Consider the following 57,671-nt stretch of genomic DNA (forward strand, 5'->3'; position numbering starts at 1 on the left):
GTCACCCTGTCGGGCTCGCATGTGGATGCGACGTGGGAAACAGGCGAGGCATATCCTGTCTCACAAAAGGAAGCGTCGGTGTGGTACCGGTGGACCGCACCCGCCAGCGGCAGCTATGAAATCAGCCTTCCCCAGTGGGATTTGAAATCAACGTTTCACGTGTTCACGGGAGACGCCCTGGACGCCCTCAAGCCGATCGCGTCGTCCGATTTCCGGGAATCCATCGCCGCCACCGCCGGCACCACCTATCATATCTCCGTCGTGGGAAAGAGCGGAGTCCAGGGGGCGTTCAAGCTGGGCATCCGGGCGAACGGTCCTCCGGCGAACGACAACTTCGCGAACCGGATCGTGATCCCGGCGGGACTGCCTGTCTCCCTTTCCGGATCGAACCTGTCCGCGACGCTGGAGACCGGCGAGCCCTATTTCATGGATAACAGGGCGTCCGTCTGGTATCAGTGGACCGCTCCTTCCACCGGAAATTTCAGAATCAACACCATTTTTCCCCATAATTCGGAACCGGTGATCCGGATCTTCACGGGGAATTCCCTGGAGTCGCTCCATCACGTGGCTTCCGCTTACAATGGACGGAGCAGCATCGCCGCCACCGCCGGCACGACCTATCAGATCGCCGTCCAGGGATTCCATGGTTATCCGACTTCGTCCGGGTATGTGGAGCTGGGTACGTTCCAACTGGAAATCCGGGAGCCGTCACCGCCGTTGAACGATCGCTTTTCCCAAGGCATCATGATTCCCCCGGGGCTTCCCGCTTCGGTGAGGGGATCGAACGTCGATGCCACGCTGGAGCCGGGGGAATTGAGCCCGGACCAGGATGGCGGGGCATCCGTTTGGTACCGCTGGGTGGCTCCCGCCAGCGGTAAATTCGTCATCAGCCTGCCATACAAGAGTTTTTCTTCCGTCCTGCATGTCTTCACCGGGAATGCGTTCAATCATCTCACCCCCGTCGTCACGACTTCCTCCAACGCCATCACCATCACGGCCACCGCGGGGACCATCTATCAGATCGCCGTTCATGGATATGGGCCGGAGCTGACGGGAGAGTTCGAGCTGGCGGTCCGCGCGGTGCTGGCGCCCGGCAACGATCACTTCGCGAACCGCTTCATGATACCGTCCGGGCTTCCCGTTTCTGTCGAGGGCTCGCAGGTGGATGGAACCCGGGAGGAGGGTGAACCGGATCCGAGCGGCGGTGGAGGGGTCTCCGTCTGGTACCGCTGGACGGCTCCCTCCAGCGGAAATTTTCAAATCAGTTTCGTGAACCACGATGTTTACGCATCACAACTCAATGTCTACACCGGGAATTCCATCAACTCCCTGAATCCGGTCGCCTCGGTTTTCACCCGAACGGTGATCAAGGCCACCGCGGGGACGGAGTACCAGTTCAGGATCGAAGGGGCCCGGTTGGGCGAGGCGGGATTCGAGCTGGCGATCCGCCAGCTCCTGCCGCCTGCGAACGACGATTTCGCCGCACGGATCGTGATACCGGAGGGACTTCCCGCCTATGTCATGGGCAGCAGCGAGGGAGCCGGCATCCAGCCGGGCGAGCTGAACCCGGAGAATGCCGTCGATGTGGCGTCTGTCTGGTACAGCTGGACCGCGCCTGCGACCGGTAACTATGAATTCAGCGTTCCACGTCTCAATGGAGTCGGCCATCCGCTGGACATCTATAGCGGGAGCACGTTGGAGACCCTCACTCCTGTCACGAGGATCACTTATTGGGGAACCATCGCAGCCACGGCCGGAACCACCTATCAGATCGCCGCCAGTGGAAGTTATGGCGGCCAGTCTCCTTTCCAGTTCGTCATCCGCCGGAAAACCTCCCCGGTGAACGACCATTTCGCCAATTCCATCGTAATACCCTCCTCGGTTCCGGTGGATCAGCCCGGATCGAATGTGAATTCCTCCGATGAGTCCGGCGAACCGAAGCACGGCGATTATGAAGGATCGACCGTCTGGTATCGTTGGACCGCCCCTGCCGCGGGAGTTTACAAGATCGGTGTGGCGGATGGCGATCTGGACCTCGCGCTCGATGTCTATACGGGCAGCTTGCTGAGGTCGCTGACTCCGGTGGTATCGAACGCGTCACAAAAACCGTTCATCGCCACCGCGGGCACCACCTACCAGATCGCATTGTACGGAGTGGGCGGCGACCAGGGTGCGTTCCAGCTTGAGATACGCCAGGCGGCTCCGCCCAAGAACGACTTGTTCGCAAATGGAACCGTGATCCCCGCCGCGCTCCCGGCCTTCGAGATCGGAACGAACGTGGTGGCGGCCTTGGAAACGGGCGAACCGGCGTCTTCCGGTGGCAAGGCGTCGGTCTGGTATCAATGGAAACCCACTTCCAGCGGCAGTTTCGAAATCAGGGTGCCTGTGAGCGGCTTCTATCCGATCCTTCGTGTGTTCACCGGAAACGCGGTGAACACTCTGGCCTCCGTGGCGTCCGGCAACCGCACGGTCACGATCAACGCCATCGCGGGAACGAACTATCGCATCGCCGTTCTCGGAGACGAAGGCGGCCAGGGCGAATTCCAATTGCAGATACGGGCGGCGCTCCTTCCCCCGGCGAACGACCAGTTTGCCAACAGGATCGCCATTCCCACCGGAGTGCCGGTCTTTTTCTCCGGGACAAATGTGGCGGCGACCATGGAAGCGGGCGAGCCCGATCCTGGCACCGGAAACGTGTCGTCGGTTTGGTACCGCTGGACGGCTCCGAAGAGCGGGAGTTACGAAATCCAGAGCATCCGCGGCGATTTCGACACGTATCTGCGCATTTTCACAGGGACATCGGTGGGCGGCCTGAGCCCCGTCGCTTCAGGCTCGCTGCGGAAATCCTTCAACGCCATCGCCGGCACCACCTACCAGATCTCGGTGCATGGGAGTTATGGAGGGAAAGGACTGTTCAATCTGGAAATCCACGAGAATGTGGCGAGGCCCGGGAACGATGATTTCTCCGCCAGGACCGCCCTGTCTGAATCGAATGTCACCACGAACGGCTCCAACCAGAACGCGACACTCGAATCCGGCGAGCCGAATCTTCATCAAAACGGCGGCGCATCCATCTGGTACAGTTGGAGACCGCCGGTGAGCGGCTATTTCAGGATCTCAACCCACGGCAGCGGTTTCGATACCATCCTCCAGGTGTTCACCGGAAGTTATGTCGCCCAGTTGCAGGCCGTCGCCTCCAATGACAATGCCTCGGATGTGATCAACACCAGCGAACTCGAATTTTACGCCCGTGCGAACGTCAGGTATAACATCGCCGTTCTCGGATACCGCGGAGCCCGGGGAAATTCCGTTCTGAATATCGAGCCATCGGCTCTCGGGGCTCTCCAGCAATGGTCGATGTCGTATGGCTTGGATGGTCCATACCTGATCCCAAGCGCCTCTCCCCGGCAGGATGGAATTTCGAATCTGTTGAAATTCGCGTTCAACATGGACCCGACGGTCGCTTCGTCAGGCGCGTCAAGCCAGCTTCAGCCGGGCGAGGGAACGAGCGGGCTTCCTGCCATCAGGCGTGTTTCGGGCGGGCTCAGGATCGATTACCTGCGCCGGAAGGATTCGCCGGGATTGAAATACCGTCCGCAGTTCTCGTCCACCCTCGGTGAGGATGATGGCGAGGGTGGATGGTCGGATGCCAGGGAACAGGACCAGCAGGTCCAGAATGTGAACTCCTATTTGGAAAGGGTGATCGTCCAAGATCCGGACTCTGGCGCGAACGCTGGCGCGGACGCTGGCGAAACGAGGTTCGGACGCGTCGTCGTCGAGCTGGAGCCTGCCCGATAAACCCCACGAAATCCCGTTGGAATCCGATCGACTTCAATAGTCCGCGGGGTCCGCACGGTGCATGACGATCTGGTAGCCGTCGCGCTTGAAGATCACCCCCTTGGAGGTGGTGTCCAACTGCCAGTCGGCCTTGGCCACCGCCTTGTTGGAGCCTTCGGCGTAGGTGTTGCCGATCATGATGTTCCCTTGTTTTGGGAAATACTGCCACACCATGATGCGGACGCGGACTTTCGGATTCTCGCGGAGGGAAACGGCGACCTTGCCGCTCATGGTCCCGCTGGTGATGCCTTTGCCGAAATCAAGGAACCATTCCTGATCGGTGCCCATCGGGAAGATCGGGTCCGTGCTGGAAGCGATCTTGTAGATGCCCTTGAACTGGCCGGACGAGGAATCCGGGATGTCGGCGTGGGAGAGCGGGGCCACAAGGAACATCGCGGCCACGGTTGGGATGGTGGAGAGTTTTCCGAAAGAGCGAAGGAGAGTTTGTGTGTCCATGCCTCCTTCCTAGCGGGTGGCGTGCCCGCGTCGGAAAGCCATGATAATCAATGGTGGATTGGCCGTGCGACTTAGAGAAAAGCGCATCATGCACGATTATCCGGCTCAATTTGCTCTATCTTGGACGCAAACTCGTTGTCTATCCTCACCCTCGTCAAAGACGGTCGATAATGATTTTTTGGGTGATCTCCACAGGGCCCTCGATATGGGCGGTGACGTCGGGAGCAGGTGTCGCGTCGATGCTGATGTTGCCCGAAGTGACCGTCCGCAGGTCGCTTAGATCCCCCAATGAGCGATGTGTCGTCACCGTTCCGCGGAGCCGCATGTTCATCTGCCTCTCGTCGGACTTGCTCGCGAGGTCGACTTCAGCCTTGAGCACCGCGCAGCGGATGCCTTGGTAGTCTTCGATCCCCGTGAACTCCATGGCATAAGTTCCGGTCATATCGTCCAAGATGGCGAAACTTCCTATTTTTGTGGGATCGACGTCCCATTTGTCGCCCACCTTGCGGGGGTTGTCTCCGTAAAGTTCGACATCAACCTCACGATTGAGGAAGTCCGCCATTTTTTCAATTTCCGGCACCCATTCCAGTTCGGGAGTTCCGGTTTCGAGTGCCGCGACCCATTTGCCGTCTTTCTTTTCAACGAGGATGGGCCGGCCTTCGAGCGGAACAGGTTTGACGGGTTCGGGAAACTCCCTGTCGCCGAACACCGTTTTTCCCGTGATCTTCCGGCTGACCAGCATGCGGCGGATTTTTGTGTCCGAGAGAAATTCGAAAGTTCCCCGGGCCTCGATGCCATGGAAGTAGACACCCTTCGATTCGCGTCCATCCGTATGAGAAAGTATTGTGGCATTGTCGATCGTCAGGATGCCTTCCGTTTTGCCTCTGGTGCCGGCGGGAGGGATGTGGCCGCGTTTCGCGAGGATGAAACCGGTTTCCGAAGGGGGGGCGGAGGGCGTGTCGGCGGCGGTGCCGGGTGGCACCGGTTCCTTGCGCTTGCAGGAAATCGAGAGCAACGGAAGGACGATGAGGAGCGGGAGAATCCTGGGAATCATGATACCTGTCGGAAACCGGGGGGAGGAGGAATGGGATCTTGCCCGTTTCTCAAGGGCGGGTGACGGTCACCTTCTGGGTGAGTCTGATCGGCCCCTCCATATGCATCGAAAAGCCGGGGGCGGGTGCTCCGTCGAGGTCGACCGAGCCGCTGGTGACGACCTGGAGATCGGTCATGTCTTTCAGCGAGCGATGGGTCATGACATCGCCGCGGATCCGCATTTTCATGCTTCCGCGACCCTTGCTGGCGGTTGTTCCCTTCAGATCGATCTTCGCTTTCAACACCGCGCAGGGAGTGCCTTGGTAATCCTCGACGCGCACGAATTCGACCGAGTAGGTTCCGGTCAAATTTTCCGCCTCGCCGAAGGAGCCGATCTTGGTGGGATCGACCTCCCATTTGTCTCCAATCTTCCGTGGCGCTTCGCCATAGGTTTCGGCATCGGATTCGTTGTTGAGCGGTTTGGCCATCTTCTCGATGGCCGTTAGCTGTGCTTCTGTCGGGCTGCTGCCGTCTTCAAGGGCGGCGGTCCATTTGCCGTCGGTCTTGGACAACAACACCGTGCTTCCCTCAAGCGGATCGGAAGAGTCGGGAATCGGTTGGTCCATTCCGTTGATCGTCATCTTCCCGGAGATCTTCTTGCTGACGACGGTGCGGCGGATTTTTTCGCCAGGGAGGAATTCGAGTGTTTCGCTTCCTTTTGTGGATTGGTTGACCTTGCCCTGCATTTGTTGGCCACCGGCATCGATCTGCACGTTCGCATCCTCCATTGCTATGGAAAGTTCCATTCCGGTCTTGGTGCCCGCGGGCGGGAGGTAGCCCCGCTTGGCAAGAATCACCGGAGCATCGGCCGGAACGACCGCGGCGACGTTTTCCGCGGAGGATGGCGCGGATTTCTTCTCGCAGGAGGTAACGAGCAGGGGGAGGGTGATGAAGAGCGGAAGGGTTTTACAAGCGATGGTTTTCATTTTCGGGATTGCGGTAAACTGAGGGGGCCATGTGGCGGGGTCGATGATAAAAAAGCAGATGGGGAACGCCCGTTGTCTTCAGGGAGGGGTCACCGTGGTTTGATCCATGATATAAGTGGTCCCTTCGACATGCAGGGTGGTTCCCGGAGCGGTGGTGCTGTCGAGCGTCACGATGCCCGAGAAGCTCGATTGGAGGTCGAGCATGTCCTTCAGCGAGCGGAGGATCGTCACATCGCCACGGAAGCGCATCCGGACGGACTGCCCGCTGAATTCACCGCCTTCGCCTTTGAGGTCGATCACCGCCCTGAGCATGGCGCATGGGGTGCCGCGGAAGTCTTCAATCCGCACGAACTCCATCGACTGGCTGCCGGAGAGATTCCTCACCTCGCCGAGGATTTTGCTTCTGGTGGGATGGACGTCCCATTTTTCCCCCACCTTGCGCGGCGTTTCACCGTAGGTTTCCACATCGGATTCAAGATTGAATGCCTCCGCGATATCATTGATGAAGCGTCTCGCTTGGAGGTCTGCGGTACCGGTTTCCATCGACGCCATCCATACACCGTCCTTTTTTTCGATGATGACCGGCTTGCCATCAAGGCGGAAATCCGACACCGAATCCGGAACCGTCCGGGTGGTTCCGCCGATGACGGCCCTGCCTGTCTTCAGCCTGCTGGCGATGCGGCGGACTTTGGTATCGGAAATGAATTCGAGATCCTCCGTGTCGGTGCTGATGTTGCTGGTGATGCCCAACGTCCGTTTGCCACCCGCCTCCACCCGGAGAACGCTGTCGTTCATGACAATGGTCAGTTCCCTCCGGATCCTGCTGCCGGCGGGCGGGATGTAGCCGCGTTTGGCGAGGGCGACGGAGATTTCAGCCGGAGTTCTGGTGACGGGTGCGGCCGGATTCTTGCGGTCGCAGGAAATCAAGAGCAGGGGGAGAGCGATGAAAAAAGGGAGGACTCTGGGAATCATGGTGTCTAACGGAAGCATGGGGACGTGTCCGGAACAGGTCGATGACAAACGCGGCCTGGGAGCTCTTCCGGGGTTGTGAAGCTTCGAACGGCGGGGCGGTCGTGAAATGCTTTGCAAGGGTGGGACGGCGGCGGGAAGATCCGGGCATGACGGATTGGGAGAATCGCTATCAGGCGGGGGACATGCCATGGGAAAAAGGCCGGGCGGCACCGCCGCTGCTGGAGTTGTTGGAGAAATCCGAGCCGGGGATGTGGGGACCCGGACCGGTCCTGGTGCCGGGCTGCGGCTACGGACATGATGTCCGGGCGCTGGGGGGGCTGGGGGTTCCGGTGGTCGGGCTGGATCTGTCGGAGACGGCGGTGGCGAGGGCGCGTGAATTTTCCCCGGCGGCATGTGGGACCTACGAGACGGGCGATTTCCTCGATCCCGCATGGCGCGAGGGAAAAACATTCTCGGCGATCTGGGAGCACACGTGTTTCTGTGCGATCGACCCTGCGGACCGGGGACGCTACGCGGCGGCGGTGGCCGGCTGCCTGCCTGCCGGTGGCCTGCTGGCGGGGGTGTTTTTCCTCAACCCCTTCGATGCGGGCGAGGATGCCTCCGGTCCGCCGTTCGGCACGACACTGGCGGAGCTGGACGAATGGTTTTCCCCACACTTCGAGCGCATCGGCGGCTGGGTGCCGGAGCGGGCGTATCCCGGCCGCGAGGGGCGGGAATGGGTCGGGCTGTTTCGGAAAAGAGCCTGAGCTTTGGAATCAGTCCAAGGTTGCGGGAAGCCAGGGATGCGGATAGGATGCCGTCACCCGAACCCGATGAAGCTGCTCCTGATTCTTCCGATGCTGGCCCTGCTGCCGTGGTGCGCTTCCGCCAGCGAGGGACGGCCTTATTTCAATGATCTCAAGGCGCCGGAAAGCCGCAAGGACCTGGAGGCCATCCAGAAATCGCTGACGGCGGCCTTGCCCAAGGCGCGGGCGGCGACGGTGTGCATCGAACTGAAGGACGGTTCCGGCAGCGGCGTGATCGTCTCGCCGGACGGCTTGATCCTCACCGCGGCGCACGTGGCGACGGGGGTGAAAAAGAAGGTGACCGTCGAGCTTGAGGACGGCACCAAGCTGAAGGCGGAAACGCTCGGTCTGGTGGCGGACAAGGACGCCGCGATGATCCGGATCACCGAGCCGGGGACCTATCCGTTCGTGGAAATGGACCGCGCGGCGACGACCTTGCTGGGTGATTGGGTGTTCGCGCTCGGGCACTCCGGCGGCTTCAACAAGGAGCGGGGGTCGGTGGTGCGGATCGGGCGGCTGGTGCGGATTGCGGGCTCTTCTTTCCAGTCCGACTGCACCTTGATCGGCGGGGATTCGGGCGGGCCGTTGTTCGACATGACGGGCAAGCTGGTGGGGATCCACTCGCGGGTCGGCGCCCAGCTCCAGGTGAACATGCACGTGCCGATGGCGGAATTCATTTCCAATTGGGATGGCATGATGAAGGGGGAGTTCATCGGCGAAGGTCCCTACGCGCAACTCCCGGTGAAGGGCAACGGATTCCTCGGACTCGCCACGGAGCCGAACCCCAAGGGTGGCCTGCGGATCACCAAGGTGGGCAGCAGGAGTCCGGCGGAGGAGGCGGGTGTCAAGGAGGGCGACATCCTCCACAAGCTCAATGGCACCGAGATGAAGACCCGCGAGCAGATGCAGGATCTGCTCGGGGAGATGTCCGCCGGCGACGAGCTGACGCTGGACATGGAGCGCGGCGGCAAGCCGAAAACCTTTACCCTCGAACTCGGTGAGCGCTGACAAATTTTTCATTCCCGCGTTTTTCGCGCTGCTGCTGCCCTGCGCCGGCCAGCAGAACCTGGACTCGGCGTTCCGCACGACGGGGACGGCGGTGGTGGCGGCCTTCGAGCCGCAGCGCAAGGTGTTGCAGACCTCCAGCGCGGTGATTCTCGACGGCCGCAAGGAGATCGCCTATGGCGTGGTGATCTCCGCCGAAGGGCACATCCTGACAAAAGCCAGCGAGGTGCTGGACGTCGCCGCGCCCGCGGTCACGGTGGACCAGACGAAGTACGGCTCGGCGAAGATTCTGATGGTCGATCCCACCTGGGACGTGGCCTTGCTGAAAGTGGAGGCGACCGGGCTGGTGCCGGTGGTTTACGCCCGGACGAGCGAGGTGGGCCAAGGCACGTGGGTGGTGGCGAACGGCGCGACGACGCGGACCGGACGGCGGCTGATGGCGGGGATCGTGAGCGCGAAAACCCGCGAGATCCCGGCGTCCGGCGGAGCGGCGTTGGGCGTGGTTCTGAAAGAGAAGACCAAGCTGCTCGAGATCGACAGCGTGAACGAGAAGAGCGGCGCGAAGGAAGCCGGATTGCAGTCCGGAGACGTGATCCTGAGCATCGAGGGCAGGCCGATGAAGAAGATCGAGGACATGGCCGAGGTGCTGAAGGACCGCAAGGCGGGGACCACCGTGAAACTCACCTACCGCCGCCAGGAGGCGGAGGCGACGGTCGATGTAAGGCTTGCCGCGAAGGGTGAGCTTTTCGCGGAAGAACCGGACCGGAACGATCAGATGAGCGGCGAATTCTCCCCCCGGCGCAGCGGGTTTCCCCGGATTCTCCAGCATGACATCCTGGGCAGCCGCGCCATCCAGGGCGGACCATTGCTGGATCTGGACGGGCGTTGCGTGGGCATGAACATCGCACGGGCCAACCGGGCGGAAAGCTTCGCGATCCCCGTGGAGGATCTGAAGGAGATCGCGGCGAGGCTGATGAAACAGTCCGGAAATTGAAAGGCGGCTGTCCGGAGCGGACTCACTTTTTCTTGTTGAGGTTGTCGAGGTACTTCTTCGGGTCCTTGTCGAACTTCTTCACGCAGGGCTTGCAGCAGAACTTCACCTCCTGGTCCCCGTGGGTCTTGGTGATGACGCGGCCCATCGAGCCGAGCTTGTTGTCGCTGACGATGCAGACGTCCTTGGGATAGGTCTTGGTCTTCGCGGGGGCCGCATGGAGGCCGGTGGTGCCGGCGATGAACGAGGCGGCGAGCAGGGTGATCAGTGTTTTCATGGTGTTGTCGGTTGGTGTTTCAGAAGCGGAACTGGAGGCCTCCGCCGAAGCCGAAATCAGAGTGGTATTGGGAAATGAGGGAGAACTGTTTGGTCAGGGTGTGGTCCGCGCCGACGCTCCATTCCCATTTGCTGCCGGTGTCGTACCGGACATCGCCGAAGACGCCGAGCCTGTCGGTGATCTGGATGGATTTTCCAAGACCGGCCCGGAGGTCGCCCTCGCTGTCGATCTGCAGGAAACTCTCCACCAGCAGGGGCAGCCGGTATTCCACCCCCGCGAAGGCGCGGTCCTCGTCTCCGTCGTGGTCGGTGAAACGCCAGCCGAGCACGGTGGAGAAATTCGGGTCGAAGTAGCGCTTCCAACCGATGTCGGCCTCGTAGGTGTTTTCATCCCCGTAGCCCGCCTCCCATGACGCGAAGAAGTCGTTGCGGGAATTCATCACGGTCAGCGTGCCCTCGCTCATGTGGGACTGGATCGAGCCGTCGAGAAACGCGAGCAGGGGATCATGCTCGTGTCCTCCGCCGTGTGGCATGTGGCCAGGAGGCATGCCCGGAGGCGTGCCGGTGGTTTGTTCCGAGGCCGGGACGCAGCAGTTGTCGGTGCAGATCTGGTTGGTGCCGGGCTTGAGTTTCCCCTGTGTGGGTGGTTTCCAGCTTTTGTCCTGATAGGCGAAGATGCGCGTCATGCCCGCGTGCATGTGGTAGAGCAGGTGGCAGTGCAGCAGCCAGTCGCCGGGGTTGTCCGCGCGGAACTCGACGGTGCGCTTGCCCATCGGCGGGACATCGATGGTGTGTTTCATCGGAGCGTCGTTCCCCTGCCCGGCGAGCACCCGGAAAAAGTGACCGTGAAGGTGGATGGGATGGTGCATCATCGTGTCATTGATGAATTCCATGCGGATGACCTCGCCTTCCTTGATGGGGATCGTGCCATCCTCCGCGAAGGTCTTGTTGTTGAAGGACCAGATGTAGCGTTCCATGTCGCCGGTCAGCCGCAGTTCGATGGTCCGGCGGGGGAGGGATGCCGGGAAACCGGTCGGCACCGGCGAGCGGAGCCGTGAGTAGGGTGGAAGCGGACGCTCCGGATCCGCGTCCGTGTCCTCCTTGCCGCCGGACATGTCCATGCCCGGCATGTCCATCTCGTCCATGGCGGCCATCAGGTGGGAGTCCATGTTGTAGTTGTCCGGCTTCGGCACGTCGGGAGCCGGATGGAGTGTTCCCCCTCCGAGGAAAACGGAGGCATGGCCGGACCCGTCCTGCGCCGTCGCGCGGACCTCCCATTTCCCGGTTGGCGGGATTTTCACGATGACGTCGTAGGTCTCGGCCATGCCGGTGAGCAGGCGTTTGACGGAGATGGGTTTCACCGGCGGGCCGTCCGCGGCGACGATCTTCATGGGGCCGGTGGCGGACTGGAGGTAGAAGTAGGTGGCGGCGGCCGCGTTGATGAACCGCAGCCTCACCGTTTCGCCAGGCTTGCCGGGCAGGTGGATCGATGGCCGGCCGTTCGCCAGGAACGCGTCGTAGGCGACGTCCGAGATGTCCATGGCGGGCATGCGCGACCATTCGCGTTCGAAGAACGACTTGAGTTCGCCCGCCTTCACCGCGCCGGCGAGGCTTTGCATGGAACCTTTTTTCAACGCATACCAATCGCCGCCACGCCGGAGCGAGCGCATCACCTCCTCGGGTTTCTCCAGCGTCCAGTCGGACAGGACCACGACGTGATCCCGGTCCGCCTTCACCGGTTCTCCGCCCGCCGGATCCACGACGATGGAGCCATAAACCCCGCGTTGTTCCTGAAGGGTGGTGTGGCTGTGATACCAGTAGGTGCCGGAGTGGGGCAGCTTGAACTCGAAGTCGTGCTTGCCTCCCGCGAGGATGGGCGGAGTGGTCACGCCCGGAACCCCGTCCTGCGCCACCGGCAGGACGATGCCGTGCCAGTGGACGGAGGTTTCCTCGTTCCCGAGCTGGTTGTGGACACGGATGCGGGCGGTGTCGCCTTCGCGGAAACGAAGCGTCGGCCCGGGGATGCCGCCGTTGACGGTGAGGGCCGGGATCGGCCTGAGGCCGTTGCCCGGAGTGAAGTCCTGCCGAGCGATCGTCAGGTCATATTCGACGACGCGGGCATGGCAGGCCATGGCGGAAAGGAAAAGGAGTGCGAAAGTTTTCATGGGATGGGGTCGTGTGAACCGGACGCGAGGGAGCGTCGGGAAAATGGCGCGTCGGAAAGGGACGCATTTATCCGCCGCAGGACGTCTGCGGCCTCACGACATCATCAGATCAAAAACCGCTGGAGCATCGCCAGCAGCCGTCGGGGCGGACCGGTGTCGAGTTCCTCCGGCAGCTCCGTGATTTGGACGGGAACGACCGTCGTCACCACCGCGGGTAAGGAGAGCATGGGTTCGGCAGGCGCGGAAACCGGGGCATCCACGGTGACCGAGGCCGCTTCATGATTGCGGGGAGTCTTGGCTTCGCAATCGCAGGCGCTCTCGCGTTTCTCCTTTTTGCCGCCCTCGCAGCACGAGTGCTCCGCCCGCGCGCTGTCACGCACGATGGAAGCGCAGCAGCACGCCGGAATCACGATCAGGATCGCGAAAAACGTGGCGAGGATGCAGCGGAACTTGTGCATGACTGTAGGTGGGACGCGTCCCGGGCGAATATCTTCCCTAAAAAATCTAGCGTTTTTGAGACCGGAGTCGATTGAAAATCGCCAGCGTGCGTTCGCGCTCGGTCTTGTGATCCACGCAGGGCAGGGGATAACCCGGGGCGAGGGGCCGCCCGTCCTTCGGTGGTTCGAGGAAACGGGAGGGGTGGACCTTCGCGAGTTCCGGAATCCACCGCTTGATATAAACACCGTCGGGATCGTATCTGGCGGTCTGTGACCAAGGGTTCTGGATACGGAAATAAGGCGCCGCGTCCGCTCCGGTCCCGGCGGACCATTGCCAGCCGCCGTTGTTCGAGGCGATCTCCCCGTCCACCAGGTGCCGCATGAACCATGATTCGCCGAGTTTCCAGTCGATGTGCAGGTCCTTCGTCAGGAACATGGCGGTGATCATGCGGACGCGGTTGTGCATGAAGCCGGTGGCGAGCAGTTCGCGCATCCCGGCATCGACGATGGGGAACCCGGTGGTGCCGGTTTTCCATGCTTCGAAGTCCCTGCCCGGTTCGTGCCATTCCAGCCCCCGCCAGTCGGCGTTGAATTCCTCCCGCAGGACGTTCGGGAAATGGTGGAGGATCGCGAAGTAGAATTCCCGCCATGCGAGCTCCTTGATGAAGGTGTCGATCCCCGCCTTGCCAACGTGGTCGGCCGCGGCCCTGGCTTTCAGGCAGGCGGCGTGGACCGTGCGGATGGAGACAAGTCCATGCCGGAGGTCCTGGGAAATGCGCGAGGTGCCGTCCGCTCCGGGGAAATCGCGGGACGCCGAGTAGTTTTCGATTTTCCCGGCGATGGCATGCTTCAGCCGCCCGCGGGCGGCGCTCTCCCCTGGTTCGGCGATCTGTGTTTCCGGGACCTCCAATCCCCAGTCCGCGACGGTGGGCAGCGGCAGGGACGTCAGGTGGTCCGGAGTTTTAAATGGGCGTGGCTTGGCGATGGGGGAGGATTTCGGGAGATTCTCCCAGTTTCTGAAATAGGGGGTGAAGACGCGGTAGGGTTGTCCGCTCTGGGTGAGCACCTCGTCCGGGCCGTGCAGGGCGATGTCCGCATGGATGTGGCATTCCACGCCCAGTTCCGCGCAGAGCAGGGAGACCTGGGTCTCCACCGATTTTCCAAAGGGATCGGGCGACGCATGGTAGTGGAGGGCGGCGGCGCGGCACTCGCGGATGATTTTCCGCAGTTCGGCGATGGCCCCGCCCCGGCGGACGATCAGCCGTCCACCGAGCGTTTCGAGGTTTTTCGCCAGCGCGGCCAGGGATCCGCAGAGGAACTGCTGGCGGTTCGGGCCGGTCCAGTGGTGCCGGCCTTGCCAGTCACTGGTAATATAAAGGGGGACCAGGGGGAGTCCGGATTCCGCCGCGCTGCTGAGAGAGGGATTGTCCGCGATCCGCAGATCGCGGCGGAACCAGTGTATGATGGAAGGCTGCGGATCCGGCATGAGAGGAATCTGCCGCCTCACGGGGATCGCGCAACACAGAACGCTTTCAGCTGTCGGCCATGATCTTCTCCGCTTTCTTCAGAGTCGTCTGGCTGAGTTTTCCTTCCACGCGCTTCGAGCCTTCCAGCACCAATTTGAGTTCGGCGAGAACCTTCTCCGCCGCGGCCAGGGATTTCTTCCCACCTCCGAACTTTTTGTCCGGAAAGTATTTGGTGAAATTGGTTCCGGCTCGGCTGATACACAACCGCCAGCCTTCGAAGGCTGCGGTCTCATAGGTAAATCGCGTGAGATTACGTTTTGATTTCATTGATGATAAGGGTGGATTGCACCGAAAATTTGCGTTCGGACTGTTAGGAAATCTAGTTTTTAATTCCGAATTAGTTCCGATTTGGTAAAATTTCGGACGAAAATGTCAGAAAAAAATGCTTTGCAAGCAGGCCGGTCCGCCATTTAGTCGCGCCCCCGCGGGCAATCGCACATCAGCCGTCGGTCCTCTGGACAGCTTCTTAAATGGAGTTTTCCGCCCGCATGAGGGTAACCCGGCAATCAAAAACAACATGTCAGCAGTCAAACTCGCTCGTTTCGAGCTCCCGAACCGCCTCGTCCGCAACGAGGACACCGCCACCGATACCTACGCCCAGTTCAGCGCCGAGCCATTCGAGCGCGGATACGGCCACACCATCGGCAACTCCCTCCGCCGCGTGCTCCTTTCCTCCTTGGAAGGCGCGTCCATCACTTCCGTCCGCATCGCCGGCGTCCAGCACGAGTTCTCCAGCCTTCCGGGCGTGGTGGAAGATGTCACCGACATCGTGCTGAACCTCAAGAAGGTCAAGTTCGCCCACAACGAGAAGGAACCCCGCATCCTCACGATCAAGGTCGAGAAGGAAGGCGTCGTCACCGCCGGCGACATCCAGGGCGACCACATCTACGAAGTGGTCAACAAGGACCAGGTCATCTGCACCCTCGACAAGAAGGTGAAGTTCGACTGCGAATTCGAAGTCCGCGTCGGCCGTGGTTTCTCCACCGGCGACGAAAACAAGCGCAAGGACCAGCCGATCGGCGTCATCGCCATCGACTCGATCTTCTCGCCCGTCACCCGCGTCAAGTACGCCGTGGAAACGACCCGTGTCGGTCAGATGACCGATTTCGACAAGCTCGTGCTCGACATCTGGACCGACGGCCGCATCACCCCGCAGGACGCGCTCCTCCAGGCATCCGCGATTCTCCGCCACCACCTCGACGTGTTCGTCAACTATGACGAGAACGCCGTGGATTTCGAAGAGGCTCCTGCCGAGTCCAGCGAAGAGAACGCCGCCCTCAAGAAACTTCTCAACATGTCGGTCAACGAAATCGAACTCTCGGTTCGTGCCGCCAACTGCCTCAACAACGCGAACATCACCTCGGTGGGCCAGCTCGCGATGAAGTCCGAGGCGGAAATGCTGAAGTATCGCAACTTCGGCAAGAAATCCCTCAACGAAATCAAGGACAAGCTCGTCGAGCTCGGCCTCGGTCTCGGAATGTCCTTCGAAGCCTCCCTGCTTTCCGGACCTGCAGCAGCATCCCGTGGCCCGCGCCTCGGTGCTGAAGACGAAGCGCCTGTCGGCCTTGCCGATCTGATCGCTCAAAACCTCGACGATTAACACATTTAAAATAGAAACGGAAGCACCCGATGAGACATCGCAGCAAAACAGTTAAACTCAAACGCAACGCCTCGCAGCGCCGCGCCCTCCTTGCCAACCTGGCATGCAGCCTCATCCAGCATGGTCGCATCAAGACCACGCTCGGCAAGGCCAAGGCACTCCGCCCGGTCGCGGAAAAGTTGATCACCCTCGCCAAGCGCGACGATCTTCATTCCCGCCGCCTCGCGATCTCCTTCCTCCGTCAGAAGGACACCGTGCAGAAGCTTTTCTCCGAGACAGCACCTGCCTCGAAGGACCGCCAGGGTGGCTACTGCCGCATCACCAAGCTCGGCGCCCGCATGAGCGACTCCGCACCGATGGCGATCATCGAGTGGGTGGACGCACCAGCCAGCGAAGAGCCGGTGGCGGAAGTCGCCGTGGCCGAGGAAGCCGCTCCTGCGGAAGCTCCTGCCAAGCCAGCGAAAAAGGCTGCCAAGAAGAAAAAGGCCGCTGAGGAAGTGGTCGAAGTCGCCGGAGAATAATTTCCAGCGGATCATTCAAGTTCCAGCCGCCTGTGCGAAAGCGCAGGCGGCTTTTTTTGTGGGCCGTTGCGCCCATTCCGGCCTTCGATTTCAGAAGAGAAACCACGAAAATCAAAAAAGACACGAGGGATCTGGGGGGGCAGGCCATCCATCTGAAAGGGGCGGCTCCGTGGACTGCGTGCAGCTTGCTGCCGCTTTCACCTGCCAGCTCGCTGGCCGGGACGGAGGTTCGAATTCATCAGGCGCGCCTCCCCTTGTGCGACAGCCTGCGGAGCAATCAATGATTCGCTGTGGTTCCGCTGTGTCAGCAAGCTGGCTACGGAAAGCGGCAGCGGGCTGCGCGCAGTCCAAAAGTCTCGCCGACTCCAGTGGTCACTTTATTTTCGGAAACTGATTTCATATCAAGCGTGCTGCCAAGCGAGGAAGGTCCATGACCCCCTCTTTTTGTGTTTTTGGTGGATTTCGTGGTTCGTATTCTTCCTTGCGGGATAAAATCTCGCGCTCCCCGCCGCCCGATATTACAACCCCAGCCATGAGTGATTCCATCGCCGAGCTGACGGCACAGATCCAAACCTTCGTGGATGCCCGCGAGTGGCGGAAGTACCACAATGCCAAGGATCTCGCGGTGGCGATTTCCGCCGAGGCGGGTGAGCTGATGCAGCATTTCGTCTGGCAGCAGGAAGAGCAGATCGGCAAACGTCTGGAAGACCGGCGCGAGGAAATCGCCTCGGAAATCGCGGATGTGGCCATCCTGCTTTTCGAATTCGCCGACAATCTCGGACTGAAGCTCGGCGAGGTCATGCAGGCGAAGATCGCCAACAACGACCTCCGCTATCCGGTCGAGAAATCCCGTGGCAACAATCTGAAATATTCCGAACTGTGAGTGAGGAAACCCCACGCCCGCCGCGCCGGAAACGCTACAGCGGAAAAAATCCCCGCCGTTTCGAGGACAAATACAAGGAACACGATCCCGCGCGCTACGGCGACACGGTGGCGAAGGTCATCGCCTCCGGCAAGACGCCTGCGGGTTCCCACATTCCCATCATGATGGAGGAATGCCTCGCCGCGCTGGAACTGGCGGCGGGCATGACCGGTGTGGATGCGACGCTCGGCTACGGCGGCCACGCGCTCCGGATCTTGGAAAAAATCTCACCCGGCGGAAAGCTGCTGGGACTGGATGTGGATCCCATCGAACAGCCGAAAACCGAGGCCCGCCTCCGCGCCGCCGGTTATGGGGAAGACCGTTTCGAAGCGGTCAGGTCCAATTACGCCGGGATTTCCAAGGCCCTCGCCTCGCGGGACATCGCGGCGGTGGATTTCGTTTTCGCCGACCTCGGCTGCTCTTCCATGCAGCTCGACGATCCTTCGCGCGGTTTCAGCTTCAAAACCTCCGGCCCGCTCGACATGCGCATGAATCCCAGTCGCGGCCTCTCCGCCGCCGATTGGTTGGAAAAAACCAGTGTGGAGAAATTGGAAACCGCGCTTGTCGAAAATGCCGACGAACCCCGCGCGCAATCCCTCTCCACGGCACTCGCGGGCGGTAGGTTCCAAACCACGTCGGATTTCGCAAGGGCGATCCGTGAGGCGGTCCGTATCAGCGACGAGGAGGAGATGGATCTGACAGTCCGCCGGGTTTTCCAAGCGGTCCGGATCGCCGTGAACGAGGAATTCACCGCGCTGGATGCCTTTCTCCGCGCGCTGCCGGACTGTTTGAAGTCCGGCGGGCGTGCCGCCATCCTCACCTTCCACTCCGGCGAGGACCGCCGCGTGAAGCAGTTTCTGAAAGCGGGCGTCCGTGACGGCCTCTACTCGGAGATCAGCGAGGGAGTCGTCCAGGCCGGACCCGAGGAACGCCGGATGAACCCGCGCAGCAGCTCCGCGAAACTCCGCTGGGCCACGCGGATGTAGCATTTCGCGATTGAATGTTTTCACACCCATGTTCGTATCCAGCAAGCACATGTTTTTCAGAATCACGGGTCCGCTCCTCCTGATGTCCCTGCTCGCCACCGCGCAGCAAGGTGATGACAAAGGCGTGAAGATGGATCCGGTCGTCCCCGAGAAATTGATCCCGCCCAGCCCGGTGCTCACGGTGGACCAGGCGCTCAAGACGTTCGAGCTGGCTCCCGGTTTCGTCATCGAGCCCGTCGCCGCCGAGCCGCTGGTGGACACTCCCGTCTGTCTGGACTTCGATCCCGCCGGACGCATGTGGGTCTGCGAGATGCGCGGCTACATGCCGGACATCGACGGGAAAAAGGAGTCGGATCCCCAGGGGCGCATTGTCATTCTGGAGGACACCAACGCGGACGGGAAGGCGGACAAGCGCACGGTGTTCCTGGACAAGCTGTTGCTCCCGCGTGCGATCTCGGTTTTCCAGGATGGCGTGCTTTTCATGGATGAGAAACGCCTCTGCTGGATCAAGCGGAAAGGGGACTCGCCGTCCGGAGAACCGCAGGTGATCGATACGAAGATCATGCAGGGCGGAAACGTCGAGCACAAGCCGAACGGCCTGTTGGCGAACCTCGACAACCGTTGGTATCTCGCCAAGTCGGACCGCCGCCTGAAGCGGGCCGGAGACACGTGGGAGCTCGAGACCTCCACCTTCCGCGGCCAGTGGGGCATCGCGCGTGACGATTACGGACGGCTTTATCATAACAACAACTCCACCCTGCTTTTTGGCGACCTGCTGGCACCGGACCTCCTGCTGGGAAATCCGGACGTGAAGATGAAGGCGAAGGATTTCACCCAGCTCGGCAGCAACAGGGTCTGGCCCATCCGCGTCACTCCCGCCGTGAACCGCGCCTACATCGCCAAGGCGCATGGCTTCGACAACGACACGCTCGATCCCAAGACCTACAAGCTCATCAGCGCCACCGCCGCGTCCGGCATGACCATCTACCGCGGGACGAATTTCCCGGCGGACTGGCAGGGCACCGCGTTCGCCACCGAACCGGTCTGCAACCTGGTCAAGGCCATCCGCATCACGGAAAAGGATGGAGTGTCGAAGGGGGAGCATCCTTTGGATGAAAAGGAATTCCTCGCCTCCACCGACGAGCGTTTCCGCCCCGTCAGCGCCTACACCGCGCCGGATGGATCGCTCTACATCGTGGACATGTACCACGGCATCATCCAGCACAACACCTACATGACCAGCTACCTGCGCAAGCAGACGCTGGATCGCGGGCTGGACGCCCCTCCCTACGGCCACGGCCGCATCTACCGGATCCGCAGCAAGATGGGGAAACTCCAACCGGTGGCGGACCTGACGAATCTCCATGGCCTCGACCTGGTCCGCGTGCTCACGAACCCGAACTCATGGCAGCGTGAGACGGCGCAGCGTCTTCTGGTCGAACGCAAGGAAGCCGCGACCATTCCCTTTTTGGAAAAACTGGCGAAGGCGGGAACACCCGTGCAAAAGATCCACGCCTTCTGGACGCTCGAGGGCATGGGCGCGCTCAAGGCGGATTCGCTGGTGACCTCCATCCAGACGAAGGATGCCAAGCTGCAATCCTCGGCGCTCTGGGCCAGCACGCGGCTCGACGCCGCGGAACTCTCGAAGCTCGCGCCCGCGCTGGTGGCCGCTTCACCCACGGATGATGAGGTGGTTCCGTATCTCGCCCGGGCGCTCGGCCGCGTCGGCACCCCCGCCGCCTTCGCGAAGCTCGCGGATCTGCTGGCGAAAAAGTCGAAAGTTCCTTTCGTGAGGGAGGCCGCCGTTTCGGGACTGGATCAGAACGAACTCGCCTTCAAGGAAGCCGCCCTCAAGGACTCGAAAGACACCGCTCTTCTCGGCTGGCTGGACCAGGGGGCCAGGGATGCGAAGTCCAAGCCCGCCGCAAATCATCTGACGGGGGAGGCGCTCGCCTCCTTCGAACGCGGGAAAGCCCTTTTCCACGGTGAGGCCGCCTGCTTCGGCTGCCACGGTGCCGACGGTGATGGCATGCCCAACCTCGGACCTCCGCTGGATTCCTCGGAATGGGTCACCGGAAACCCCAGGAACCTCCTCAACATCCTGCTTCATGGCCTGACGGGCCCCATCACCGTCGATGGCGAATCCTACAGTCCGGAGAGCGACATGCCCGCGCTCGGCGCGAACCCCGCCATCAGCGACCAGGACCTGGCGGACATCTCCACCTACATCCGCAACGAGTGGTCTAACAAGGCCGTGCCCGTCACCCTGCCCCAGGCCAAGTACCAGCGGGACGCCACCAAGGCGCGCGGTGCCAAGCCATGGACGGCGGCGGAACTGGGCAAATGATGTTTTTTCGCCAGGTTCCATCGTCCCCACGGATGATCTAACGGCCGGGTTTGATGTTTCGGCAAACGCCCCCGAATGCGGTTTTTCCGGAATGGGAAGGCATGTGGGCATGCCGGTCGATCCGCGGGATTGACAGCTGGCAATCGGTCGAGATGATTTGAGGTAATGAATGATGTAAGGGTGCGATGGAATGCGTATCCCCGGCCTGAAACCTATCTAACATGAAACCCTCGCTCCTCTCCCTCCGCTTCATCGCAAAGATGTTTTTCGCTGGCATGATGATGTCCTCTTCCGCCATCGCGCAGGATGTGTTGGAACACCTGCGGACCACGGCGGAAGCGGAGGTCGCCATGGCTGATGCCGAGGGGAAGCTGAAGAAAATGGATCTCGCGCAGAAATACGCGACGGCTCTGGGGAATCTGGAAAAATCGCTCGCCGCCGCGGGCGAGCTGGATGCCATCGTGCATCTGCGCGAGGAGCAGGAAGCGGTGAGGGGCACGGGCGAACCCACCCCCCATGACGACAAGCCGCTGGTGGACCTGCGCGCGAAGTATCTGAAGTCGCGCGATGACATCGATGCCGCCACCAAGGGCGCCCGCGCCCAGGTCGCCCAGGGAACCGGGAAAAAAATCAAGGAGCAGGAGGCGGTTCTGACCAAGGCGGGGAAGGTGGAGGAGGCGCTGAACCTTCGCAAGGAAGGTGAACGGCTGCTGCTCCAGCTTTCAGGCGGGAGCGCGGCGGAGACGGTGGCTTTCGCCGACGACCCGCGGGCGAACTCGCTTCCCGCCTTGAACGATCTGGAGATGATCAAGCTTCCGCCGGACAAGCCTCCCGTGGCCGACAATCCTTTCGCGATCAAGGGGGACTGGCTCACGAGCATGACCGTGCCGGTGGCGAAGCAGAAGGTCCGGGAACCGATCATCGTCGGTCATCGTGAAAAAAACATATGGATCACCGTCGTGGTTTCTCCGAACAGCATCTGGTCGGGCGCGGAGCGTGGCAAGGTCCATCTGGCCGCGGGGACATTCATCGCCACCAAGTCCCGTTTCGAGAATCTCGAATTGGGAGCGGACCATGCGAACCGCTTTTATTTCGCGAACTGCGCGTTCACCAGCTGCAAGTTCCCGAAAGTCGGCTGGTGGCATGATGGCGGCTGGTTTTTCGCGAAGCACTATTTCGAAAATTGCCATATCAAGGGAAGCTACGCCGGACGCCTGACGGTTCAGGAGAATGGCATCCGAGCGCAGACCTGTGTGTTCGAGGATGTGGAGTTCCCCACCATCCGTTTCCAGAAACACCAACCCGCGGATTTCGTGAACGACAAGTGGCTGCGGCTCGTCAACTGCCGCTTCGTGAAATGCAAGCTGCCGCTCAGTTTCCTGCTCCTCACCCGCGATTGTGTGTTTGAGAACTGTGTCGTCTCGGAAGACATCGACAGGGGGGATGATGTCGAGATCACCAAGCCGATCCAGATCGACATGTATGTGAGCAACACCCAGATCCGGGTCAACAAGATGCCTGCCGCGGTGACGATCAACCAGAAGAAATACAGCGATCCGAAGGTTGCCGCGGTGCCCACCGCCGCCTCCCTGACGGCGCTGATGGCGAAGTGATACCCACCGGAACCGGCGAGGCCGGAGATGAAGCCAAAGGCTTCCACATTCTGACAGGCCCGGGATTGACAGCCGACATCGCGTCGAGATGATCTTGGGCATAATGATCAAGGAGCGATGGAACACGCCTCCGGACTCCGTAATTTACTCAAACATGAAACTCGCCCGCCCCCTCCGCTTTTTTCCGAAGACATTGCTCGCATGCCTGATGATGTCCTCCGCCGCCATCGCACAGGATGTGTTGGAGCATCTCCGCACGACGAGTGAGGCGGAGGTCTCCATGGCGGAGGCCGAGGGCAAGCTGAAGAGGATGGATCTCGCCCAGAAGTATGCCGCGGCGCTGGGGAATCTGGAAAAATCCCTCGCCACCGCCGGCGAGCTGGACGCCATCGTCCGCCTGCGGGAGGAACAGGATTCTGTAAAAAACACCGGTGAACCCACCGCCCATGAAGACAAGGTTCTGGTCGACCTGCGGGCGAAGTATTTGAAATCGCGGGATGAGATCGACGCCGCCACGAAAACCGCACGCGACCAGGTCGTACAGGGAACGGGGAAGAAGCTCCGCGAGCAGGAAGGCATCCTGACCAAGGCCGGAAAAGTCGATGAGGCGCTGAACCTGCGCAAGGAGGGCGAGCAGCTGTTGCTCCAGTTGTCAGGTGGTTCCGCCGCCGTGACCCCTCCTCTCGCCGATGATCCCCGGGCGGGCGCCGTGAACCCGCTGCCGGTGATGGACATCCCCGAGGAGAACCCGCCGGTGCTTGAAAATCCCTTCGCCATCAAGGGGGACTGGCTGGAGAGCATGACCATCCCGGTGACGAAGCAGAAGATCCGTGAACCCATCTATGTCGGTGACCGGAACAAGAATATCTGGGTCAATGTGGTCATCTCACCCCAGAGCGTATGGTCCGGATCGGAGCGGGGGAAGTTCGAGCTTCATTATGCCAATGTCTTCGCATCCAAGAGCCGGTTCGAGAATCTTGAGATGAGCGGTGACGACCGCTGCCACTTTTATTTGAAAAACTGCGCCTTGATCAGTTGTGATTTTCCGAAAATCGGTTGGTGGCGGGGGCAGATGAAGCATTATTTCGAGAACTGCTACCTCAAGGGAACCCGTTCCGGGCTTTCCGCGGTGAGCAACAACGCGATCCGGGCGGAGAACTGTGTTTTCGAGGACGTGGTGTTTCCCACGATGCTTTTCCTGCAGAACCAGCCTGCGGATTATGTGAACGACAAATGGATGCGGATCGTCAACAGCCGGTTTGTGAAATGCAAGATACCCCTCAGTTTCGTGCTGCTCACCCGGGATTGCGTGTTTGAAAACTGCATCATCACGGACGAGAACAAGAAGGATGATTCCGAGATCACCAAGCCGATCCAGATCGACATGTATGTCAGCAACCTGCAGATCCGCACCAAGGTCCCGGCGGCGGTGACCCTCAACCAGAAGAAATACAGCGAGGTGAAGCCCGGCGCGATTCCCACCGCGGCCACGTTGCTGGAAATGATGGCGAAGTGACGCGTCTTCCAGCTCACGCCGACCCCTGCCGCATCCGGTAGTCCCGTGGCGACATGCCGGTGGTTTTCCGGAACTGCCGGGTGAAATAGTTGCTGTCGTTGAACCCGACGTCGAAGGCGATCTCCGTCACCCTGCGGTCGGTGTGGCGCAGGAGGTTGCAGGCGCGGGTGATGCGCTGCCCGATGACCCATGCGAGCGGCGAGGTGCCGGTGGCGGATTGGAAAACCCTGAGGAAACTCCGCTGCGACATGTTCGCGATGGTGGCCAATTCCTCCAGATCCACCTCGCGGTGAATGTTCCGTTCCAAATGGGACATCGCCTCGCCGATGCGCAGGACGGCGCGGCCGTCCGGCGACGGACTGCGGCCGTAGCAGCGTGAGAGCAGGCCGATGATCTGCATGAACGATGCGGTGGCCATGAAACCGAATCCCGGTTCGCGGGCCTTCAGTTCCGCATCGAGGCGGTCCGCCAGTTCGATGACCTGTGCGAGTTCCTTGCCCGTCAGATGGAGGCGGCCCTTGGTGGGTTGTCTGATGTTCCGGGAAGGCTCCAGCGTGAAAAGCGCGTGATACCCGGCGACGGAAGGAAGATCCAACAACCCCATCTTCAGCTGGTTGGGCTGATAGAGGATGTTCACCAGCCGGAGGTCTTCGAGATCGCGGTACTCATGCTCGCGCTTGCCCGCGATGACGAAGACGTCGCCGGCGGTGAGTTCCCATGATTCCTGCCCGGTGACATGCAGGCACTTGCCGCCGGTGACGATGACCAGCTCGGCGAACTCATGGGCGTGCGGCTCGAAGTGTTCCTGCGGTTCACGCCGCTCGACGCTGATGGGAAATCCATCGGGGTGGAACCAGTCGTCGATTTTCAGGATGCGTTTCACTTGGCGGGATCGTGCTTGTTTTTGGCAAAACAGTGGAGGTTTTTATGCGGGAATTTCAAGCAAGCTGCCCATCCTTAATCAAACCCTGAGAAATGGCAAAATCCTCCAAGTCAGTCGCCCAGTCTTATCAACTCGCCCGAGAGCGGTACGCCGGAACCGGCGTGGATACCGAGGCCGCCATGGCCAGGCTCGCGACCGTGCCCATTTCCCTCCACTGCTGGCAGGGCGATGATGTCGGCGGATTTGAAAACACGGGCGAAGGACTCAGCGGCGGAATCGCGGTGACGGGGAATTATCCCGGCAAGGCTCGCACGCCGGACGAGCTTCGCGCGGATCTGGAAAAGGCGCTTTCACTGATTCCGGGCAGGCACCGGCTGAACCTCCATGCGTTCTACGGCGAGTTCGGCGGAAAAAAGGTGGACCGCAACGAGATCCGCCCGGAGCATTTCGCCAACTGGATCGACTGGGCGAAATCCCACGGCATGGGAATGGATTTCAACCCGACCTGTTTCGCGCATCCGAAGGCGGCGGACGGTTTCACCCTGTCCCACCCGAAGAAGGCGGTCCGCGACTTCTGGGTGGAGCACTGCATCGCATCGCGGGAGATCGGCGCGGTGATGGGCAAGGCGCTCGGTTCGCCGACCGTGACGAATGTCTGGATCCCGGACGGCTACAAGGACACTCCGGTGGACCGTCTCGCACCCCGCCGGCGCCTGTCGGATTCGCTCGACCGCGTTTTCGCGAAGAAGCTCAATCCGAAGCACCATCTCGACGCGGTGGAGTGCAAGTTGTTCGGCATCGGCAGCGAGAGTTATGTCGTCGGCTCCCATGAGTTCTATATGGGGTATGCGATGAAGAACCAGAAGCTGCTCTGCCTCGACGCGGGCCATTTCCACCCGACGGAAGGCATCGCCGACAAGCTCGGCACGGTGCTGATGTATGTGCCGGAGATCCTGCTGCATGTCAGCCGTGGCGTGCGTTGGGACAGCGATCATGTCGTGACGCTGGACGACGCGCTGCAATCAATCGCCGCGGAGCTGGTGAGAAACAAGCTGCTGGCCCGCACGCACATCGGGCTGGATTTCTTCGACGCCAGCATCAACCGCATCGCCGCGTGGACCATCGGCACTCGGAACACCTTGAAGGCCCTGCTCATGGCTCTGCTGGAACCCGCCGCCCTGCACGCGGCGGAAAAGGCGGGCGACCACACCTCGCGCCTCGCCTTGTTGGAAGAAAGCAAGAGTCTGCCCTGGGGCCCGGTATGGGATGCGTATTGCGAAAGGCAGGATGTTCCGGTCGGCACCGCGTGGCTGGACGAGGTGAAGTCCTACGAAAATACTGTGTTGGCCAAGAGAGCCTGATAAAACGCCACCAACCCGCCAACCCACGGTTTGAAAAATCTTCTCCAACTAACTGACATCCGGAAATCCTTCGGTGCCGTGCGCGCGCTCAAGGGGGTTTCCTTCGAGCTCCGCCCGGGAGAGGTCCACGCCTTGCTGGGCGAGAACGGCGCGGGGAAATCCACCCTCATCAAGGTCATCACCGGCGCGCACCAACCCGACGGGGGCACGCTCACCGTTGGCGGTGAGGTGGTCGCCCATCTCACTCCATCGAAGGCGCGCCAGCTCGGCATCGCCTGCATCTACCAACAACCCGCTCTTTTCCCCGATCTCACGGTCGCGGAGAACATCGGGTTGCGGCTGAAGAAGCCCGGCACGTTCAGCCGCGTCCGCTGGGCCGGGCAGCGTACCCAGGCGGTCGAGCTTCTGCACCGCATCGGCGCGGAAATCTCGCCGGATGCGGAGGTGCGCTCGCTCTCGATGCCGGAGCAACAATTGGTGGAGATCGCCTGCGCGCTCGGTTCCGGAGCGGAGATCGTCATCATGGACGAGCCGACCGCGTCGCTCACGCAGAAGGAGCAGCACCTGTTGTTCAAGGTCGTGCGCGACCTGCGGGCGAGCGGGGTGGGGGTGATCTACATCTCCCACCGCCTGGAGGAGATCTTCGCCCTGGCGGACCGCGTGACCGTCTTGCGGGACGGCGAAAGCGTCGGCACGAACCAGGTGGACACTCTCAACGAATCCCAGATGATCAAGCTGATGGTGGGCCGCGAGGTTTCCTCCATCTATCCGCCTGCGGAAAGCGAACCGGCCGGTGTGGTGCTTTCATTGAAAAACCTCGGCTGCGCGGCGGGCGGGGTCGGCGGGGTGACGCTCGATGTGAGGGCGGGCGAGATCGTCGGCATGGCAGGCCTCGTTGGCGCGGGGCGGACGGAACTCGCACGGATCCTCTTCGGCATCACTCCCGCGGACTCCGGCGAGATTTCGCTGAATGGTGAAAAGATCTCGATCCGCAGTCCGCGCGAGGCCATCGCCCATGGCATCGGCTATGTGCCGGAGGACCGCCGCAGGCACGGGGTGATTCTGGAAATGCCCATCGCCCAGAACATGACGATGGCGATCCACCCGAAATTTTTTCCCGGCACGTGGCTCCGTTTCAAGGCGGAGGACCTGCTGGCCAATGACTTCATCCGCGACCTCGGCATCAAGGCCTATGGTCCCGACGCGCCGGGCGGCAGCCTCAGCGGTGGAAACCAGCAGAAGGTCAGCGTCGCCCGCTGGCTGGCGACGAAGCCGAAGCTGCTCATCCTCGATGAACCCACCCAAGGAGTGGATGTTGGTGCGAAGAGCGAGATCCACAGGATCATCCGCGGCCTGGCGAAGGAGGGCCTGGCGGTGCTGATGATTTCCAGCGACCTGCCCGAGGTCCTGGGAATGAGCGACCGCGTCGCCATCATGCGTGGCGGAAAACTGGTGGACATCATCGCGAAGGAGAACGCGGACGCCCAGGCCGTCATGGCCGCCGCGCTCGGAACGAATGGAAAGGACGCCGCCTGATGAGCAAGTATTTCCGTGAACTCACCGTCGCGTGCGCGCTGCTGCTGCTCATCCTGCTGCTGGCCGTCCTCGCCCCGCACTTTTTCCAAGGCCAGCCGTTCGTCTCGCGGCTCACCTCGCAGATGCCCGCGCTGGTCGCCGCCATCGGCATCGCGCTGGTGATCATTTCCCGGCAGATCGACATCTCCATCGGTTCGCAATTCAGCATGTGCGCCATCGTCGCCGGTATGACCGCGGCGTCCGGACTGCCGCTGGGAGCCGCCATTGCGGCGGCCATCGGGGCCGGAGCGTTCATGGGGGCGGTCAATGGAGTGCTCGTCGCCTACCTCGGCCTGCCGAGCATCGTGGTCACGCTGGCGACGATGGTGACCTGGCAGGAAGCCCTGCGGCTGTGGCAGCAGGGACAACTGCTCACGCTTCCCGCAGGCATCCAGTGGTTCGGTGTCAGCCAGTCGGCGGGCCAGACGATCGTCATCTCCCTGACGGCCGCGCTGCTGATCGTCGCGGCATGGTCGATGAAAAACCTTTCCGCCGGACGGTTCATCCACGCCACGGGCACGGATGCGGAGGCCGCCCGCCTCGCCGGCATCGATCCGAAGCGCACCACCTTCGGGGTCTTCGTGCTGATGGGCGCGCTGGCCGGTCTGGCAGCGGTGCTGAACATGGTCCAGTCCCCCCAGGTGCAGCCGAACTGTGGCGACGGGCTCGAGCTCAAGGCCATCGCCGCCGCGGTTGTCGGCGGCGTCGCGATCAGCGGCGGGCGTGGCACGCTGTGGGGCGTCTTGCTGGGGATGCTGCTGCTGGCGAACGTGAATCCCGCGCTGACCCACCTGCATTTCGAACCCTATTGGGAAAAAGCCATCCAGGGCCTTGTCATCCTGCTCGCCGTGGTGGCGGACGGCATCCGCACCCGGAAGAAATCCATCTAACAGACCGCAGCCATGTCAAACCCAAGGTCGTTCTCCATCAAGTCCCTCCTCGCCCGTCACGAGACGGTGCTGGTGCTGGTGATCCTTTTCGAAGTGATCCTCTTCCAGGCCCTCGGAAACAATTTCCTCGTCGGCAGGAACATCTCCAACGTCTTCCGCCACTCGGTGGAGATCGGTCTGCTCGCGCTGGCGATGACGCCGGTCATCCTCACCGGCGGCATCGATCTTTCCGTCGGCTCGATGATGGGCCTGTGCGCGGTGCTCTTCGGCATGATGGTGAACAGCCTCGGCCTCGATCCGTGGCTCGCCGGTGCCCTGGCCATCGCCTTCGGTGCAATGGGCGGCGGATTGAACGCGGTGCTCATCACCCGGTTGAACCTGCCACCGCTGATCGTCACGCTCGGGACCTTCTCGCTTTTCCGCGGTCTGGCGGAAGCGCTGACGAAAGGCTCGGAATCCTACTCCGGTTTCTCCCCATCCTTCCTTGCCTTGGGAAACGCGGACATCGCGGGACTGCCCACGCAGATCTGGGTGTTCATCTTCGTCGCGCTGGGAATCTGGCTTCTGGTCCACCGCACCACCGTCGGCCGTTCGTTCCGCGCCATCGGCTATGCGGCGGACGGAGCGCGTTACGCGGGCATCCCGGTGGCGAGGAACACCAGCATCGCCTACATGCTGGCCGGGGCGGTCGCGGGACTGGCCGCCGTGATCCTCGTCTCACGCCTGGGCGAGGCCCGGGCGAACGCCGGCATCGGTTACGAGCTGCTGGCCATCACCGCCGTGGTGCTCGGAGGTGTGAGCATATTCGGCGGTTCCGGCACGGTGGCGGGCACTTTCCTCGGCTGGATCTCGCTGGCCATCCTGAACAACGGCCTCACCCGCATTTCCGACTACCGCATCTTCGACCAACCGGTGGCGAGCGTCGCCCGCGAGCTTTCCGGCCTGCTCACCGGCCTGCTGCTGCTCACCGCCCTGGCCATCGGAGCCACCACGAAAACGCTGGCCGTGCGCCGCGCCCGCAAGCAATCTCTCGCCAATCTGAAACCCAATCCAGCCAACCCATGAAACGCAAGACCTTCATCGCCTCGCTCGCGCTCCTCGCCGCGCTTCCATTTGTTTCCTGCAGCAAATCCGAGTCCAAGGGCAAGCTCACCATCGCCCTGCTCCCGAAGAGCAAGGGCAACCAATACTTCGTCACCTGTGAGAAGGGCGCCCGCGCCGCCGCCGCGGATCTCGACGCCGAGCTGAAATTCGACGGACCGATCAATTCGGATCCGGCCAAGCAGAACGAGATCGTCGAGAACTGGATCACCGATGGCGTCGATGTCATCGTCGCCTCCTGTGAAAACAAGGACTCCATCTCCACCGCCCTGAAGAAGGCGCAGTCGTCCGGCATCAAGGTCGTCACCTTCGACGCGGACGCGCAGAAGGACGCCCGTTCGTTTTTCGTGAACCAGGCGACGCCGCAGGGCATCGGCCAGCAGCTCATGGACACCGCCGCCTCCCTCACGGGCGGCGAGGGCGAGTTCGCCATCATCACCGGCACCCTGACCGCCGCGAACCTGAACGAGTGGATCAAGTACATCAAGGAGCAGAACGCGGCGAAGTATCCGAACATGAAGCTCGTGGACATCAAGCCGTGCGACGACCAGAAGGACAAGGCGCAGCAGGAAGCCACGAACCTCCTCAGCGCCCACCCGAATCTCAAGGCCATCGTCGCCGTGTGCTCGCCCGCCGTTCCCGGCGCGGCGGAGGCGGTGAAACAGGCTGGAAAAACAGGTGCCGTCAAGGTCCTCGGCCTCGGCCTGCCCAGCGAGAACCGCACCTACGTCAAGGACGGCGTGACCCAGGCGGTCATCCTATGGAAAGTGGAGGACCTCGGCTACCTGTCCGTGATGGCGGGTGCCGCCGTCGCCAAAGGCGAGCTCAAACCCGGCGCGGCCGACTTCACCGCGGGCAAGCTCGGGAAAATGACGGTCGAGGGCGACAACATCATCCTCGGCAAGCCGTTCGTCTTCACCAAGGAAAACATCGACCAGTTCGATTTCTAACAGCCCGTCCGGTTTCCGATGAAACTCATTCCCTGTCTCGCCGCCGCGGCCTTTTCCGCGGCGGTCCTTCCCTGCCGCGCGCTTCCCGCCGCCGTCGCCGAGGTCGCGGAAAAAAGCGCGCTCACCTCCTTTGTCGTCCGGCCGAAGCATGTGGTGTGGGCATCGGGAGCGGGTGTTGAAGATCCGGAAAACCTGCTCAAGCCGCACAGCGGCCAGGCCGTGCTCGTGGAGCCGGTGCCGCCGCTGGTGGTGAAGCCCGGTGGCGCGGTCGTCATTGATTTCGGAGTGGAGATCGTCGGTTCCGTCGATCTCTTCACACCGCAGACACCCGGCAAGGACATGCCTTCCGTCCGGCTGCGGTTCGGTGAATCCGTCGCGGAAACGATGGTGGACATCGGCGAGCGCGGCGCGCAGAACGACCATGCGCTGCGCGACCAGGTGGTGAAGCTGCCGTGGCTCGGCAAGACGACCGTCGGTCCCAGCGGCTTCCGCTTCCTGCGGATCGACAACGCGGATCCGAAAACGGACGTGCGGCTCAGCCAGGTCCGCGCGGTGCTCACCCTGCGCGACGTCCCCTACGTCGGCTCCTTCAAGTGCTCGGACGAGCGGCTGAACCGGATATGGGATACCGGTGCCTACACCGTCCACCTCAACATGCAGGACTACCTTTGGGATGGCATCAAGCGCGACCGGCTCGTCTGGCTGGGCGACATGCATCCGGAGGTCAGCGTCATCAGCAGCGTCTTCGGCTACAACGAGGTCGTCCCGAAGAGCCTGGACATGACCCGGGATGTCACCCCCGTCACCGAATGGATGAACGGCATCAGCTCCTATTCCATGTGGTGGATCCTGATCCACGAGGAGTGGTACCTCCAGAACGGGAATCTCGATTATCTCAAGCAGCAGCAGGCCTACCTGACCGCATTGCTCAAGCGTCTCGCCACCCATGTGGATGCGGATGGCAGGGAGACCCTGGACGGCATGCGTTTCCTCGACTGGCCGACGTTTGAAAACAAGACCGCCGTGCACGAGGGCCTCCAGGCGATGATGACGCTCACCATGGAAAGCGGCGCGCGATTGGCGGAAATCCTCGGCGACCGGGAAACCGCGGAGCTCTGCACGGAGACGGCCGCGCGGCTTCGCAGGCACCAGCCCGAGTCCAGCGGCCGCAAGTCACCCGCGGCGCTTCTCTCCATCGCGGGATTCCGTGAACCGTCGGAGGTTTCCGATGCTGTCTTGAAAAAAGACGGGCCGCGGGACCTGAGCACGTTCTACGGATTCTATGTTCTCAACGCCCTTGCGAAATCGGGTGACATCGACACCGGCCTCGACTTCATCAGCCAATACTGGGGCGGCATGCTTGACTTCGGCGCGACCACCTTTTGGGAAGACTTCGATCTCGACTGGACGAAGGACGCGGGACCGATCGACCAACCGGTCGCGCCGGGTAAAAAAGACCTGCACGGGGATTTCGGCGCGCATTGTTACGTCGGCTTCCGCCACAGTTTCTGCCACGGCTGGGCGGGCGGGCCGACGGCATGGTTGAGCAGGAACGTGCTGGGTGTCGCACCCGTGGCTCCCGGCTGTGCCAAGGTGAGGATCACGCCGGATCTCGGCCGTCTCAAGTGGGCGGAGGGGACCTACCCGACTCCGAAAGGCGCGATCCATGTGCGCCACGAACGCCAGGCGGACGGAACCATCAAGTCCGTGGTGAAACTGCCCGATGGGGTGGAGGAAGTGAAGTGAGGCTCCCCGCCCGGAGGCTGCCCGCCCCCTGATCCATTGTCATGTGGGAAGCCGCAATCTCCGGTTTTTCCGGACGTTTTTTCGACCACCGGGCTAGACCGCGCTGTATCGACCCATTACCCTTTATCCCGTGAAACCAAGCCAGACCGCCCAATCTCCCTCCAATCCCGATCTCGAGATCAAGGACGCGCAGTTGATTTTCAACCGTGTGTGGAAGGAGCTGGACGAGGAGATCGGCCGGGAGAACCTGCGGTTTCCGAAGGAGCTCATCCTGCTCGGCGGAGCGCCCGGCTCGGGGAAAGGCACCAACACCGCCTTCATCTGCGAGGTGCGCGGAATTTCCTCCCCGCCCATCGTCATCAGCCAGTTGTTGGATTCTCCGGACGCGCGGAAGATCAAGGCAAACGGCGGCATGGTCGGGGACGAGGAGGTGCTGCGCCTCCTCCTGCGCGAGCTGCTCAAACCGGAGTTCCGGGACAGCGCGGTGCTCGACGGCTTCCCCCGGACGACCGTGCAGGTGGAGTGCCTGAAAATGTTCTATGACCAGATGATCTCGCTGCGCCGTGAGTTCTCAAACACCGGCCAGGCGCATTTCTTCCGCCAGCCGACCTTCCACATCATCCTGCTCTTCGTGGATGAGTCGGAAAGCATCGCCCGCCAGCTCAAGCGCGGACGCGAGGCGCAGGCGCACAACGCGGAAGTCCGCCAGTCCGGCGTGGGAGAGCTGGAGGAGGAGCGGGCCACCGACTTCGATCCCGCGCTCGCGCGCAACCGCTACCGCACGTTCAAGGAGAAGACCTACGGCGCGCTCGTTTCGCTGAAGCAGATCTTCCACTATCATTTCATCAACGCGCAGGCCCCCATCGAGATCGTCCAGCGCAACATCATCAACGAGCTCGAATACCAAAGCTCGCTGGAACTCGATCCGCGCACCTTCGACACGATGCGCCACATCCCGCTGGCCGACGAGATCGTGCTCAACGCCCGCCAGGAACTTGTCAACCGGCTCGATGGTTACCAGGTCGAGCACCCGGAGCTGATGCAGGCGGTCGTCGATTTCATCCAGGGAAAGATGATGCCCGTCATCAAGCGCTACGCCATCAGCGGACGCACGATGATCAACACCGAGGAGCCGTTGTTCACCGATCCCGTCGCCATCGCCATTCTCATCGACATCTTCTCGGAGCGGGGCTTCCGGGCAAGCGTGGACATCCACATCCAGGACATCCCCGAACGCTTCGACCTGGAAACCGGCCTCATCGAGACCCGGTCCAAGCGTGTCTACCGCATACTGGTCCTGTTCAACGGCTCGAAGATCCGCAGGGGCTGATACCTTTTCACGGGAAAAGCGACCTTGCATCCCGTTCGCCAGAACCATGGACCGCGCGCGGTTCGCCGCCGCTTTCCGTAGCCAGCTTGCTGGTACGGCGGTGGATCGGCGTACCGCTCCCGCGTACCCCACCGCAGGCTGGCGCAAGGGGGATGTCACGCCATGAAAAATACGGACCGTCACCCCGGCCAGCAAGCTGGCGGAGGAAAGCGGCAGCGAGCTGCGCGCAGTCCAAAGCTTCGCCATCCGTCGGCCGTTCCGTCGAAAACCGCTCCTCCCGGAAATTTTTTCGTTTGCGTCCTCCATCGCCCGGGTGTATTCCGAATGCAAGCAACCGCTTGCATGCATCCTATGAGTTCTTCCTCCCCGCCCGCCGGATCCGCCGCCGAGAAACTCCTCGACGCCGCCATCGTGGTTTTTTCCCGCTCCGGCATCGGCAGCGCGACGACGCGCGAGATCGCGAAGGAGGCGGGGGTGAACGAGGTGACCTTGTTCCGGAATTTCCAGAACAAGCAGGGACTTCTCTCGGCGGTGCTCGAGCGGGCGTTCCTGCCATCCGCGGAACAGCGGTCGGTCCCCGGAAAAACCGTGGGCACCGGTGCGGGTCTGGAGGAGGTGCTGATGGAGTTCGCGGCGGTGGATTTCGAGAGGAAGCAGCGGAACATCGCGCTGATGCGGGTGCTGCTCGGCGAGGTGCATTGCCTGGGTGATCAGGAAACGGAGGTGCTGCGGCGGATTTTCAAGCCGTGGAAAGAGGAACTCGCCTCCCGCCTGCGGGAGGCGCAGGAACTCGGCCTGGTGCGTGCGGAGGTGAATCCGGTGATCATCGTGGATCAACTGGTGGCCATGCTATTCATCGGCGCGCTGCGGGCGGAGACGATGAAGTGCCTCGAATATGACGCGCCGACCTATCTGAAATCGTGCGTCGGAACGATCCTCCACGCCATTCAAGCACCGAAGGCCGCAAGGAAAAGGAAGAAGCCATGAGCGAATCCGCGACATCGCTCTATGGAGCCGACCCGGAGTTTCTGTCCCCTCTGGCGGCGAAGCTGCTGGAGAAGGGGATTTTGAAATGGGTGATCTCGCTGACCGCCTCGCTGGCGGCGATTCTGGAAGTCATCGACACGGTGATCACCAATGTCGCGCTGCCCGACATCCGCGGAAACCTCGGCGCGAGCCTGTCCGAGGCGGGTTGGATCTCGACGAGTTATGCCTGCGCGAATGTGGTGATCATCCCTCTGTCCGCATGGCTGGGCTACCGCTTCGGGAAGAAGAATTACTTCATGTTCTCGTTGATCGGCTTCACGCTGGCATCGTTGATGTGCGGCCTGTCGCCGAACCTCGGCATGCTCATTTTCGCGCGGGTCGTCCAAGGGCTGACAGGTGGCGGCCTGCTGGCCAAGGCCCAGTCGATCGTGTTCGAGGCGTTTCCCAGCACCGACCGCGCGTTCGCCCAGGCGATCTTCGGAATGGGCATCATCGTCGGACCGGCCATCGGCCCGGTGATGGGAGGCTGGCTGACGGACAATCTCGGCTGGCGCTGGATTTTCTATATCAATCTCCCGCTCGGCCTGCTCGCCGTGCTGATGGCCTGGACCTTCCTGCCGACGGATGACAAAAAGGAGATGAACCGCGCCGGCACTGTCGACTGGACGGGGATCGGTTTGCTTGCGGTAGGCCTCGCCTGTTTCCAGATCATGCTGGAGGAGGGGCAGCAGGAGGGATGGTTCGAGTCCGACTTCATCCTGACCACGGCCCTGCTCAGCCTGGTGGGCATCGTTCTCTTCGTCTGGCGCGAGCTCACCACCCCGCACCCGGCGGTGGACCTGCGGGTGCTGCGGCACCGGTCCATGATCGGAGGCACGCTGTACTCGGCCATCCTCGGCATCGGCCTGTATGGGATCATGTTCGCGGTGCCCATCTTCGTGCAGGACTACCTGCATTACACCGCTCTCCAGAGCGGGATGCTGCTGGTCCCCGGAGCGATCGTCTCCGCCACCACGATGATGCTGTTCGGAAAAATCGGCAACAAGGTCTCGCCGAAGGTCCTCATCACCATCGGGGCGCTGCTGACCAGCCTGACCGGTTTCAGCCTCATGAACATGAATCCGGACACCGGTGCCGGGCAGTTCTTCTGGCCGTTGGTTTTCCGTGGCGCGGGCAGCGTCCTGATCTACATGCCGCTGAGCATCGCGACGCTCGGCCCCCTGCCGAAAAAGGACATCGCGGCCGGTTCCGGTCTCTACAGCCTCACGCGCCAGCTCGGCAGCAGCATCGGCATCGCGTTGATCACCACCATCCTTGTCCGTCGCGAGGCGCAGCACCGCGCGGTGCTGGTGGAGCGGATTTCGGATTTCCGTCCGGCGTTCACCGACCGGTTGCACACCCTCACGGGATTCTTTTCCAGCCAGGGCGCGGACCCTGTCGCGGCGCATGACCAGGCGATGAAGACCATCGATCGGGTGGTCACCGGGCAGGCGACGATCCTTTCCTATGGCGAGCTGTTCCTCGGAGTCGCGGCGCTCTTCATTCTCACACTGCCTGTCATCCTTCTGTTAGGGGGCAGGGCGGGCAAGGACGCGGAAGAAGCCGCCGCCGCGGCCCACTGAAATTCCAATCCACCAATCATCATGTCAGAAACATCGATCACCGAAACCGGACCGCAAGGCGCGGCCGTTCCGAAAAAGAAAAACCCGTGGACCCTGGCGGTTGCCGCCGTCCTGCTCTGTGCGGGGCTGGCGTGGTCTTTTCATTCCGCAAGACTGGCCCTTACCAGTGAGAAAACCGACGACGCCTACATCGAGGGACACGTGCACCGCATCGGCGCCGGGGTGGCGGGCACGCTGATGGAGGTGATGGTGGACGACAATGAGGAGGTGGAGAGCGGCCAGGTGCTGGCGAAGATCGATCCGCTGGAGTTCGAGATCATGGAGCGGAAAGCCGAGGCCGCGCTCCAGCAGGCGAAGGCCGGAGTGTTGCAGGCCGAGGCGAAGGCCGCCCAGGCACGGGCCGCCGGAACCCAGGCGGATGCGGCCATCGCCCAGGCCCGGGCGGAAATCCAACAGGGAGAATCCCGCGAGGATCTGGCGCGCACCATGATGACGCGCAACAACAGCCTTTCCCAAAACAACCTGCGCGCCATATCAAAGGCCGATGCGGACCAATCCCAAAGCGACTTCGCCGCTGCGGAAGCCGTGGTCGCCGCCGCCAAGGCGAATCTCACCTCGGCGCTGGCGGGCAAGGAGGCGAGCGACGCCGCCATCAAGGCTGCCGAAGCCGCCATCGCCGCCGCCCGCGCGGACATCGATGTCAGCCAGGCGGCGGTCTGCGAAGCGCAGCGCCAGCAGAAGCTCACCAGCATCACCGCTCCGACCGCGGGACGCGTCGGAAATAAGAACGCCGAAACCGGCAGCCGCGTGCAGGTGGGGCAGTCGCTCTGTGCCGTGGTGGAGGAGGGATACTGGATCGTCGGGAATTTCAAGGAGACCCAGTTGGAAAAAATGCAGGTGGGACAGAGCGTGGACATCTCCGTGGATGCCCTGGGAGGCAGGCATTTCAAGGGCAGGGTGGACAGCTTCTCATCCTCCACCGGCGCGCGGTTCGCACTGCTGCCACCGGACAACGCGACAGGAAACTTCACGAAGGTGGTCCAGCGTGTGCCGGTGAAAATCACCTTCGACGCCGATTCCATCCGTGGCTCGGAAGACGCGCTCCGGCCGGGATTGTCAACGGTGGTCAGGGTGATGCTGAACTGACCGCGGATACCCGTTTATCCTGATGGAACCACGAAAGGCACGAAGATACACGAAGGAGAGTGATGGGCTTTTCAAGCCACCCGGCACGGATTGATATCAATCCCTTTTGTGCCCTTTCGTGAATTTCGTGGTTCATGTTTTTTCACGTCAACGGACCGGCTTTCGATAGATCACCTCATCCCACGACTTGATTCCGATCGTCTTCAGATAAGGCGAGGCGAGCTCGTCCTCCTTCGGGGTTCCGAGCGCCTGATAGAGATGCCAGATGGGTTTCCTGCCAAGCGGATCGCCGGGTTCGTCGGGAAATTTCCGCAGGCCGATCTTGAGTCCGCCTTCGCCACGGTTGTCGACCCAGTTATGGTATTGCCATGACTCGATGGAGGAAAGTCCGGCCATTTTTTTCCACGCGAGGGCCATGCCCGCCGCTTGGTCCTCCAGCTCCTTGGGTGAGTAGTCCTTCGAGTTGAAACCGTTTTCCGACAGGTGGACCGGGCGGACTTTTCCCTGATGGAGCAAGGCGGGTTGTTTCATGTAGGCATCGAGCACTTCGAGGTTCTTCGGAGTGATGAGATGGCTGTCGAAGGCGAACGTCGCCTCCTTGTCCTCCCAGGTCCGTGGATTGAAAAGATCCTGCGGGTAGGGGTGGTAGGCGAGGGCCCAGGGGAAGTCTCCTTCCGCGCGGGTGAATTCGACCAGCAGGTCGATCAACCGCTTCGAGCCATACCAACGCTTGTCCCCGGCACCGGCCCAGAAGTGGGTGAGCGAGATGAACGCTCGGCTGTTGGGATCGTACTGCCGTGCGATCAGGTCCATGAGCCGCATCGAACGTTGGTAGAGGTCGAGATAGGTGATGGCGGTTTTTTCCCCGGCATTGGTCCACACCCAGCCGGCATCCACCTCGTTGTGCATGATCCAGTGGTGGACCCGTCCATACCTGCCATCGGGCCGGGACCAGCGTTCCGCCATGAGATTGAGGACCGCGCCGTAGAGGGAGATGCCATCGTCGGAGGTGACGTTCGGCATGGAGAAGATGCCCTCGCGGTTCGCGTCGGGGTGACCCATGACTTTCACCACGGGACTTCCATCCTTGGCCGGATTCGGGATGAGGAGGATGGCGGACACCATGACGTGGTGCTTTTGTGCCTCGATGAAGGTGGCGTCCATGGCGGCGAGCGCTTTTTCATTCGCATGATAGGTGCGGCCCTGCCACCGGACCGGCGTGGTGTCCGGTCCCGGTGTGAGCGAGATCAGCGAGTGGATCATCACATTCACCGTGACGGCGGTGATGCCGAGTTCGTCCAGTTCGTCAGGGAGATGGCCGATATGCCAGCCGCCGAGGCCTTTTTTGTTGGCGGGTCTGGCGGGCGGAAGCCCGGGGGAACGGGAGGCGACCTCCTCCGCGTAACGGGCCTTGGACAGCGGCTCGACGGCATCACCGGTTTTCCGGACGAGTTGCCAGCGCGAGGTCAGTCGGTCGTAGTCCCGTCCGTCCCTTTGGCGGTGGCGGGGGATTTCAGTTTGGAAACTCCCGTCGGCATTCGTGGTGATTTCCACAAGCGTCCGCCAGCCTTGTGGATCATCGAGAAGCACATCCATCGGGATGTCCGCCAGATAGAGATTGGAACCGGGGTTTGCCGACCGCCCTTCGATGCGCACGGCATCCTTGCCGACGGAGACTTTGGTGATGTTCGCGGAAGGGGTTTGATCCAGATAGGTCCGCAGGGCTTCTTCTGTCGACGCGGTGGATGTCGTGGCTTTTGTGGCATCGAACTCACCCGCCACCTCGGGCCTGAGACGGGCGTTGCGGATTTGTAGCACCCGTTCGGCGGGCAGTGGCAGGTCGAGGCGGAGTTCCTTCCAACCGTCCGGGAGCGGTTTGTCCGGCGTGGACAGACGCGCGGTGTAGCTTTTCCACGCCTCGCTGTGGCCCAGACCGGGCAGCATGCGCGAGGTTTTCGCCTCGAAGGGCGGACCGGGCAGGGCGGCGAATGACGGCACTCCGCCCGCGCAGAAATACTCGAATTCCAGCACGCGGTCCTCCGCACCGGGCCGCGAGGAGGGCGTGACGCGGACGGACATGGGACCACGGATCTCCACGGTGCCCGGGGGTTCCTGAAAGGTGGCCGCCGGACCATCGAAGCGCTCCAGTTTCAGCGGCATGGCGGCGGCCAGCGTGCAAAGGCAGAGGGAAACGATGAGGCCGGGGCGGCTCGTGGGCTTTTTCATGAATTGGGTTCCGGGCACGGCATGAGGAAACGCGGGCGGGGGCGGGATTCTTGCGTCCCGGCCGCACTCCATGGGGGGCTTGCCGGACGGGGGACGATGATCTATCTCCATCCCCATGAGTTCAAATACAGCGGATGAACCGGCGATCGGCGTGGTGGGTGGCAGCGGGCTTTATGAAATGGAGGGCTTCGAGGACATCAGGGCGCTCACGGTGGACACCCCCTTCGGCGGGCCATCGGACAAGGTGGTGACGGGGCGGATCGGAGGACGGCGTGTCTGCTTCCTGCCGCGCCACGGGGTGGGGCACCGGTTCCTGCCGCATGAGATCAACCACCGGGCGAACATCTGGGCGCTGCGTTCGCTCGGCGTGCGCTGGCTGATCTCCGTGACCGCCGTCGGCAGCCTGCGGGAGGAACTTGCGCCGCGCGACATCGTGGTGCCCGACCAGTTGATCGACCGCACGGGTACGGGCGCGAAACACACGTTCTTCGGCAACGGCATCGCCGCGCATGTCGGCTTCGCGGATCCGTATTGTGGCGACCTGCGGGAAAACCTGCTGGCAGCCGCCCGGTCGCTCGCGCCGAAAGTCCACGACGGCGGCGCCTACCTGTGCATGAACGGTCCCGCGTTCTCCACCCGGGCGGAGGCGGAATTCCACCGGATTATCGGGGCGGACATCATCGGCATGACCAATGGGCCGGAGGCGAGGCTCTGCCGTGAGGCGGAGATTTCCTGCGCCGCGCTCGCCCTGGTGACGGACTACGATTGCTGGAAAAAGGACGAGGCCGCCGTGGAGGTGGACGCGGTGATCGAAAACCTGCATGCGAACAGCGCGCTGGCGAAACGCATCATCCGGGATGTGGTGGGCCGCATTCCGGAAACCCCCGCCAGCGCGGCGCACCGTGCGCTGGATGCGGCGGTTTTCACCGCTCCGGCACTCTGGCCGGCGAAAACGGCGGAGGATCTCGCGCCGATCCTCGGGCGTTATTTAGCTTCGGTATCACCCGGCAATTCTTGACCCTGTCCCGCGGCGGGCTTACGCAGTGGTGCAACCAAAATTCACCATCATGGAACCTACAACGACTGCATACGGCACGTGGAGCGGCGGACGCTTCATGCACTTTGGCGAGACTCTTTCGGAAGAGCGCTTCATCGGCTGCATCGAGACGGCATACGAGGCGGGCATCCGCACCTTCGTGACGTCCGACGTTTATGGGAACGGCAAGGCGGACGAGCTCCTGGGCGTGGCGCTCAAGGGCGTGGACCGCGGCACCTACAGCCTGGTGGGGATGATCGGCCACGATTTTTACGAAGGCCAGCGCCAGGGCAGCAGGGGCTACCCGCGCTTCACCGATCCGGAACTGCGCGGCCCCGAGGGCTACGCGGATTTCATCAAAACGGCCTGTGCCAAGGAACTCGGACGCTGCGGTGCCGACAAGTTCGACCTGCTCATGCTGCACAACCCGGACAACACCGGATTCACCAGCGAGGCGCTCTGGCAGGCTCTTGAAGACGCGAAAAACGAGGGGCTGACGGACAGGCTCGGCATCGCCCCCGGGCCCGCGAACGGCTTCTCGCTGGACCTCGTCGGCTGCCTTGAGAAATTCGGTTCGCTCATCGATTGGTCGATGCTGATCCTGAACCCGCTGGAACCATGGCCCGTCGGCCTGACGCTGCCGATCTGTGAGAAACACGGGGTGAAGGTGATGACCCGCGTGGTGGATTACGGTGGCGTGTTCCATGGCGATCTCGGCGGTCCGGACCACGTTTTCAAGCCGGGCGACCACCGCACCTATCGCCCGGAAGGCTGGGTGAAGCACGGCTTGGAAAAAGCCGACCGCATGCGTCCGCTCGCGGAAAAATACAATCTGACACTGCTCCAGTTCGCCTCGATCTGGAACCTCAGCCACCCCTCGGTGGAAAGCGTCGTGCCGACCTTCATCCAGGAAGCGGGCGAAGGCGCGCGGAAGATCGAGGACAAGATCCGCGAGTTCGCCGCGCTGCCGGATGTCCGGTTCACCGCGGAAGAAGTGGAGTCCATCCGACTGATCGGCGACAACACCGGCTGCATGACGCTGAAGGGGGCCAGCAAGCGCCACGAAACCAGCGAACGCCCGGACGAATGGCCGATGCGCGAGGAGCTGCTGGAACTCGCCGGACGGAACGGCCTCGGGCTCGATTGGTGATTTCCCGCCTTTTCACCGGCTTGCGGGGATTACAGGCGTAATCCCCGCAAATCATGTGGTGATTCTCGGATTGGTTTCAGCGAAATATGAAATATCACTCTATTCCGTCGATCTCGGTCGCATCCATGCTTTTTCTTCAAGGGTGCTCGGAGAAACTGGAAACCAAGATCATCCAGCAAGCTGAATCTCCTGACGGATCGCTCGTCGCGACAGTCTTTATCAAGGAAGGAGACGCGACATTGCCGCTGATGGTTGATGTTTATTTGGGTGCGAAAGGAGATGAAATCCCTGCGTTCGGAAATGTATTCCGGGGAAACCACTCCGAAAAAGCCCGCGTGGCTTGGGTGGACAACAAGAAGCTGGAGATCATTTCAGACTCCGAGCCATTTCTCCTCATGAAAGAATATGCAGGAGTGAATTTCGAGTTGAAGTCGAATAAATGACCTGGATTTCTATGGTGCCGATATATTGGCCGGAATGCCTTCGGTTGTCGAGCGGATGGAAGATCATCATAATGCTCGGAGACTACGGGCATTATGGGAACGGCCTTGGGCTCGATTGGTGATTTCCCGCCTTTTCACCGGCTTGCGGGGATTACAGGCGTAATCCCCGCAAATCATGTGGCGGATATGATCCGGCGCCGCCGGGCTGCGCCGTGCGGTTTGTCAGAAGTTGGTGATCGCGAGGCTGGTTTTGCCGGAAAGTTCGAGAATGCGGAAATTTCTGGCATTGTCGGCAGCCTCCACCTTCAGGCTCGCCGCGTAAGGGGGGCTGGACACCGGTGAGGGAGCGAAGGTTGCCCGGAACTCTCCGACCTTCCCGGGCGCCAGTCCGGCCAGCGTCTGGCGGTCTGTCGTGAAGGCGGCATTCCCGTTGATTGAAACCTTGAATCCAGGGATGGTGGTCTTGCCCGTGTTCTTGATCCTGAAGACATGGGTGACGGGGGCGTATTGTCCGATAAGGTCGATTCTGGAGGGTTCGAATTCATACCCTTGATTATAGAAAAATGGCTCACCGTTGTCCCGGCGGAATGAAAACATGGGAATCTGATAGGATTGCAGATTTTCAATAACGGGTTTGCTTCCCTTTTCCGTGGTTTTTGTTTTTACGATTCCCACGCCTTTGGCCCACCATTCCTCCGATGTGGACGACGGTCCGCCCTGCAACTGGAGCTTCATGCGCAGATGGATGCAGTCCGGGAAGGTGCCGGCCGGCACCGTGACTTTTTCCCTGCCCAGCAGCTGCATCGTGATGGTCACGCCGGGCCCGCGGTCTCCCCCGGTGTCAACCAGCTTTGTTTTAATCGAAACCGTTTGCTTGAGTTTGATTTTTTCAGGGAAGACAGCCCCGGAGAGAAAGGTGAACCGGATGCTTTCCGGGTTGTCCGCTCCATAGATGGCATATCTTTTGCCGGTTCCATAGTATTCCAGCACCTCGGCCGAATCCCTTTCAACAATCCCATTACGATAGAATCCTTCATAGGTTGCCAGTACCCTGGATGGTTTGTAGTTGTCTTTTGTCTTTCCTCCATCGCTCTTGTAAATGTTGAGACTCACCAGATCGTCGAGAATCTCGGCGTGACTCGCGTTGAGGTAGCCGTTCTTGTTGCGTGTCGATTCGACGTAATTCCAATTCGACCCGGGTGACAGGGGATAGAAGTACTCAACGAGCTTCACCGTTTTGGCGGATGCCGAGCCCGGCATGGTGGGTGCGGCAGTGGACGATCCTCCACTGAGAAAGGCGGTGGCGAGAATGGCCATGCCTGTTTTGAAAAGCGTGGTGGGTCGGACTTTTGTAGTCGGGGAGGTGCGCAAGGTCATAGGACTGGCCCCATGATGATCGGGGAAAAGGATGAAAGCGACACTAAAGCCGTTAGAAGTTGCCGAGCCCGGTTTTTCCGTGTCCGCCCCGGTCGCAACCTTCTCGTCACGTGAACATCTCCGCAGGTGCGCCGCCATCGCCCGGCGGGATCTCCCTGCTTGTGGAGACTTATTTCTCCGGCGTCAGTTGGGCGTAGATCTTGCCCGGGCTGGCACCGTGGTTTTCCGCCGCGATCAGGACGGGTTTTGTCCAGTCGGGAGTGCCCTTGATCATGTTTTGGAATGCCTTCGGTTCGTCGAGAGGGATGAAGGTCATGGAGGTGCCGGGGCTTTCGTCGGAGACCACGGATATCATGAGTGCGTCCCGTTTATAGGGCGCGATGCCGATGTACAGCCATTGCTCATGGCCGGGATGGGTATCGACGCCATCCAGCAGGCTCTTCTTCCCATTCCTTTCCAGCCAGATGTCGAGATATCCCTCGGGGATCCGGGTGAGATCGACGCCTGCCAATTCCATGAAATTTTGGACGGCCTCCAAGCGCCAGGCACCGGGCTGATCGATGGGCTCCCTTTCTCCTTTGGAGTTGGGATACTGCTGCCGGATGGTGAGGATCGAGGAATAGGGGATCCATAGCAACGATTCGTCATGTTCCTTTTCCTGGTCCCGGGCGGGGCGGCGGCTCAGCACGAGAAAGTGTTCGGTTTCCTTTTGAACGTATCCGGTGATGGAGGTCTCGACCCCGTTGATCGTCCCGGCCTCCCGGGAGATGGGCTTCTCAAGGGAAAGTCCGAGAACCGAACGGTTGAGGGAAATGGAAACCCGGGTTCCCAACAGACCGCCGGCCGCCTTTTCAGGAACGGCCACGGTTGCCGGCTTGTCCTGACGGCAGCCGGTGAACACAAGACAGCAGGCGGTGGCGATGAGGAGTGGTTTCATGTTCTGCCGATGGAACCTTGTGACGGGCTCCGGGGTTGCGGGCTATCTGCCGGGGTCCAGTTCACGGGCGGCGTCGAGAATGATCCTCTCCGTCGTCTCCCAGTCGATGCATGCATCGGTGATGCTCTGTCCATGGACGAGCTGGTCGAGCGGTTGCGGGAATTTCTGCGCACCGCCGGCGAGGTTGCTTTCCAGCATGGCTCCGATGACCGAGGTGTCTCCGCCTTTCCTTTGCCGGACGATCTCCTCGAAGACCGCGGGCATGAGGTTGTGGTCCTTGCGGCAGTTGCCATGGCTCGCGTCGATCATGATGGCGGGTTTCAGGCCGCTTTTCAGCAACAGTTCCCGGGTGGCGCCGACACTTCCGGCGTCATGGTTCGGCCCGCTTTCTCCGCCACGGAGGATGATGTGGCAGTCGGGATTGCCGGTGGTGGTCACGGCGGAGGCGCGGCCGTCCATGCCCACACCGAGGAACGTCTGTGGCTGGGTGGCGGCCTTGATGGCGTTGATGGCAGGTTCGAGATTTCCCAAAGTGCCGTTCTTGAATCCCAGCGGCATGGAAAGTCCGCTGGCCATCTGGCGGTGGGTCTGGGATTCTGTGGTGCGCGCGCCGATGGCGGACCAGCAGATCAGGTCGGCGATGTATTGCGGGGTGATGGGGTCCAGAAGTTCCGTGGCGGTGGGGATGCCGAGGCGGATGACGTCGGAGAGGAACCTGCGGGCGGTTTCCAGTCCTTCCTCGATGCGGTTGCTGCCATCCAGGCGCGGGTCCATGATGAGGCCCTTCCAGCCGACGGTGGTCCGCGGTTTTTCGAAATAGACCCGCATCACGAGCAGCATCCGGTCCTTCACCTGATCGGCCAGTTTCGCGAAGCGTTCGGCATACTCGAGTCCGGCGGCGGTGTCGTGGATGGAGCATGGACCGGCGATGACCAGCAGGCGCGGGTCGTTCCCGAAGATGATGTCCCGGATCTCCCGGCGGCTCCTGATGATGAACTCCGCCTGGGCATCCTCGCGGGGGACGCGGCTGATGAGATCGGCGGGCGGGGGAAGGGGAAGGTTCGAACTGACGTGGATATCGCTGACAGGTTGCATGGTCGGAAAAGGATCAGATGAAATGTTGGTCCGCATGGGGCGGCAGGGGTTCCGGGTCCTCGTGCCATGGCAGCCCGGCATCCGCGCTGCGCTGGAGGTCCGCGATGACCTGCGCGCCGAGCAGGAGGATGAGCGCGACGGATTCCATGATGAGCAGCACGATGACAATGGTGGCCATGGAGCCGTAGAGCATGTTCACGATGGAGATTTTGGTGTAATAGGTGACGAGGAGGTGGCGGACCATCTCCCAGAGGATCGTGGCCGTGAGTCCTCCGGCGAGAGCCCGCTTGAAGGATACCTTCACCACGGGCATGATCTTGTAAAACAGGGTGAAGAGCAGGACCAGACCCAGCAACCCCGTGAGATAGATGAGGTGGTTCAGGTGCTTGTGGAGCAGCACGTCGAAGCTGAGGAAAGTGAAGTTCCGCTGGTTCTGGGCATCGATGAAGGCGTTCACCGCGGTGATGACGATGAGTCCGATGGCGACGATGAAGATGAAAAGATAGGGCATCAGCGCGGAGATCCAGAACTTGCGTTTCAACGGTGCGAGCGGCCTCTGGAAGATGATGGCCATGGCGTCCTCCATCACCCGGAAGGCGAGCGAACTGAATGCGAAGAGCGAGAAAAGCCCCACCCAGCCGATGAGCTGCCGGGACTTGAGAAAGCCCTCCAGCACCTCGGTGAGCGTCGGGGCGAAGCCGGGGGCGATGAGCGAGATTTCCGTGGCGATGGTCTCCAGCAGCAGGGCCTGGTCGATGAAATGGGAGAAGACCACCATGAGCACCGCGGAAAGCGGGATGAGCGAGAGCATCATGTTGTGCGAGACGGCGGCGGTGAGCAGCAGCCCGTGGTTGCGCAAAAAAAAGTCGCGCAGCACCCGGCTGGCGAACCGAAGGATTTTCGGCAGTCTTTTTTCCATCGGGCTGAGTTTGGACGCTGGGAGGACCTGCGGCAAATGGAAAACGGAAACCACGCGACGGAAGCAGGCGCGTCGTTCCTGAAATCCGCGTGCGGGGCGGGTTCAGAATTCCTCGAGGTGCAGCGAGCGGTCGATGAGTGTCAGGAATCCGGCGCGTTCGGGAGGGAGGGTGGATGACGCGAGCTCGCGGGCGAGGGCGGAGAGGATGTCGGCGTCGATCAGGCCCGCCTGCTCCCCGGCGAGCCATTGCGAGTAGGTGCACACGAGCGCCGCGAATCGTGCGTCGTCGGAAGGTTCCGCATCCGGTTTGCGGATGAGGGGGATGGCGGGCGCTGCCTTGCCATCGGTGGACCAGATGAGGGATCCATAATCCCCTTCGGAACTGGATGGCTCGATTTCAATGGCGAGCGTGATGGCGGAGTTGGCGGCCAGCGCGGAGGGCATGGGGCCGGGAGTCGAGCCCTCCACCGGGGCGAATCCGAGCAAGCGGTAGCGGGCGACGGTCCCGGGGTTCGTCTGATAGGTCAGCTTGACCTGGCATTCCGTGTCCTGGTTGCCGCTGCCGCGCAGGGAGATGAAAAGCAGGGTGGAGGATGGTTTCCAGGGGCAGGCGATCATCTCAGTCGTCACCGTGGCGGTGTGCGCGCTCACGCCGGTGCCGCGCTGGTCGGGGTGCCAGCCGTTCACCCCGCCGCGGGCGATGGAGGTGGTGCCGTTCAGCCGGAAAGTGAAGTGGTTGAGTATTTCCTCCAGCCGCACGGTGTTGGGGGCCGGGCGCTTGTGGTCCACGAGGATGGATTGCGTGATCCAGCCGTAGCTGGAACCGCCGCTCCGGACCGGGAGGTCGAGCAGCGGGTATTCCGCCGCGTTGACCGATCCCCGCTGGACCAGCGCGGGGTGTGCGGGATCCTGCGCGGCGGGCGTTGCCGCGGGCGGGGGAGTGCTGGTATCCACGGGACCCGGAGCGGGAAGATGCGCGGCGGCTTCCGGTGCGGCCGCCGGTGTGGTCCGGACCTGTGGCTTCGGTTCGTCCGCCGGCATGTGCAGCAGGATGACGGTGGCGAGGGTGAGCACCGCGGCGGCGGACGCGGGGATGAGCCAGGATTTCATGAGTTCGCTGACGGATGAGAAGGAAACGGAGCTTTGTTTTTTCGCGGGGAGGCGTGACCGCCGGCGGATGTCTTCCAACTGGTGCGGGTGGAGTTCGTCCGGCATGAAGGAAAGCCGGTCGGTCAGTTGTTCCCCGAGGTTCCGGATCTCCTCGATCTCCGCCCGCACGGCGGGATCGGCCGCCGCCGCCCGCTCGACGGCGGCGGCGTCGTCCGGTCCGAGCTCGCCGAGCACGTACGCGGTCAGGCGGGGATCTTCTGGGTCGGGTGTCATGGGAGGTGGTGGGTTTCAGATCCGCATGTCATCCGGCATGATTTCACGCAGGCGCCTGAGACCGGTGTGGATGAGAAAGCCGATGTTGCTGGAGCTGAGTCTGGTGATTTCTTCGATGTCGTGGTAGCTGAGCCCTTGTTGGAACTTCAGGATGATGACCTCGCGCTGGTTCGGGGTGAGGCGGTCGAGGTAACGGGCGAGGCGGGAAAGCTTTTCCTGCCGGTGGGCGACCTCGTCAGGCTGGAGACCGCTGCCCGCGACCTTTTTCCAACGGATCTCCTCCAGCGGTTCCTTGGGTTTTTCCTTGCGGAGGACGTCGAGGGCGCGGTTCCGGCAGACGGTGAAGAGCCAGGGCTTGAGACCGCCCGCGATCTTGGAAAGGTCTTGTTCGCAGAGCCGGACGAAGGTGTCCTGCACCACGTCCCGGGCTTGTTCGAGGTCGTTGAGGAGGGTGGTGGCATAACCGAGGAGGGGGGATTCGTAATCAGCAAGCGCCCGCCCGATGAAATCCTCCCGGTCGCAGGCGGGAGGGGCACCGGCGGCGGGGTGTCCGGTTTCCTCTTTTGGAACGGCGGGGCTGGGGAAAGTCTTAGGGATGTTTTCCGCGGAGGAGGACATGTGTCAGCGGATGAAGTAGCTGAGGTGCTCGAGCTCGAGCGCGAGATCCACATTGTTCACGGTGACGTCCGGAGTGACTTCGAGCACGATGGGCGAGAAATTGAGCACGCCCTGGATGCCGACGGCGACGAGGCGGTTCACGACGGCCTGGGCGAATTCGACGGGCACGCAGAGGATGGCGAGCTTGACCGAGTTTCCGGTGATGAATTTTTCCAGATCCGAGTCCGGGAATACGGGGATGGTCACACCGCGCGCGCGGGTGGCCTCCGGATTCGCGTCGAAGGCGGCGACGACCTCGAAGCCTTCCTTCTCGAATCCGTGGTAGCGGAGGAGCGCGGATCCCAGATTACCCGCTCCGACGAGGATGACCGGCTGGAGATGCTCGCGGCCCAGCGTCTCGCGGATGATGGACGAAAGAAGCTCCACCGGATAGCCGAGACCCCGGGTGCCGAACTGGCCGAAGTAGGCGAGGTCCTTGCGGAGCTGGGAGGATTTCACTCCGGCCGCCTTGGCCAGGGTGGTGGAGCTGACGGTGTCCACGCCGTTGTCATGGAGCTTCTGCAGGCAGCGGTGGTAGATCGAGAGACGATAGATCGCCTTCTTCGGGATGTCGATCTTGCCGATTTTCTCCGGGAGTTCCACTGGGGCTGGGGATGGTGTGGTTAGAGATTCTCCGGCTTCTGCAGGAGAGCGGAAACACGGTTGAGCAGGACGCCCGCTCCTCCGCCGTCGACGACGCGGTGGTCGAAGGTGAGCAGGAGATCCGCCTCCGTCGCGGGCAGGAACGCCTCCACCTGGGAGCTCCAGACGGGTTTCTTCACCCCGGCTCCGATGCCGAGGATGAGCGTTTCATTCGGCAGCGGGATGGGGGTTCCGATGGTGAGTCCGAAGGTCCCGAAGTTCGTCACGGTGGCGATGCCGCCGCTGCAGTCCTGCTCGGTGAGGCGGCGGCGGCGCGCGCGGTCCACGAGGTCGTCGTATTCGGAGACCAGTTCGCCAAGGGATTTCTGGTCCACCTTCCTCACCACGGGAACGACCACGCCGTCCTCGACCTGCACGGCCACGCCGATGTCGAAGGAGCGGGGGTGGACCACCTTGTCACCGATGAGGTAGCCGGCGGTGGTGGGGGTTTCCGTCAGGGCCAGGGCGAAGGCGCGGAGCAGGTAAAGCGTCAGGCCGGGCTTCGGTGACTGGACGCGGCGGTGGTCGAGCACGCGGTCCAGCAGGATGGGCAGGCCGACGGTGGCGAGCGGACGGGTCCAGCTCCGGCGCATGGCGTCCGCCACGGCGAGGCGCATCGGGGATGCCTGCGAGCTCGGCCAGGCGTCGAGGTAGTCGAGGAAACGTTCGAGATCCTCCACCGTGACACGGCCGCCGGCACCGGTGCCGACGATAGCGGAGATGTCCGCCTCGCGGATGCCCAGATCGTCCATGCGGGCGCGCATGCGTGGGGAAATGTAGTGGGCGCCGAGCACTCCGGTGGGCACGGGCAGGCCTTTTACGCTGGGAACCACGGCGGGCGCTTCCTCGTAGGCGTCGTCATCCAGCGCGAAATGCAGGTTCGCCTCCGCCTGTGCCGGATTGGCCGACTGGCTGGACGCGGCGCGTTTCGCCTCGATGGCCTCCAGCGACTCGACGCCGGTGCGCGCGATTTCCTCGTCCGTGACATCCAGCAGGCCGAGCAGGGTGCCCACCGAGTAGGAAACGCCCTCTTGAGCACGGAGTTCCGAGACGATGCCATCGCACAACGTTGTCACCCCCATCACCGCCTTGTTCGTCTCCACCTCGATGATCTCCTGGTCCGTGCGGACGGCATCCCCCACCGCGACGCCGAGGCGGATGATGGTGGCTTCGGCGATGGACTCGCCGAGCTGCGGCATGAGAATGGGAACGGTGGGCATGGCGGTGGGCGGTCGGTGTTCCGGGAAAACGGGTTAGAAGGAAAGCAGTTTGCGGAGGGCCTCGCAGATGGACTCCGGCGTCGGCCGGTGGGCGGCCCAGAGCTTCGGGTGGTAGGGCACGGGAGTGTCCCTCGCGTTCAACCGCTGCGGCGGCGCGTCCAGCAGGTGGAAACCTTCCTCGGTGACGCGTGAGACGACCTCCGCCGTGACGCCGCCCCATGGGAAGGCCTCTCCCACGGCCAGCAGCCGTCCCGTCCGTGCGACGGAGGCGAGGATGGTGTCGAGATCCAGCGGCTTCACCGAGCGCAGGTCCACCACCTCGATTTCCCAGCCGTCCTGCGTCAGCCGTTCCGCGGCGCGCACCGCCTCGTGGACCATCGCGCTGTAGGCGACGACCGTGGCGTGTTTGCCGGGGCGGGTGATGCGGGCCTGGCCGATGGGCAGGTGGTCGCCGTTGATCGACTTGGACTTGAGCCAGCGGTAGAGGAACTTGTGCTCGCAGTAGATGACCGGATCATCCAGCGCGACGCCGTCCAGCAGCATGTGATAGGCGTCGGAGACGGTCGCCGGTGTCACGACCACCAGGCCGGGATACTGCGCGTAGATCCCCTCCATGCTCTGGCTGTGGAAGGGGCCGGAGCCGGGCGTGCCGCCGGAGGGCAGCCGCACGGTGAGCGGGATGGGCATGCCCGTGCGGTAGAAATGCGTCGCCGCCTGGTTGATGATCTGGTTGAAGGCGATGGAGGAGAAATCCGCGAACTGCATTTCCACGATCGGCCGCATGCCCTCGATGGCGGCGCCGACGGCCATGCCGATCATCGCGTCCTCCGAGATCGGCGCGTCGAACACCCTGTCGGGAAATTGCTCGGCCAGCCCCTTCGTCGCCTTGAACGCGCCGCCGAAGGTCGCGATGTCCTGGCCGTAGAGAAACACGCGGGGGTCCTCACGCAGGAGCTTTTCCTGTGCTTCGCGGATGGCGTCGATGTAGGTAACACTCACTGGACTGATGGCTGGGAAAGGGGAAATTTCGTGGAGAGCGCGGTCCAGTTTTCCTTGTATGGATCCGGGACCTCCTCCTGCTGGGCCTGGGCCACGGCGCGCTGCACCTCCTCGGCGAATTCCTCATGCCACAGCGCGATCTCGTCCTCGGTGGCATGGCCGTTTTCCACGAGCTGGCGGATGGCGACATCGATGCAATCCCGCCCGTAGTGTCCGTTGCGGATCTCCTCGGGAACGTAGGAACCGTCGTCATGCTCGCCATGGCCGGTCAGGCGCAGCAACTGCGCCACGACAAGCTGCGGTCCGCCGCCTTCCCGCGCGCGTTTCACCGCCTCGCAGATGACCGACGCGCAGGCCAGCAGGTCCGTGCCGTCCACCGAGAAACCGCCGATGCCGTAGCCGCGCGCCTTTTCCACCAGATCCCGGCAGGCGAACTGGCGGTTGTTCGGGGTGGAGTAGGCGAACTGGTTGTTCCCCACCACGACGACCATCGGCAGGCGCTCGACGGCGGCCAGGTTCAGCCCCTCGTGAAAGGCTCCGGTGGAGGTCGCTCCGTCGCCGATGCAGGTCGCGCCGACACGTCCGGCGAGCGTACCCTGCAGGCGTTTGGCGAAAAGCATTCCCGCGATCAGCGGCACCTGCGCGCCGAGGTGGGAGATCATCGCGGGCATGCCCTTTTCCGGGCGTCCGCGGTGGATGTTGCCGTCACGCCCGCGCATCGGCCCCTCGACCGAGCCGAGGTAGGTGCGCGTGCAGTCGATGAGCGGCTCGCCGAAGGCCGTGCGCCCCGCCTGGTCGCGGATGAGCGGTGCGAAGAAATCCGTGCCCTGGATCAAGGCGGTGCCGAGGGTGGCGCTCACCGCTTCCTGGCCGCGCCCGAGGTAGACGCCGCCGACGATTTTCCCCGCCTTGTAGAGACTGGAGAGCTTGTTTTCCATAAATCTCGCACGCAGCATCGAATGAAACACCGACCGCAGGAAATCGCGGTTCATCACCACCCCGTCGGTTAAAGGTTGCATGTCAATGTGAGGCACGGAAGGAGCGTAGGGCAGGGGAATGGCGGCGTGCAACCGCTTTCCGGAAAAGTCATGAAAGCCGTCCGTTCCAGCTGACCAGATCCTTGTAAACCAATCCCTTGCCGCCGAAAAGGTCCAGCGCGCTGCCCACCGTCACGTCCACCGCCCCGCAGCCCGCCTGTTCGACGAGTTCGAGGTCCAGCATCGTGGCCGCCCCGCCCGCGTAGGTGACCGGAAGTTTTCCCCATTTCCCGAGCAACGCCACGAGGTCGGCATCGATGCCGCGGCACAGTCCCTCCACGTCGGCGGCGTGGATGAGGAATTCGTCACAGAATGGCGCGAGCCGGTCCAGCGTCGCGTGATCCACGACCAGTTCGGTGGGCGTCTGCCAGCGGTTCATCGCCACCGTCCAGCCGTCCGGCGTGCGGCGGCAGGAAAGGTCGATGACGAGTTTTTCCCTGCCGATCTTCCGGACCAGCGAGTCCAGCGTGTCCGCCAGGAATCTGCCGTCCGCGTCAAACAACGCGGAGGTCACGATGACGTGGCTCGCTCCGGCGTCCAGCCACCCCGCCGCGTTCCCCTCATGGATGCCGCCGCCGATCTGCAGGCCGCCGGGCCATGCCGCGAGCGCTCTGCGGGCGGCTTCATCGTTGCCCGGGCCGAGCTTGATCACGTGCCCGCCGGTGAGCCGGTCATCGCGGAACGTTTCCGCAAACCATGAGGAGGGACGGTCCGAGACGAAATTTTCCGTCGGTCCCGCGCCTTCGTCGCGCAGGCTGCCGCCGACGATTTGTTTCACCTTGCCTTGGTGGAGGTCGATGCAGGGGCGGAAGCGGGTCATGGGTGGTGTGTTTGATCTTAAAGGATGAAACTAAGAACAAGGAATTCAGGACGCAAGCCCGCGCGCCGCCAGCAGCTTGTCCACATACTTCGCGAGCAGGTCCACTTCCAGATTCACCGCCTGGCCGGTCCGTGCGAGGTGCAGGTGGGTGTGTGCCCAGGTGTGCGGCGTGATCCAGAAAACCGCCTCCTCCGGCCCGAGCTCCGCGATGGTGAGTGAAATGCCATCCACCGTGAGCGAGCCCTTGTCGATGCAGTGGCGGTGGATCTCCGGCGGCAGCGCGACGCCCAGGATGTGGTCCTGGCCGTTTTCCTCAAGCCGCGTGATCGTCCCGGCGGCGTCCACGTGGCCTTGGACGAAGTGGCCGCCGAAGCGGTCGCCGACCATCATCGCGCGCTCCAGATTCACCACCGAACCCGCTTTCAAGTCTCCCAGCGAGGTGACTTTCAGCGTCTGGGCCAGCAGGTCGAACGCGGTGCCGGCGGGCGGAAATTCCGCGACCGTCAGGCAGCAGCCGTTGATCGCCACCGAGTCGCCGAGTGCGAGTTCGGAGGCGAAGGGAAGCTCCAACAAAAGCCGAGCCTGGTCGCCCACAGGCTCAAGGCTGACGACTTTTCCGACGGATTCTACAAGACCGGTGAACATGGGATGGATTACGGGTGTGAGGGTGGGGTGGCGGAGGCATTTTCCACGGGCGCGAACATTTTGTCCACCCCACGGTCCGGCATGAACATCATGCACAGCGCGACGATGATCGTGGGGATGAGGGCCCCCAGCGCGAGCTTGAGCGGTGAGACGCCTTCCCCGAAGAAACGGCCCAGCAAGGCCTGTCCCGCCGGATTGGGCGCGTTCGCGATGACGGTGAGCCCGCCGCCGCTGACGGCGCCGGCGAGAACCGCATACTTGAGCTGGGGCGAGAGGCCGTCCACCTGGCTGGCGAGGAAGGTGATGGCCGCATTGTCATTGAAGGAGGTCAGGATGGTGGACCCGAGAAAGAGCGGCCATTCGCCGAGGCTGGAAATGATCGGTGCCAGCCACCAGCCTTGCAGGCCGCCGTGGATGACCAGACCGCCGAGGAAGAATCCGACGAGGATCGGCCCGCGCAGGTTGATCCTGGTCTGGTGATGGGCCGTGGCTTGTGAGAACGCGAGGAAGAACAGGAAACCACCGATGAACAGCGGCGGGTAATGCGAGAACGCCACCGTCCACGCCATGAACGCGAGGTGGGTGAGGGTGATGAAAACCGGCACGCGGCGTTCTTCCTGGATCAGGTCTCCCGCGCCGTCGCCATCATGGTCGCCCGCCCGTCCGCGCATGGCCGCGAGTTCCTTGCGGAAGCATGCGAAGCAGAGGCCGCTGGAAACCAAGATGGATACGACCGCCTTGTCACCATAGTGGGTCAGCATCTCCAGAGTCGTCAGACCCCACTTTTCCGCGACCATCAGCACCGGCGGCGCGGCGAAGTTCGTCAGCACTCCGCCGACGGAGATGTTCACGAACAACAGGCCGAGCGTGGCGTAGGCGAACGCGGGGGACGGCTTGAGCTGATAGAATTTCTTCGCCAGCAGCATCGCCGCGATGGTCATGGCGCCCGGTTCGGTGATGAGGGACCCCAGCAACGGAGCCACGATCATGATGGAGAGCCACCACGCGGCGGGTGATTGTCTGCCGAACCGCGCGAAGAAGCCGAGGCACGCTTCCGCAAAACGCAGGATGGGCCGGGTGGAGGCGAGCGCCATGATGACGACCACGAACAACGGCTCGGTGAAATTCACCCCCATGATGTAGCCCTTCACCGTCGCCAGGTCGTGGAAGGCGAACATCGCTCCGAGGAGCGCCAGCACCCAGATTCCGAAAATCGCCTCCACCTCGCCGAGGAAATGCAGCATCGTCGCCTTGAAGCTCACGAGGTCTCCCGCGCCGGTGGTGTCACCCTTGGAAGCGCGTTCCCTGCGGATCGCCGCCTCGTGGTCGTGCCGGATCTTGTGCGAGAGCCTCGTGATCGGAACCGCGAAAAACGTGTGGCAGATGGCGAGGATGAAGATGACCGTCGCGGCCAGCAGGAACGGTTGTTGTTCCGCCCGGAAGGCCAGTTTTTCCCAGATGTCCGTCAATCCGCGGGCTTCCTCCAGCGCGGGGAAGCCCGCCATCTCGGTGATGAATCCCGGTGCATGCGCGTCGGCCGCAACCGCCGTGAAAGGCAGCAGCAGAAGCAGGACGGAGGGGATCAGCGGGGCAATTTTCATCTTCAATCGGGCGGGACCGGCCCTCCGATTGATAGGAGCGGCGCGGGGGAGGGGCAAGGGAAACCGGTCTTCACGGCGCGTCAGGCGATTCGCGGAACCAGCCATTTTTCCCGGCGGAACCAGGTTTCCTGGCGTTTCGCGTACTGGCGGGTTGCGGCGTTGATGAGTTCCTCGCAGGTCGTTCGGTCGATCTCCCCGGCGACGAGCGCGCGGACTTCCCGGAAGCCGATGGCTTTTTCGCAGTTGGTGGAAATGTCCGACAGCGCGGCGACTTCCTCCATCGCTCCGCCGTCCAGCATGGCGCGGGTCCGCAGGGCGATGCGGGCGTGCAGGTCCGGACGGGTGCGCTGGATGACGATGCCACGCAGTTTGGATGAGATCTCCGCCGTCTGGGCTTCCCAACCGTCCCGCAGGTCGGAGGCCTTCTGTCCGCTGAGCAGGCAGATTTCCAACGCCCGTGAGACGAAGCGTCGGTTCTGCAAGGCGGTGCGCGAGGCTTCCACCGGATCGAGTTCGATGAGCTGTGCCACCAGGTCTTCCAGCGGACGCGCGTCCATCTCCTCCCGCAGCGCGGCATCCCCGGTGGGCAGCGGCGCGGCACCGTGGGTGAGGAATTTCAGGTAAAGCCCGGAGCCGCCGGTGATGACGGGTGTTTTGCCCCGGGACTGGATTTCCGCGATGACGGGCTTCGCGAGATTCACATAGCGCTGCGCGTCCGCGGATTCGGTGGGAGCGAGCACTCCGTAGAGGTGATGGGGGACGATCCCGCGCTCGTGGGCGGGTGGCGCGGCGCTGATGATTTCGAGTCCCCGGTAGAGTTGGAACGCGTCGGCATTGACGATCTCTCCATCAAGCTCCGCCGCCGTCTCCAATGCGAGCGATGACTTTCCCGATGCGGTGGGGCCGCAGATGTAGATGGGTTCGGGGTGCATCAGCCGCGGTTGGAAAGCTTGTGCCAGGCGTTCTGGATTTCATCAGCAAGACGTTGTTCGTCGGGAAGCACGGTGCGGTATTCGCGGACGAGGGTTTTGTTCGGCAACCCCTCCAGAGCATAACGGGCGAGGGATTCTCCTTTTTCCGTGCAGAGGATGAGTCCGATGGGTGGGTTCTCGTTTTCTTCACACCAATGCTCGCGCGCATAGTTCAAATAGAGATGCATCTGACCGATGTCGCAAGATTGCCGGGATTCGCCAATCAGGGATTGGCGAATGGACGGAGGGAGGGTGGAGGGAAATTCGTCAATCGATGATTGACGAATGGGAGCGGGGGATCCGGACGCCTGGGGAGCCATCGGATAGGTGAGGAAAAACTGGCGCATGATGCGGACTTGAACCAAACCGAAACCTCTTCCGTAGCGTGTGGTCAAATCTGTCGAAAGATTGGCGGGCAATCGTTCTCCATACTCCGCCCGTTCTTTTCCCTGTTGTTCGAATTCCACGATGTTCCGCCCGATTTCCCAATACGTCGCGGTCATGACGGCGTTGACGGCCCGGGCGGAGGAGCGGCGGGCAGAGTCCAGCAACTCGCCGATGTTGCCGACGAGGCCGGAATAATCCCCGGAATGAGCGGATTCTTTCGCCGGGCGCTTTTTCATGGGTGAGAAATGAGTCCCGCACTCGGGTTCAGAACGGGAATTTCCCGCCGCCGAAGCCTTTCATGATGTCCTTCATGCCGGGGGCTCCGCCGAGTTGTTTCATCATGTTGCCCATTTTCGTGGGGGATTTCATCATCTTGCGCATCTCGCCGAACTGCTTGATGAGCTGGTTCACCTCCATGAGGGTGGTGCCGGAGCCGTCGGCGATGCGCTGGCGGCGCGAGCCCTTGATGATCTCGGGGCGGGTGCGCTCCTCCAGCGTCATCGAGAGCACGATGGCCTCGGTGCGCTTGATCTTCTTGTTGTCGAAGGCACCGGCGGGGAGC

General features: G+C 62.2%; 51 protein-coding genes (2 of these 51 running past the window's edge). 24 read left to right on the plus strand and 27 right to left on the minus strand.

The genetic code is table 11. The features are described 5' to 3' along the window. Positions 1 to 3,798 carry the 3' portion of a hypothetical protein gene (locus JIN84_RS08090; RefSeq protein WP_200350534.1) on the plus strand. Its footprint begins 489 nt before the window's first position, so the window shows 3,798 of its 4,287 coding nt (coding positions 490-4,287); its start codon lies off the left edge, out of view; it ends in the stop codon at positions 3,796 to 3,798. A gap of 33 nt (positions 3,799 to 3,831) precedes the next feature. Here JIN84_RS08090 and JIN84_RS08095 read toward each other — a convergent pair whose 3' ends face one another. From JIN84_RS08095 to JIN84_RS08110, 4 genes are all read right to left on the minus strand, one after another. After that, positions 3,832 to 4,293 (minus strand): hypothetical protein, encoded by a 462-nt coding sequence (locus tag JIN84_RS08095; RefSeq protein ID WP_200350535.1) that lies wholly within the window; start codon positions 4,291 to 4,293, stop codon positions 3,832 to 3,834. A gap of 154 nt (positions 4,294 to 4,447) precedes the next feature. Further along, complete coding sequence (locus JIN84_RS08100; RefSeq protein ID WP_200350536.1) at positions 4,448 to 5,347, minus strand: hypothetical protein; 900 nt, start codon at positions 5,345 to 5,347, stop codon at positions 4,448 to 4,450. Positions 5,348 to 5,396: 49 nt separating this feature from the next. Next, on the minus strand, positions 5,397 to 6,311 hold the full coding sequence (locus JIN84_RS08105) for a hypothetical protein (protein WP_200350537.1): 915 nt from the start codon (positions 6,309 to 6,311) through the stop codon (positions 5,397 to 5,399). Positions 6,312 to 6,389: 78 nt separating this feature from the next. Further along, a complete protein-coding gene (locus tag JIN84_RS08110) occupies positions 6,390 to 7,283 on the minus strand; it encodes a hypothetical protein (RefSeq protein WP_200350538.1) in 894 nt (297 codons plus the stop codon). Between the two features lie 146 nt (positions 7,284 to 7,429). Between JIN84_RS08110 and JIN84_RS08115 the strand changes: the two genes are divergently transcribed. The 3 genes from JIN84_RS08115 to JIN84_RS08125 all read left to right on the plus strand — a co-directional run bounded on the left by JIN84_RS08115 (position 7,430) and on the right by JIN84_RS08125 (position 10,067). Next, entirely contained in the window at positions 7,430 to 8,029 is a 600-nt protein-coding gene (locus JIN84_RS08115) for a methyltransferase domain-containing protein (protein ID WP_200350539.1), read from the plus strand. 66 nt (positions 8,030 to 8,095) lie between these two features. After that, positions 8,096 to 9,076, plus strand: a complete 981-nt coding sequence (locus tag JIN84_RS08120) for a S1C family serine protease (protein ID WP_200350540.1) — start codon at positions 8,096 to 8,098, stop codon at positions 9,074 to 9,076. Then, positions 9,066 to 10,067, plus strand: a complete 1,002-nt coding sequence (locus JIN84_RS08125; protein WP_200350541.1) for a PDZ domain-containing protein — start codon at positions 9,066 to 9,068, stop codon at positions 10,065 to 10,067. The genes JIN84_RS08120 and JIN84_RS08125 overlap by 11 nt, the downstream gene beginning before the upstream one ends. Positions 10,068 to 10,089: 22 nt before the next feature. Here JIN84_RS08125 and JIN84_RS08130 read toward each other — a convergent pair whose 3' ends face one another. From JIN84_RS08130 to JIN84_RS08150, 5 genes are all read right to left on the minus strand, one after another. Continuing rightward, entirely contained in the window at positions 10,090 to 10,341 is a 252-nt protein-coding gene (locus tag JIN84_RS08130; protein WP_200350542.1) for a hypothetical protein, read from the minus strand. A gap of 19 nt (positions 10,342 to 10,360) precedes the next feature. Then, positions 10,361 to 12,505: a multicopper oxidase domain-containing protein gene (locus JIN84_RS08135; RefSeq protein WP_200350543.1), complete on the minus strand. Its 2,145-nt coding sequence runs from the start codon at positions 12,503 to 12,505 to the stop codon at positions 10,361 to 10,363. Between the two features lie 104 nt (positions 12,506 to 12,609). After that, positions 12,610 to 12,963, minus strand: a complete 354-nt coding sequence (locus tag JIN84_RS08140; protein WP_200350544.1) for a hypothetical protein — start codon at positions 12,961 to 12,963, stop codon at positions 12,610 to 12,612. A 46-nt stretch (positions 12,964 to 13,009) separates the two neighbouring features. Then, the gene (locus tag JIN84_RS08145; RefSeq protein ID WP_200350545.1) at positions 13,010 to 14,428 is read right to left on the minus strand and encodes a cryptochrome/photolyase family protein; all 1,419 of its coding nucleotides are present in this window, start codon (positions 14,426 to 14,428) and stop codon (positions 13,010 to 13,012) included. A gap of 46 nt (positions 14,429 to 14,474) precedes the next feature. Continuing rightward, positions 14,475 to 14,735 (minus strand): hypothetical protein, encoded by a 261-nt coding sequence (locus JIN84_RS08150; RefSeq protein WP_200350546.1) that lies wholly within the window; start codon positions 14,733 to 14,735, stop codon positions 14,475 to 14,477. A gap of 250 nt (positions 14,736 to 14,985) precedes the next feature. Between JIN84_RS08150 and JIN84_RS08155 the strand changes: the two genes are divergently transcribed. From JIN84_RS08155 to JIN84_RS08185, 7 genes are all read left to right on the plus strand, one after another. Next, positions 14,986 to 16,068 carry a DNA-directed RNA polymerase subunit alpha gene (locus JIN84_RS08155; protein WP_200350547.1) on the plus strand — a complete coding sequence of 361 codons (1,083 nt, stop codon included), beginning with the start codon at positions 14,986 to 14,988 and terminating at the stop codon, positions 16,066 to 16,068. 29 nt (positions 16,069 to 16,097) lie between these two features. Then, complete coding sequence (rplQ, locus tag JIN84_RS08160) at positions 16,098 to 16,589, plus strand: 50S ribosomal protein L17 (protein ID WP_200350548.1); 492 nt, start codon at positions 16,098 to 16,100, stop codon at positions 16,587 to 16,589. A gap of 532 nt (positions 16,590 to 17,121) precedes the next feature. Continuing rightward, positions 17,122 to 17,472, plus strand: a complete 351-nt coding sequence (locus tag JIN84_RS08165) for a nucleotide pyrophosphohydrolase (protein WP_200350549.1) — start codon at positions 17,122 to 17,124, stop codon at positions 17,470 to 17,472. Next, the gene (gene rsmH / locus JIN84_RS08170; protein WP_200350550.1) at positions 17,469 to 18,497 is read left to right on the plus strand and encodes a 16S rRNA (cytosine(1402)-N(4))-methyltransferase RsmH; all 1,029 of its coding nucleotides are present in this window, start codon (positions 17,469 to 17,471) and stop codon (positions 18,495 to 18,497) included. Before JIN84_RS08165 ends, rsmH begins: the two co-directional genes overlap by 4 nt. 49 nt (positions 18,498 to 18,546) lie before the next feature. Next, positions 18,547 to 20,844, plus strand: a complete 2,298-nt coding sequence (locus JIN84_RS08175; RefSeq protein ID WP_200350551.1) for a DUF7133 domain-containing protein — start codon at positions 18,547 to 18,549, stop codon at positions 20,842 to 20,844. A 221-nt stretch (positions 20,845 to 21,065) separates the two neighbouring features. After that, entirely contained in the window at positions 21,066 to 22,457 is a 1,392-nt protein-coding gene (locus tag JIN84_RS08180; protein WP_200350552.1) for a hypothetical protein, read from the plus strand. A 154-nt stretch (positions 22,458 to 22,611) separates the two neighbouring features. Further along, entirely contained in the window at positions 22,612 to 23,973 is a 1,362-nt protein-coding gene (locus JIN84_RS08185) for a hypothetical protein (RefSeq protein WP_200350553.1), read from the plus strand. A gap of 13 nt (positions 23,974 to 23,986) precedes the next feature. Here JIN84_RS08185 and JIN84_RS08190 read toward each other — a convergent pair whose 3' ends face one another. Then, complete coding sequence (locus tag JIN84_RS08190; protein WP_200350554.1) at positions 23,987 to 24,856, minus strand: helix-turn-helix domain-containing protein; 870 nt, start codon at positions 24,854 to 24,856, stop codon at positions 23,987 to 23,989. A gap of 92 nt (positions 24,857 to 24,948) precedes the next feature. Between JIN84_RS08190 and JIN84_RS08195 the strand changes: the two genes are divergently transcribed. The 10 genes from JIN84_RS08195 to JIN84_RS08240 all read left to right on the plus strand — a co-directional run bounded on the left by JIN84_RS08195 (position 24,949) and on the right by JIN84_RS08240 (position 37,564). Then, the gene (locus JIN84_RS08195) at positions 24,949 to 26,217 is read left to right on the plus strand and encodes an L-rhamnose isomerase (protein ID WP_200350555.1); all 1,269 of its coding nucleotides are present in this window, start codon (positions 24,949 to 24,951) and stop codon (positions 26,215 to 26,217) included. Positions 26,218 to 26,247: 30 nt separating this feature from the next. Then, positions 26,248 to 27,753: a sugar ABC transporter ATP-binding protein gene (locus JIN84_RS08200; protein ID WP_200350556.1), complete on the plus strand. Its 1,506-nt coding sequence runs from the start codon at positions 26,248 to 26,250 to the stop codon at positions 27,751 to 27,753. Further along, positions 27,753 to 28,682: an ABC transporter permease gene (locus JIN84_RS08205; protein ID WP_200350557.1), complete on the plus strand. Its 930-nt coding sequence runs from the start codon at positions 27,753 to 27,755 to the stop codon at positions 28,680 to 28,682. Before JIN84_RS08200 ends, JIN84_RS08205 begins: the two co-directional genes overlap by 1 nt. A 12-nt stretch (positions 28,683 to 28,694) precedes the next feature. After that, positions 28,695 to 29,747: an ABC transporter permease gene (locus tag JIN84_RS08210; RefSeq protein ID WP_200350558.1), complete on the plus strand. Its 1,053-nt coding sequence runs from the start codon at positions 28,695 to 28,697 to the stop codon at positions 29,745 to 29,747. After that, positions 29,744 to 30,733: an autoinducer 2 ABC transporter substrate-binding protein gene (locus JIN84_RS08215; RefSeq protein ID WP_200350559.1), complete on the plus strand. Its 990-nt coding sequence runs from the start codon at positions 29,744 to 29,746 to the stop codon at positions 30,731 to 30,733. The genes JIN84_RS08210 and JIN84_RS08215 overlap by 4 nt, the downstream gene beginning before the upstream one ends. Before the next feature lie 18 nt (positions 30,734 to 30,751). After that, positions 30,752 to 32,479, plus strand: a complete 1,728-nt coding sequence (locus tag JIN84_RS08220; RefSeq protein WP_200350560.1) for an alpha-L-rhamnosidase-related protein — start codon at positions 30,752 to 30,754, stop codon at positions 32,477 to 32,479. Positions 32,480 to 32,609: 130 nt separating this feature from the next. Further along, positions 32,610 to 33,809 (plus strand): nucleoside monophosphate kinase, encoded by a 1,200-nt coding sequence (locus JIN84_RS08225; RefSeq protein ID WP_200350561.1) that lies wholly within the window; start codon positions 32,610 to 32,612, stop codon positions 33,807 to 33,809. A gap of 351 nt (positions 33,810 to 34,160) precedes the next feature. Next, positions 34,161 to 34,796 (plus strand): TetR/AcrR family transcriptional regulator, encoded by a 636-nt coding sequence (locus JIN84_RS08230; RefSeq protein WP_200350562.1) that lies wholly within the window; start codon positions 34,161 to 34,163, stop codon positions 34,794 to 34,796. Continuing rightward, positions 34,793 to 36,418, plus strand: a complete 1,626-nt coding sequence (locus JIN84_RS08235) for a DHA2 family efflux MFS transporter permease subunit (protein ID WP_234043325.1) — start codon at positions 34,793 to 34,795, stop codon at positions 36,416 to 36,418. Before JIN84_RS08230 ends, JIN84_RS08235 begins: the two co-directional genes overlap by 4 nt. Positions 36,419 to 36,439: 21 nt before the next feature. Continuing rightward, entirely contained in the window at positions 36,440 to 37,564 is a 1,125-nt protein-coding gene (locus JIN84_RS08240) for an HlyD family secretion protein (RefSeq protein WP_200350563.1), read from the plus strand. 147 nt (positions 37,565 to 37,711) lie between these two features. Here the strand turns inward: JIN84_RS08240 and JIN84_RS08245 are convergent, their stop codons facing one another. Beyond that, a complete protein-coding gene (locus JIN84_RS08245) occupies positions 37,712 to 39,790 on the minus strand; it encodes a DUF5722 domain-containing protein (RefSeq protein WP_200350564.1) in 2,079 nt (692 codons plus the stop codon). Positions 39,791 to 39,905: 115 nt separating this feature from the next. On the opposite strand from JIN84_RS08245, the gene mtnP reads away from it, so the two are divergent. The 3 genes from mtnP (at position 39,906) to JIN84_RS08260 (ending at position 42,419) form a co-directional block, all read left to right on the plus strand. Beyond that, positions 39,906 to 40,808: an S-methyl-5'-thioadenosine phosphorylase gene (gene mtnP, locus JIN84_RS08250; RefSeq protein ID WP_200350565.1), complete on the plus strand. Its 903-nt coding sequence runs from the start codon at positions 39,906 to 39,908 to the stop codon at positions 40,806 to 40,808. A 49-nt stretch (positions 40,809 to 40,857) separates the two neighbouring features. After that, complete coding sequence (locus tag JIN84_RS08255; protein ID WP_200350566.1) at positions 40,858 to 41,976, plus strand: aldo/keto reductase; 1,119 nt, start codon at positions 40,858 to 40,860, stop codon at positions 41,974 to 41,976. Positions 41,977 to 42,101: 125 nt separating this feature from the next. After that, entirely contained in the window at positions 42,102 to 42,419 is a 318-nt protein-coding gene (locus JIN84_RS08260) for a hypothetical protein (RefSeq protein ID WP_200350567.1), read from the plus strand. 222 nt (positions 42,420 to 42,641) lie between these two features. Here the strand turns inward: JIN84_RS08260 and JIN84_RS08265 are convergent, their stop codons facing one another. From JIN84_RS08265 to ffh, 16 genes are all read right to left on the minus strand, one after another. After that, on the minus strand, positions 42,642 to 43,796 hold the full coding sequence (locus tag JIN84_RS08265) for a DUF1573 domain-containing protein (RefSeq protein WP_234043332.1): 1,155 nt from the start codon (positions 43,794 to 43,796) through the stop codon (positions 42,642 to 42,644). A 169-nt stretch (positions 43,797 to 43,965) separates the two neighbouring features. After that, positions 43,966 to 44,733 carry a hypothetical protein gene (locus JIN84_RS08270; protein WP_200350569.1) on the minus strand — a complete coding sequence of 256 codons (768 nt, stop codon included), beginning with the start codon at positions 44,731 to 44,733 and terminating at the stop codon, positions 43,966 to 43,968. Between the two features lie 42 nt (positions 44,734 to 44,775). After that, the gene (locus JIN84_RS08275) at positions 44,776 to 45,828 is read right to left on the minus strand and encodes a 3-deoxy-7-phosphoheptulonate synthase (RefSeq protein WP_200350570.1); all 1,053 of its coding nucleotides are present in this window, start codon (positions 45,826 to 45,828) and stop codon (positions 44,776 to 44,778) included. Between the two features lie 13 nt (positions 45,829 to 45,841). After that, on the minus strand, positions 45,842 to 46,747 hold the full coding sequence (locus JIN84_RS08280) for a YihY/virulence factor BrkB family protein (RefSeq protein ID WP_200350571.1): 906 nt from the start codon (positions 46,745 to 46,747) through the stop codon (positions 45,842 to 45,844). 102 nt (positions 46,748 to 46,849) lie between these two features. Then, complete coding sequence (locus JIN84_RS08285; RefSeq protein WP_200350572.1) at positions 46,850 to 48,130, minus strand: hypothetical protein; 1,281 nt, start codon at positions 48,128 to 48,130, stop codon at positions 46,850 to 46,852. Positions 48,131 to 48,145: 15 nt separating this feature from the next. Then, positions 48,146 to 48,748 (minus strand): RNA polymerase sigma factor, encoded by a 603-nt coding sequence (locus JIN84_RS08290; RefSeq protein ID WP_200350573.1) that lies wholly within the window; start codon positions 48,746 to 48,748, stop codon positions 48,146 to 48,148. Between the two features lie 3 nt (positions 48,749 to 48,751). After that, positions 48,752 to 49,390, minus strand: coding sequence for a redox-sensing transcriptional repressor Rex (locus tag JIN84_RS08295; protein ID WP_325099576.1), 639 nt, complete (start codon positions 49,388 to 49,390; stop codon positions 48,752 to 48,754). A gap of 20 nt (positions 49,391 to 49,410) precedes the next feature. Beyond that, the gene (locus JIN84_RS08300) at positions 49,411 to 50,649 is read right to left on the minus strand and encodes a 2-oxo acid dehydrogenase subunit E2 (protein WP_200350574.1); all 1,239 of its coding nucleotides are present in this window, start codon (positions 50,647 to 50,649) and stop codon (positions 49,411 to 49,413) included. A gap of 33 nt (positions 50,650 to 50,682) precedes the next feature. After that, positions 50,683 to 51,648, minus strand: coding sequence for a transketolase C-terminal domain-containing protein (locus JIN84_RS08305; RefSeq protein WP_200350575.1), 966 nt, complete (start codon positions 51,646 to 51,648; stop codon positions 50,683 to 50,685). Beyond that, positions 51,645 to 52,667: a thiamine pyrophosphate-dependent dehydrogenase E1 component subunit alpha gene (locus JIN84_RS08310; protein ID WP_234043344.1), complete on the minus strand. Its 1,023-nt coding sequence runs from the start codon at positions 52,665 to 52,667 to the stop codon at positions 51,645 to 51,647. Before JIN84_RS08310 ends, JIN84_RS08305 begins: the two co-directional genes overlap by 4 nt. Positions 52,668 to 52,734: 67 nt before the next feature. Further along, complete coding sequence (hisA, locus tag JIN84_RS08315) at positions 52,735 to 53,505, minus strand: phosphoribosylformimino-5-aminoimidazole carboxamide ribotide isomerase (protein WP_200350576.1); 771 nt, start codon at positions 53,503 to 53,505, stop codon at positions 52,735 to 52,737. A gap of 45 nt (positions 53,506 to 53,550) precedes the next feature. Further along, positions 53,551 to 54,150 (minus strand): riboflavin synthase, encoded by a 600-nt coding sequence (locus JIN84_RS08320; RefSeq protein WP_200350577.1) that lies wholly within the window; start codon positions 54,148 to 54,150, stop codon positions 53,551 to 53,553. Positions 54,151 to 54,158: 8 nt separating this feature from the next. Then, complete coding sequence (locus JIN84_RS08325; RefSeq protein WP_200350578.1) at positions 54,159 to 55,751, minus strand: putative Na+/H+ antiporter; 1,593 nt, start codon at positions 55,749 to 55,751, stop codon at positions 54,159 to 54,161. An 80-nt stretch (positions 55,752 to 55,831) separates the two neighbouring features. After that, a complete protein-coding gene (gene miaA / locus JIN84_RS08330; protein WP_200350579.1) occupies positions 55,832 to 56,683 on the minus strand; it encodes a tRNA (adenosine(37)-N6)-dimethylallyltransferase MiaA in 852 nt (283 codons plus the stop codon). Then, positions 56,683 to 57,345 (minus strand): PDDEXK nuclease domain-containing protein, encoded by a 663-nt coding sequence (locus tag JIN84_RS08335; RefSeq protein ID WP_200350580.1) that lies wholly within the window; start codon positions 57,343 to 57,345, stop codon positions 56,683 to 56,685. Before JIN84_RS08335 ends, miaA begins: the two co-directional genes overlap by 1 nt. Positions 57,346 to 57,373: 28 nt before the next feature. Beyond that, positions 57,374 to 57,671: the 3' end of a signal recognition particle protein gene (gene ffh / locus JIN84_RS08340; protein ID WP_200350581.1), read on the minus strand. The gene runs 1,079 nt beyond the window's last position; only the last 298 of its 1,377 coding nucleotides appear in the window; its start codon lies beyond the right edge, outside the window; its stop codon occupies positions 57,374 to 57,376.

The sequence above is a fragment of the Luteolibacter yonseiensis genome, from assembly GCF_016595465.1.
Taxonomy (GTDB): Bacteria; Verrucomicrobiota; Verrucomicrobiia; order Verrucomicrobiales; family Akkermansiaceae; genus Luteolibacter; species Luteolibacter yonseiensis.

Coding starts and splice junctions, on each gene's coding strand:
- hisA (WP_200350576.1), bottom strand. CDS start 53,505: ATGACCCGCTTCCGCCCCTGCATCGACCTCCACCAAGGCAAGGTGAAA.
- JIN84_RS08145 (WP_200350545.1), bottom strand. CDS start 14,428: ATGCCGGATCCGCAGCCTTCCATCATACACTGGTTCCGCCGCGATCTG.
- JIN84_RS08155 (WP_200350547.1), top strand. CDS start 14,986: ATGTCAGCAGTCAAACTCGCTCGTTTCGAGCTCCCGAACCGCCTCGTC.
- JIN84_RS08335 (WP_200350580.1), bottom strand. CDS start 57,345: ATGAAAAAGCGCCCGGCGAAAGAATCCGCTCATTCCGGGGATTATTCC.
- rplQ (WP_200350548.1), top strand. CDS start 16,098: ATGAGACATCGCAGCAAAACAGTTAAACTCAAACGCAACGCCTCGCAG.
- JIN84_RS08135 (WP_200350543.1), bottom strand. CDS start 12,505: ATGAAAACTTTCGCACTCCTTTTCCTTTCCGCCATGGCCTGCCATGCC.
- JIN84_RS08110 (WP_200350538.1), bottom strand. CDS start 7,283: ATGATTCCCAGAGTCCTCCCTTTTTTCATCGCTCTCCCCCTGCTCTTG.
- JIN84_RS08175 (WP_200350551.1), top strand. CDS start 18,547: ATGTTTTTCAGAATCACGGGTCCGCTCCTCCTGATGTCCCTGCTCGCC.
- miaA (WP_200350579.1), bottom strand. CDS start 56,683: ATGCACCCCGAACCCATCTACATCTGCGGCCCCACCGCATCGGGAAAG.
- JIN84_RS08325 (WP_200350578.1), bottom strand. CDS start 55,751: ATGAAAATTGCCCCGCTGATCCCCTCCGTCCTGCTTCTGCTGCTGCCT.
- mtnP (WP_200350565.1), top strand. CDS start 39,906: ATGAGTTCAAATACAGCGGATGAACCGGCGATCGGCGTGGTGGGTGGC.
- JIN84_RS08320 (WP_200350577.1), bottom strand. CDS start 54,150: ATGTTCACCGGTCTTGTAGAATCCGTCGGAAAAGTCGTCAGCCTTGAG.
- JIN84_RS08120 (WP_200350540.1), top strand. CDS start 8,096: ATGAAGCTGCTCCTGATTCTTCCGATGCTGGCCCTGCTGCCGTGGTGC.
- JIN84_RS08165 (WP_200350549.1), top strand. CDS start 17,122: ATGAGTGATTCCATCGCCGAGCTGACGGCACAGATCCAAACCTTCGTG.
- JIN84_RS08265 (WP_234043332.1), bottom strand. CDS start 43,796: ATGACCTTGCGCACCTCCCCGACTACAAAAGTCCGACCCACCACGCTT.
- JIN84_RS08130 (WP_200350542.1), bottom strand. CDS start 10,341: ATGAAAACACTGATCACCCTGCTCGCCGCCTCGTTCATCGCCGGCACC.
- JIN84_RS08150 (WP_200350546.1), bottom strand. CDS start 14,735: ATGAAATCAAAACGTAATCTCACGCGATTTACCTATGAGACCGCAGCC.
- JIN84_RS08230 (WP_200350562.1), top strand. CDS start 34,161: ATGAGTTCTTCCTCCCCGCCCGCCGGATCCGCCGCCGAGAAACTCCTC.
- JIN84_RS08285 (WP_200350572.1), bottom strand. CDS start 48,130: ATGACACCCGACCCAGAAGATCCCCGCCTGACCGCGTACGTGCTCGGC.
- JIN84_RS08310 (WP_234043344.1), bottom strand. CDS start 52,667: ATGCAACCTTTAACCGACGGGGTGGTGATGAACCGCGATTTCCTGCGG.
- JIN84_RS08115 (WP_200350539.1), top strand. CDS start 7,430: ATGACGGATTGGGAGAATCGCTATCAGGCGGGGGACATGCCATGGGAA.
- JIN84_RS08195 (WP_200350555.1), top strand. CDS start 24,949: ATGGCAAAATCCTCCAAGTCAGTCGCCCAGTCTTATCAACTCGCCCGA.
- JIN84_RS08215 (WP_200350559.1), top strand. CDS start 29,744: ATGAAACGCAAGACCTTCATCGCCTCGCTCGCGCTCCTCGCCGCGCTT.
- JIN84_RS08290 (WP_200350573.1), bottom strand. CDS start 48,748: ATGTCCTCCTCCGCGGAAAACATCCCTAAGACTTTCCCCAGCCCCGCC.
- JIN84_RS08260 (WP_200350567.1), top strand. CDS start 42,102: ATGCTTTTTCTTCAAGGGTGCTCGGAGAAACTGGAAACCAAGATCATC.
- JIN84_RS08105 (WP_200350537.1), bottom strand. CDS start 6,311: ATGAAAACCATCGCTTGTAAAACCCTTCCGCTCTTCATCACCCTCCCC.
- JIN84_RS08275 (WP_200350570.1), bottom strand. CDS start 45,828: ATGCAACCTGTCAGCGATATCCACGTCAGTTCGAACCTTCCCCTTCCC.
- JIN84_RS08095 (WP_200350535.1), bottom strand. CDS start 4,293: ATGGACACACAAACTCTCCTTCGCTCTTTCGGAAAACTCTCCACCATC.
- JIN84_RS08300 (WP_200350574.1), bottom strand. CDS start 50,649: ATGCCCACCGTTCCCATTCTCATGCCGCAGCTCGGCGAGTCCATCGCC.
- JIN84_RS08140 (WP_200350544.1), bottom strand. CDS start 12,963: ATGCACAAGTTCCGCTGCATCCTCGCCACGTTTTTCGCGATCCTGATC.
- JIN84_RS08245 (WP_200350564.1), bottom strand. CDS start 39,790: ATGAAAAAGCCCACGAGCCGCCCCGGCCTCATCGTTTCCCTCTGCCTT.
- JIN84_RS08180 (WP_200350552.1), top strand. CDS start 21,066: ATGAAACCCTCGCTCCTCTCCCTCCGCTTCATCGCAAAGATGTTTTTC.
- JIN84_RS08100 (WP_200350536.1), bottom strand. CDS start 5,347: ATGATTCCCAGGATTCTCCCGCTCCTCATCGTCCTTCCGTTGCTCTCG.
- JIN84_RS08240 (WP_200350563.1), top strand. CDS start 36,440: ATGTCAGAAACATCGATCACCGAAACCGGACCGCAAGGCGCGGCCGTT.
- JIN84_RS08270 (WP_200350569.1), bottom strand. CDS start 44,733: ATGAAACCACTCCTCATCGCCACCGCCTGCTGTCTTGTGTTCACCGGC.
- JIN84_RS08235 (WP_234043325.1), top strand. CDS start 34,793: ATGAGCGAATCCGCGACATCGCTCTATGGAGCCGACCCGGAGTTTCTG.
- JIN84_RS08220 (WP_200350560.1), top strand. CDS start 30,752: ATGAAACTCATTCCCTGTCTCGCCGCCGCGGCCTTTTCCGCGGCGGTC.
- JIN84_RS08205 (WP_200350557.1), top strand. CDS start 27,753: ATGAGCAAGTATTTCCGTGAACTCACCGTCGCGTGCGCGCTGCTGCTG.
- JIN84_RS08255 (WP_200350566.1), top strand. CDS start 40,858: ATGGAACCTACAACGACTGCATACGGCACGTGGAGCGGCGGACGCTTC.
- JIN84_RS08210 (WP_200350558.1), top strand. CDS start 28,695: ATGTCAAACCCAAGGTCGTTCTCCATCAAGTCCCTCCTCGCCCGTCAC.
- JIN84_RS08280 (WP_200350571.1), bottom strand. CDS start 46,747: ATGGAAAAAAGACTGCCGAAAATCCTTCGGTTCGCCAGCCGGGTGCTG.
- JIN84_RS08185 (WP_200350553.1), top strand. CDS start 22,612: ATGAAACTCGCCCGCCCCCTCCGCTTTTTTCCGAAGACATTGCTCGCA.